This window comes from Modestobacter altitudinis (assembly GCF_005930475.1).
GTDB classification, from domain to species: domain Bacteria; phylum Actinomycetota; class Actinomycetes; order Mycobacteriales; family Geodermatophilaceae; genus Modestobacter; species Modestobacter altitudinis.
The window spans coordinates 1-57,671 of record NZ_SJEW01000011.1; the positions used below are offsets into that span (position 1 = coordinate 1).

51 protein-coding genes, 1 tRNA gene and 2 pseudogenes (1 of these 54 running past the window's edge) are annotated in these 57,671 nt (G+C 72.5%); 34 read left to right on the forward strand and 20 right to left on the reverse strand.

Features of this window, described 5'->3' with window-relative positions; translation table 11 throughout:
* A partial coding sequence (locus tag FHL79_RS06225; protein WP_171058049.1) for a DUF4062 domain-containing protein occupies positions 1 to 3,220 on the reverse strand: 3,220 nt, incomplete at its 3' end.
* Positions 3,221 to 3,803: 583 nt separating this feature from the next.
* Here FHL79_RS06225 and FHL79_RS06230 point away from each other — a divergent pair.
* Positions 3,804 to 4,272: pseudogene (locus tag FHL79_RS06230) on the forward strand (transposase); the annotation flags it as partial.
* A 46-nt stretch (positions 4,273 to 4,318) separates the two neighbouring features.
* On the opposite strand, the gene FHL79_RS26410 reads toward FHL79_RS06230, so the two are convergent.
* From FHL79_RS26410 to FHL79_RS26415, 4 genes and pseudogenes are all read right to left on the reverse strand, one after another.
* Positions 4,319 to 4,771, reverse strand: a complete 453-nt coding sequence (locus FHL79_RS26410; RefSeq protein WP_369333682.1) for a toll/interleukin-1 receptor domain-containing protein — start codon at positions 4,769 to 4,771, stop codon at positions 4,319 to 4,321.
* Between the two features lie 396 nt (positions 4,772 to 5,167).
* Positions 5,168 to 6,589, reverse strand: a complete 1,422-nt coding sequence (locus FHL79_RS06240) for a TIR domain-containing protein (protein WP_138757759.1) — start codon at positions 6,587 to 6,589, stop codon at positions 5,168 to 5,170.
* Positions 6,590 to 6,984: 395 nt separating this feature from the next.
* Positions 6,985 to 8,090 (reverse strand): annotated as a pseudogene (locus FHL79_RS25710) (Mu transposase domain-containing protein); the annotation flags it as partial.
* Positions 8,002 to 8,649 (reverse strand): alpha/beta hydrolase, encoded by a 648-nt coding sequence (locus tag FHL79_RS26415; RefSeq protein WP_138757760.1) that lies wholly within the window; start codon positions 8,647 to 8,649, stop codon positions 8,002 to 8,004. The pseudogene FHL79_RS25710 and the gene FHL79_RS26415, both read right to left, overlap by 89 nt.
* Positions 8,650 to 9,227: 578 nt before the next feature.
* Between FHL79_RS26415 and FHL79_RS06250 the strand changes: the two genes are divergently transcribed.
* Positions 9,228 to 9,656, forward strand: coding sequence for a tyrosine-type recombinase/integrase (locus FHL79_RS06250; RefSeq protein WP_138757761.1), 429 nt, complete (start codon positions 9,228 to 9,230; stop codon positions 9,654 to 9,656).
* A gap of 110 nt (positions 9,657 to 9,766) precedes the next feature.
* On the opposite strand, the gene FHL79_RS06255 is transcribed toward FHL79_RS06250, so the two are convergent.
* Positions 9,767 to 9,851 (reverse strand) — tRNA-Leu (locus tag FHL79_RS06255).
* A gap of 90 nt (positions 9,852 to 9,941) precedes the next feature.
* On the opposite strand from FHL79_RS06255, the gene FHL79_RS06260 reads away from it, so the two are divergent.
* From FHL79_RS06260 to FHL79_RS06270, 3 genes are read left to right on the forward strand one after another with little or no spacing between them, the layout of a single operon-like run.
* Positions 9,942 to 11,270, forward strand: coding sequence for a M20/M25/M40 family metallo-hydrolase (locus FHL79_RS06260; protein ID WP_138757762.1), 1,329 nt, complete (start codon positions 9,942 to 9,944; stop codon positions 11,268 to 11,270).
* A gap of 12 nt (positions 11,271 to 11,282) precedes the next feature.
* Entirely contained in the window at positions 11,283 to 12,074 is a 792-nt protein-coding gene (locus FHL79_RS06265; RefSeq protein WP_138757763.1) for an SDR family oxidoreductase, read from the forward strand.
* Between the two features lie 44 nt (positions 12,075 to 12,118).
* Positions 12,119 to 13,075, forward strand: a complete 957-nt coding sequence (locus FHL79_RS06270) for an NADPH:quinone oxidoreductase family protein (protein WP_138757764.1) — start codon at positions 12,119 to 12,121, stop codon at positions 13,073 to 13,075.
* Here FHL79_RS06270 and FHL79_RS06275 read toward each other — a convergent pair.
* The gene (locus FHL79_RS06275; protein ID WP_138757765.1) at positions 13,072 to 13,275 is read right to left on the reverse strand and encodes a DUF5703 family protein; all 204 of its coding nucleotides are present in this window, start codon (positions 13,273 to 13,275) and stop codon (positions 13,072 to 13,074) included. The genes FHL79_RS06270 and FHL79_RS06275 overlap by 4 nt on opposite strands.
* A gap of 127 nt (positions 13,276 to 13,402) precedes the next feature.
* Between FHL79_RS06275 and FHL79_RS06280 the strand changes: the two genes are divergently transcribed.
* A complete protein-coding gene (locus FHL79_RS06280) occupies positions 13,403 to 13,657 on the forward strand; it encodes a hypothetical protein (RefSeq protein WP_171058054.1) in 255 nt (84 codons plus the stop codon).
* A gap of 9 nt (positions 13,658 to 13,666) precedes the next feature.
* Here FHL79_RS06280 and FHL79_RS06285 read toward each other — a convergent pair whose 3' ends face one another.
* The 3 genes from FHL79_RS06285 to rpsD all read right to left on the reverse strand — a co-directional run bounded on the left by FHL79_RS06285 (position 13,667) and on the right by rpsD (position 16,171).
* Complete coding sequence (locus tag FHL79_RS06285) at positions 13,667 to 14,080, reverse strand: VOC family protein (RefSeq protein ID WP_138757767.1); 414 nt, start codon at positions 14,078 to 14,080, stop codon at positions 13,667 to 13,669.
* Between the two features lie 29 nt (positions 14,081 to 14,109).
* Positions 14,110 to 15,108 carry a YncE family protein gene (locus tag FHL79_RS06290; protein WP_138757768.1) on the reverse strand — a complete coding sequence of 333 codons (999 nt, stop codon included), beginning with the start codon at positions 15,106 to 15,108 and terminating at the stop codon, positions 14,110 to 14,112.
* Between the two features lie 457 nt (positions 15,109 to 15,565).
* A complete protein-coding gene (rpsD, locus tag FHL79_RS06295; protein ID WP_014740598.1) occupies positions 15,566 to 16,171 on the reverse strand; it encodes a 30S ribosomal protein S4 in 606 nt (201 codons plus the stop codon).
* Between the two features lie 68 nt (positions 16,172 to 16,239).
* Between rpsD and FHL79_RS06300 the strand changes: the two genes are divergently transcribed.
* Positions 16,240 to 17,016, forward strand: coding sequence for a DUF2470 domain-containing protein (locus tag FHL79_RS06300; protein ID WP_138757769.1), 777 nt, complete (start codon positions 16,240 to 16,242; stop codon positions 17,014 to 17,016).
* A 45-nt stretch (positions 17,017 to 17,061) separates the two neighbouring features.
* Here the strand turns inward: FHL79_RS06300 and FHL79_RS06305 are convergent, their stop codons facing one another.
* From FHL79_RS06305 to FHL79_RS06315, 3 genes are read right to left on the reverse strand one after another with little or no spacing between them, the layout of a single operon-like run.
* Complete coding sequence (locus tag FHL79_RS06305) at positions 17,062 to 17,328, reverse strand: GlsB/YeaQ/YmgE family stress response membrane protein (RefSeq protein WP_218938350.1); 267 nt, start codon at positions 17,326 to 17,328, stop codon at positions 17,062 to 17,064.
* Between the two features lie 56 nt (positions 17,329 to 17,384).
* A complete protein-coding gene (locus FHL79_RS06310; RefSeq protein ID WP_281283855.1) occupies positions 17,385 to 19,343 on the reverse strand; it encodes an AAA family ATPase in 1,959 nt (652 codons plus the stop codon).
* 2 nt (positions 19,344 to 19,345) lie between these two features.
* Positions 19,346 to 20,326, reverse strand: a complete 981-nt coding sequence (locus tag FHL79_RS06315) for an aldo/keto reductase (protein WP_138757770.1) — start codon at positions 20,324 to 20,326, stop codon at positions 19,346 to 19,348.
* Between the two features lie 118 nt (positions 20,327 to 20,444).
* Between FHL79_RS06315 and FHL79_RS06320 the strand changes: the two genes are divergently transcribed.
* From FHL79_RS06320 to FHL79_RS06340, 5 genes are all read left to right on the forward strand, one after another.
* Positions 20,445 to 21,305: an undecaprenyl-diphosphate phosphatase gene (locus FHL79_RS06320; RefSeq protein WP_246080434.1), complete on the forward strand. Its 861-nt coding sequence runs from the start codon at positions 20,445 to 20,447 to the stop codon at positions 21,303 to 21,305.
* 25 nt (positions 21,306 to 21,330) lie between these two features.
* On the forward strand, positions 21,331 to 22,032 hold the full coding sequence (locus tag FHL79_RS06325) for a histidine phosphatase family protein (RefSeq protein ID WP_138757771.1): 702 nt from the start codon (positions 21,331 to 21,333) through the stop codon (positions 22,030 to 22,032).
* 9 nt (positions 22,033 to 22,041) lie between these two features.
* On the forward strand, positions 22,042 to 22,593 hold the full coding sequence (locus FHL79_RS06330; protein ID WP_138757772.1) for a DUF3090 family protein: 552 nt from the start codon (positions 22,042 to 22,044) through the stop codon (positions 22,591 to 22,593).
* Between the two features lie 16 nt (positions 22,594 to 22,609).
* A complete protein-coding gene (locus FHL79_RS06335) occupies positions 22,610 to 23,443 on the forward strand; it encodes an SCO1664 family protein (RefSeq protein WP_138757773.1) in 834 nt (277 codons plus the stop codon).
* A gap of 188 nt (positions 23,444 to 23,631) precedes the next feature.
* The gene (locus FHL79_RS06340; protein WP_171058055.1) at positions 23,632 to 24,018 is read left to right on the forward strand and encodes a VOC family protein; all 387 of its coding nucleotides are present in this window, start codon (positions 23,632 to 23,634) and stop codon (positions 24,016 to 24,018) included.
* 62 nt (positions 24,019 to 24,080) lie between these two features.
* Here the strand turns inward: FHL79_RS06340 and argG are convergent, their stop codons facing one another.
* Positions 24,081 to 25,529: an argininosuccinate synthase gene (argG, locus tag FHL79_RS06345; protein WP_138757774.1), complete on the reverse strand. Its 1,449-nt coding sequence runs from the start codon at positions 25,527 to 25,529 to the stop codon at positions 24,081 to 24,083.
* 48 nt (positions 25,530 to 25,577) lie between these two features.
* Positions 25,578 to 26,294, reverse strand: coding sequence for a maleylpyruvate isomerase family mycothiol-dependent enzyme (locus FHL79_RS06350; RefSeq protein WP_138757775.1), 717 nt, complete (start codon positions 26,292 to 26,294; stop codon positions 25,578 to 25,580).
* 110 nt (positions 26,295 to 26,404) lie between these two features.
* On the opposite strand from FHL79_RS06350, the gene mshC reads away from it, so the two are divergent.
* Together mshC and FHL79_RS06360 are read left to right on the forward strand one after the other, a co-directional pair.
* A complete protein-coding gene (gene mshC, locus FHL79_RS06355; RefSeq protein ID WP_138757776.1) occupies positions 26,405 to 27,688 on the forward strand; it encodes a cysteine--1-D-myo-inosityl 2-amino-2-deoxy-alpha-D-glucopyranoside ligase in 1,284 nt (427 codons plus the stop codon).
* A complete protein-coding gene (locus FHL79_RS06360) occupies positions 27,685 to 28,737 on the forward strand; it encodes an HD domain-containing protein (protein WP_138757777.1) in 1,053 nt (350 codons plus the stop codon). The genes mshC and FHL79_RS06360 overlap by 4 nt, the downstream gene beginning before the upstream one ends.
* A 125-nt stretch (positions 28,738 to 28,862) precedes the next feature.
* Here FHL79_RS06360 and FHL79_RS06365 read toward each other — a convergent pair whose 3' ends face one another.
* Positions 28,863 to 29,726, reverse strand: coding sequence for a PAC2 family protein (locus tag FHL79_RS06365; protein ID WP_138757778.1), 864 nt, complete (start codon positions 29,724 to 29,726; stop codon positions 28,863 to 28,865).
* A gap of 210 nt (positions 29,727 to 29,936) precedes the next feature.
* Between FHL79_RS06365 and metH the strand changes: the two genes are divergently transcribed.
* Positions 29,937 to 33,752 (forward strand): methionine synthase, encoded by a 3,816-nt coding sequence (gene metH, locus FHL79_RS06370; protein WP_138757779.1) that lies wholly within the window; start codon positions 29,937 to 29,939, stop codon positions 33,750 to 33,752.
* 74 nt (positions 33,753 to 33,826) lie between these two features.
* A complete protein-coding gene (locus tag FHL79_RS06375; RefSeq protein ID WP_138757780.1) occupies positions 33,827 to 34,510 on the forward strand; it encodes an HAD family hydrolase in 684 nt (227 codons plus the stop codon).
* Between the two features lie 40 nt (positions 34,511 to 34,550).
* Here the strand turns inward: FHL79_RS06375 and FHL79_RS06380 are convergent, their stop codons facing one another.
* A complete protein-coding gene (locus FHL79_RS06380; RefSeq protein ID WP_218938351.1) occupies positions 34,551 to 35,507 on the reverse strand; it encodes a RecB family exonuclease in 957 nt (318 codons plus the stop codon).
* Positions 35,508 to 35,592: 85 nt separating this feature from the next.
* On the opposite strand from FHL79_RS06380, the gene FHL79_RS06385 reads away from it, so the two are divergent.
* The 3 genes from FHL79_RS06385 to dop all read left to right on the forward strand — a co-directional run bounded on the left by FHL79_RS06385 (position 35,593) and on the right by dop (position 40,068).
* Positions 35,593 to 36,540 (forward strand): tRNA (adenine-N1)-methyltransferase, encoded by a 948-nt coding sequence (locus FHL79_RS06385; RefSeq protein WP_281283856.1) that lies wholly within the window; start codon positions 35,593 to 35,595, stop codon positions 36,538 to 36,540.
* Positions 36,541 to 36,680: 140 nt separating this feature from the next.
* Complete coding sequence (arc, locus tag FHL79_RS06390) at positions 36,681 to 38,459, forward strand: proteasome ATPase (protein WP_138757781.1); 1,779 nt, start codon at positions 36,681 to 36,683, stop codon at positions 38,457 to 38,459.
* 103 nt (positions 38,460 to 38,562) lie between these two features.
* On the forward strand, positions 38,563 to 40,068 hold the full coding sequence (dop, locus tag FHL79_RS06395; protein ID WP_138757782.1) for a depupylase/deamidase Dop: 1,506 nt from the start codon (positions 38,563 to 38,565) through the stop codon (positions 40,066 to 40,068).
* Here the strand turns inward: dop and FHL79_RS06400 are convergent.
* On the reverse strand, positions 40,055 to 40,600 hold the full coding sequence (locus FHL79_RS06400; RefSeq protein WP_138757783.1) for a 2'-5' RNA ligase family protein: 546 nt from the start codon (positions 40,598 to 40,600) through the stop codon (positions 40,055 to 40,057). The two genes, dop and FHL79_RS06400, sit on opposite strands and share 14 nt — an antisense overlap.
* Positions 40,601 to 40,734: 134 nt before the next feature.
* Between FHL79_RS06400 and FHL79_RS06405 the strand changes: the two genes are divergently transcribed.
* From FHL79_RS06405 to pafA, 5 genes are all read left to right on the forward strand, one after another.
* The gene (locus FHL79_RS06405; protein WP_014740622.1) at positions 40,735 to 40,944 is read left to right on the forward strand and encodes a ubiquitin-like protein Pup; all 210 of its coding nucleotides are present in this window, start codon (positions 40,735 to 40,737) and stop codon (positions 40,942 to 40,944) included.
* 242 nt (positions 40,945 to 41,186) lie between these two features.
* On the forward strand, positions 41,187 to 41,681 hold the full coding sequence (locus FHL79_RS26420) for an endonuclease domain-containing protein (RefSeq protein WP_369333683.1): 495 nt from the start codon (positions 41,187 to 41,189) through the stop codon (positions 41,679 to 41,681).
* Complete coding sequence (gene prcB / locus FHL79_RS06415) at positions 41,678 to 42,520, forward strand: proteasome subunit beta (protein WP_171058056.1); 843 nt, start codon at positions 41,678 to 41,680, stop codon at positions 42,518 to 42,520. Before FHL79_RS26420 ends, prcB begins: the two co-directional genes overlap by 4 nt.
* A gap of 3 nt (positions 42,521 to 42,523) precedes the next feature.
* Complete coding sequence (prcA, locus tag FHL79_RS06420; RefSeq protein ID WP_138757785.1) at positions 42,524 to 43,435, forward strand: proteasome subunit alpha; 912 nt, start codon at positions 42,524 to 42,526, stop codon at positions 43,433 to 43,435.
* A 59-nt stretch (positions 43,436 to 43,494) separates the two neighbouring features.
* Positions 43,495 to 44,853, forward strand: coding sequence for a Pup--protein ligase (gene pafA, locus FHL79_RS06425; protein WP_014740626.1), 1,359 nt, complete (start codon positions 43,495 to 43,497; stop codon positions 44,851 to 44,853).
* Between the two features lie 1,014 nt (positions 44,854 to 45,867).
* On the opposite strand, the gene FHL79_RS06430 is transcribed toward pafA, so the two are convergent.
* Positions 45,868 to 46,986, reverse strand: coding sequence for a DUF3866 family protein (locus FHL79_RS06430; RefSeq protein WP_138757786.1), 1,119 nt, complete (start codon positions 46,984 to 46,986; stop codon positions 45,868 to 45,870).
* Positions 46,987 to 47,048: 62 nt separating this feature from the next.
* On the opposite strand from FHL79_RS06430, the gene FHL79_RS06435 reads away from it, so the two are divergent.
* The 8 genes from FHL79_RS06435 to FHL79_RS06470 all read left to right on the forward strand — a co-directional run bounded on the left by FHL79_RS06435 (position 47,049) and on the right by FHL79_RS06470 (position 55,286).
* Positions 47,049 to 48,056 (forward strand): helix-turn-helix transcriptional regulator, encoded by a 1,008-nt coding sequence (locus FHL79_RS06435; protein ID WP_138757787.1) that lies wholly within the window; start codon positions 47,049 to 47,051, stop codon positions 48,054 to 48,056.
* Positions 48,053 to 49,018, forward strand: coding sequence for a helix-turn-helix transcriptional regulator (locus tag FHL79_RS06440; RefSeq protein ID WP_138757788.1), 966 nt, complete (start codon positions 48,053 to 48,055; stop codon positions 49,016 to 49,018). Before FHL79_RS06435 ends, FHL79_RS06440 begins: the two co-directional genes overlap by 4 nt.
* Positions 49,019 to 49,075: 57 nt before the next feature.
* A complete protein-coding gene (locus FHL79_RS06445; protein ID WP_138757789.1) occupies positions 49,076 to 49,285 on the forward strand; it encodes a hypothetical protein in 210 nt (69 codons plus the stop codon).
* A gap of 97 nt (positions 49,286 to 49,382) precedes the next feature.
* Positions 49,383 to 49,724, forward strand: a complete 342-nt coding sequence (gene tatA, locus FHL79_RS06450) for a Sec-independent protein translocase subunit TatA (RefSeq protein ID WP_138757790.1) — start codon at positions 49,383 to 49,385, stop codon at positions 49,722 to 49,724.
* Between the two features lie 88 nt (positions 49,725 to 49,812).
* Positions 49,813 to 50,670 carry a twin-arginine translocase subunit TatC gene (gene tatC, locus FHL79_RS06455; RefSeq protein ID WP_138757791.1) on the forward strand — a complete coding sequence of 286 codons (858 nt, stop codon included), beginning with the start codon at positions 49,813 to 49,815 and terminating at the stop codon, positions 50,668 to 50,670.
* A 10-nt stretch (positions 50,671 to 50,680) separates the two neighbouring features.
* Positions 50,681 to 51,577: a diacylglycerol kinase family protein gene (locus tag FHL79_RS06460; protein WP_138757792.1), complete on the forward strand. Its 897-nt coding sequence runs from the start codon at positions 50,681 to 50,683 to the stop codon at positions 51,575 to 51,577.
* Positions 51,578 to 51,660: 83 nt separating this feature from the next.
* Positions 51,661 to 54,513, forward strand: coding sequence for a DEAD/DEAH box helicase (locus FHL79_RS06465; protein ID WP_138757793.1), 2,853 nt, complete (start codon positions 51,661 to 51,663; stop codon positions 54,511 to 54,513).
* Positions 54,514 to 54,614: 101 nt separating this feature from the next.
* Positions 54,615 to 55,286, forward strand: a complete 672-nt coding sequence (locus FHL79_RS06470; protein ID WP_138757794.1) for a DUF4333 domain-containing protein — start codon at positions 54,615 to 54,617, stop codon at positions 55,284 to 55,286.
* A 6-nt stretch (positions 55,287 to 55,292) separates the two neighbouring features.
* On the opposite strand, the gene FHL79_RS06475 is transcribed toward FHL79_RS06470, so the two are convergent.
* Positions 55,293 to 56,201, reverse strand: a complete 909-nt coding sequence (locus FHL79_RS06475; protein ID WP_138757835.1) for a 5'-3' exonuclease — start codon at positions 56,199 to 56,201, stop codon at positions 55,293 to 55,295.
* Between the two features lie 75 nt (positions 56,202 to 56,276).
* On the opposite strand from FHL79_RS06475, the gene FHL79_RS06480 reads away from it, so the two are divergent.
* Positions 56,277 to 57,422 carry a M24 family metallopeptidase gene (locus FHL79_RS06480; protein ID WP_246080436.1) on the forward strand — a complete coding sequence of 382 codons (1,146 nt, stop codon included), beginning with the start codon at positions 56,277 to 56,279 and terminating at the stop codon, positions 57,420 to 57,422.
* Positions 57,397 to 57,671, forward strand: the 5' portion of a protein-coding gene (locus FHL79_RS06485; protein WP_138757795.1) for an Lrp/AsnC family transcriptional regulator. Its footprint extends 217 nt past the window's final position; 275 of the gene's 492 nt are visible here — the first part of the coding sequence; it begins with the start codon at positions 57,397 to 57,399; its stop codon lies beyond the right edge, outside the window. The genes FHL79_RS06480 and FHL79_RS06485 overlap by 26 nt, the downstream gene beginning before the upstream one ends.

Sequence of the window (57,671 nt, forward strand, 5' to 3'; positions counted from 1 at the left end):
GCATGGAGAGATCGAACGGGTGCATGCGGGCGCTGGAGGCCAGCAGCCAGTAGTCCCCGGGGCCGTGAATGGGGCTCGACGGGTGGGGAGCCGTCCGACCGGCGTCTCCCCAGCGGGTGATCGTCCCGGTCAGGGGCGTTGCGGAATCCCGGCGGAACATCCGGAGCCCGAAGCTGGCCTCGCCATCGAGCCACAGCGTCGTGTCGCGGACCGCCCCATCGGTGTCCAGAATCCTCTCGCGGAAGTCGTACTCGAAGCCACGGTCCCCCCCGATCCAGGCCCGGGCGGTCGACCCGGCAAGGGCGCAGTAGAGAGCCCGTCCCGGAGGCAGGTCGTCGCCGCCGTCGAACAGGGTGTCGGCGTCCCAGGCCAGGAGCCGGCCGTCGAGCGAGGCAGTGATCAGCACTCCGTCTGCGGCCTGCAGCGCCTTGATCGTCGTGGCGTGGGCGCCCCAGCGGCCGAGCTCTTCACCGCTCCGTGCGGCGTACCGGCGCACGGAGCCATCCAGCAGGCCGATGAGGAACGAGTCGTCGTCCAGGAAGTGGCAGGAGGTCGCGGCGTCCTTGTGCTCGAGTTCTTGGACGCTCTCCCAGGTCTCGGTGTCCCAGACGCTGGTCTGTCCCAGGGCGGCGACGTCGTCGGAGTACTGGAGCTTGCCGCCGCAACCCAGCAGCAGGGAGCCGTCGGGGGATAAGGCACACGCCCAGGCAGCTCCTTCGTCGCGATCGAGATACAGGGTGCGGACGATCTCTCCGGCTCCTGCGTCGTACAGGCAAACTTTCGCCCCCTGGCACGCAAGGGCGATCAGGCCGTTAGGCGTGACAGCGCAGTCCCGGACGGTCAAATGTCCGTCGAAGGCGTGCAGCAGCTCCCCGGTCGCGGGGTTGTGGACCATCAGGCCGGACCTCCCGACGGACAACAACTTCCCGTCGGGGAGGAAGCGGCAACGCTGGCCGAAGCCCGAGAAGGTGCCCTGGCACGACGACGTGGCGTTGGCGGCACGCCGGTGAACTTTGATCTGGCCGTTGGCGAGTGCGAGCGCGATCAGTTCCCCATCCGCGGAGACGTCACAGCTCTGGATGCCGTCCGGAAGCCGGACGGTCTTCTCGAGCCGACGCCACGTCCGCGTGTCCCAGGTGACCACGGTGCCGTCGACAGAGCAGGAAATGAGCTTTTCCTCCCCGGGGACGAATGATGCGTCGGTGACCCCGCCGTCGTGGCCTTCGAGCGTCGCGAGCAGTCGGTCGCCCGTCGTTCCAGGCGGGTTGAGTTGCCGCAGCCACGGCCCCGACAGCCCCTCCGCCGCATCGTGCACCGGCCCGGAGGGAGCCCAGTTGGCGGCCTGCTGTCGCGTGAAGCCGGACGTCGACGCGTACCGAGCCAGGTGGTGGCCCTCGCTGCGGACGAACCGCTCGAAGTCGGCCAGCGGCTCGAGCGCCGCTCGCTGCACGGCGGTGTCGAAGTCCGCGATGAGCTCACTGGTGAAGCCGGATGCGGACGCGGCTTCGACGAACGTCAGGTCGCACAGCACGTCGCGCAGCCGCCCGAGCCGGCCCGCGTCCAGCAGGTGATGAGGCAGCTCGGAGATTTTGCGCGGGGATGGTAGCGGCAGGCTGTCGAAGTAGTCGGCCAGCAGTCCGTGCCAATTGGTACCGGAGTACCGATCTCGTGCTGCGGCTCGGAAGCTGTCGTGCAGGAAGTCGTACCGGCCTTGGCGCCTGGCGAGGAACGGCCGGACCTGCCGCAGGCAGACCTGGATTGCGTCCTCCGCTTCCAGCCGCTCGCCCGGCACGATCGACGCCAGCTCGTCGATCGACAGTCCGGTGCGTGCGTGCGCCAGCAGCCCAAACACGTGCCGCACCACGTCCTGCTGTGGGACGTCGGCGTAGGCGGGATCGAACTCCATCCGGCGCAGCGGTTCGTCGAACGCCGTCTGCGGGTCGGTCCCGAAGCGCGATGTGAGCTGCTCCTTCAGTAGCCGGTAGTCGCCGAAGACCCGCAGCTCCGCCAGCACCACCTTGAGGTACAGCGGATTGCCGGCGGACGGCGTGCGGATCAGCCACTCCATCAGCTCTGGTGCCAGCTCCTTGAAGTAGCCGGAGAGGTAGTGGTCCACGATCTCGCGACGCTGAGCGAGGGAGTCGAACGGCGCCAGGTCGTGGAGTATCACGGGGCTCCCAGCGGTCATGCGGCTGTGCAGCTCCGCTCCGCCGGAGGCATCGGTTGCATAGCTCACGACGACCTTGAGCCCAGGCGGAAGGGTCCAGGGCAGCCAGTCGAGGTCGGCCAGGCCACCGTCCAGCCGATCGAGAGCATCCAGGACGACGACCCCACGCACGAGTCCCGGCCACGTGTCGCGTAGCCTCGCGGGTTCCTCTGGCTCCCGACCTGTCGCCTCTCGGACCAGCGACGCCAGAAGCCTGTCGACCGTCGTGGATGCGTCGCTGGCTCCGACGAAGCGTGCCAGGACCGGGTCTTGCCGGTGCTCGAGCCACTTTGCGAGGGCGGTCGTCTTACCGATGCCACCTGGCCCCGTCAGCGCGAACAGACCAGAACCGGCGCCGTCGACATGCGCGTCCAGTGCTGCGTAGGCCGCATCTCGCTCGATCGAGGCATTCCGCGCGCGGGCGAGGAACTGCTCCTGTTGGTCGGTCTCGGCCGTGCCGGCGGCGGCCGTACGGTCGGGATGCACGTGGAGAATCACCCCTTGCAGGTCCGCCAACAGCCGGTCGCCGAAGTTGAACCCGCTCAGCCGGGCGGTATCCGCGTCCCAGCGGGCGGAGTAGGTCCGCGCGTCCTCCCCGGCGCGATCCCTCAAGCGCTGCATCTCACTCTCGTGGCCGTTCGCGTATGTGGAACGCAGCTCCTCGGGGAGGTCGGCCAGGTAATCCGGATCCCGGAGGTAGAAGATGGCCCGCGAGCCTCGTTCGAGTGCGTGCTCGACCTCAATCGCGGTAATCCGCCCAAAACGTTGGCCGAGAAAGCAGACGAAGAGCGGCTCGCAGGCATCGATTGCGCGCAGGCACGTGTCGACGACCTGGACCTCCTCATTGATGCCCCAGCGGAGGTCCACGTCGACGAGGTGCAGGTGATGTTCCTCACACCACTCATACAGTTGCGGCAGTACCCGCTTGACCAGGTAATCGCGCTCGCCGTGCATGTCGTCGAACGTGCTCGAGATGAATAGGCCCACACGCGGCCAGGCCGTGCCTTCGTTCATGGGTTCATCTCCACGTCTTCCTTTCTCGAACGACCGACCCGACGACCGACCGATCCGACAAGACTGCCTGCGCTCGACCACCTCGGTTCGTCGAACGTCGCAGCTGAATGGCCGGTCCTGTGAATGAGCACGATGTGGCCAACGGGAAACCTGGCTGCCAGTGCTAACGCACCGTCGTATTCGCCTGCAATTAGCCCGGCCTTGAGGGGACCAGGGAGAGATCTCCGCTGACTCCGGGAAGCGTGTGCTCTGGTGAACGAGCGGGGGCCGCTCACTGCTTTCACGGCCGCAACCCGCTGTGTCGAAGAGTGCATGGGAAGGCCCGGCTTGTCGAGCAGCGCAACCTCCATCGGGCGCCTTCCGTAGAAGGGGCATGGTGCGAACACGATGCTGCTGGGATGGCGTCACGGAGACGTCAACGATCGCCGCTGAGGCTTCGGGGAGGACGTAACCTCATGCGCAATGCGCTCAGATCAGGTTCGGGGGGGGCTCCCCGGCTGCGCGGCGCCCAACTAAGAAGACGTTGCGGAAGTATGTCCTCGGGCTCTGTCCGCCCACGAGGTATCGGCGCAGGGTGCGGCACATGTCGTCGTCGGCGTCTTCCGCGCCGCCGCGGCTGATCATCAGCGAACTGTGGGCGCTGGTCGAGCCGCTGATCCCACCCGCCCTCCGGCGGTGCACGGCCGCGCCGGCCGGCCACGGACCTCCGATCGGGATGTCCTTGGGGGCATCGCGTTCGTGCTCTCCACCAGCATCGGCTGGGCCAAGCTGCCGACCGAGTTGGGCTACGGCTCGGGTTGGACCTCCTGGCGGCGAATGCACGAGTGGGCCGAGGCAGGTGTCTTCTACTAGTTGCACCGGGCCGTGCTCGATGAGCTCGGCAGCACACGCGAGCTGGACTGGTCGCGCGCCAGCCTCGACAGCATCAGCGCGTGGGCGTCAAGGGGGGTGAGCTGACCGGCCCGAACCTCACCGAGCGGGCCCAACGCGGCAGCAAGTACCACCTGCTCGTCGACGCCACCGGACTACCGTTCAACGTGCTGGCCTCCGGCGTCACCTCGGTCACCTCGGTCACCTCGGTCACCTCCTTCACCTCGGTCATCGCAGGTGGCCGGCGTCAGGCCGTCCTCGCGGTCGGCGATCTTCAGCCAGCGCGGCCGCCTCCAGCCGCATCAGGGCATCCGCCAGACGCCTACGCGCCAGATCGAGCTCCAGTGTGATGTCAACCAGTTGCCGGGACTGGAGCATCGGGTGCTCGACCCCGCGCTCGGCCCCCGGCGGCAGCACTCGGCTCCCCCGTGACTGGGCCACCGCCGGCTCAGCGGTGCACCACTGCGACTCGATGTATGCGGAGGTGAGGACGCACACCACGGCGTCGGCCCACCGCAGCCGCTCATGCAAGCGCTCCGCCCACTGATCACCGACTACGATGTCGTCGGTCAAGTCCTGGTCGAGAATGACCTCTGGTCCTCGTCCCGAAGCCAACGCGGCACCAGTCGCGCGAAAGCGGCGTCCTTGCTCGAGTGGCTGACGAAGACCTCGCCATGGCACCTGCTCGATCTAGAGGTGGTCAGGATGCCGACCTCCGCTCCCTGGCGGGTCGCTTCGGTCTATTGCCTGGCGTGTTCCTGGGCATGGGAACTCGATCCACCGACTGGACCGGGTGGATCGGCTGGCGGTCGTGTGTCGACGCTCGACCGCCACGAGTATTGCCAGCGGCACCTGCCCTCTCCTTCCTGCTCCGCCGATGGTGAATGGGGCGACGCGTTCCGCATGGCTGGGGCGGTCGGTGCCAACGCCTCCGTGGCTGTCCGGAGCGCCTCGGGCCTGCGGGACAGCCAGCGAAGATTGCCCTAGTCGAGGCGACGGTGTCCGTGGGCTCGCGGATGATGCCTCCTGTCTGTTTCAGCCGCGAGGAGCACCCGGTGATCCCGAGGCGTGGATGGCCTACCGGAAAAAGGACCCGAGTTCTCCTGATGGATACTCGTCACGACCACGTTGCATGATGAGCCGGAACCATGAGTCGTCAGCGAATCGCTTTTCCCAGGCCGTAGTGGTGTCGTCGGTCGGCCGCAGTAGGCGCCCCCACCGATATGTGATGGCAGGGGGTGGGTCGAGCTGGCGCGGCTCACCGAACCCGTCGACCTCGATCCTGTCTGGCCGCAGATGGTCGACGATGTAGCTCACTTCTGAACGCATGAAGTCAAATGGTCGCTCGCCGATGATGTAGAGCTGATCCTCTTGGCGTATGTACGCGTCGAGGCGTGCGGTATACGCCTTAGGAGGGTTCACCTCGCGAAGTGTCCGCAGGAGGCTGGCCGTCTCGGCGGCGTCCTCCGCGTTTCCCATCTCCCCCTGGCGCTCAGTGATTCTCGTCATCCTTATCATGGCAGTGCGGCGGCGCTCGTGTGACCGATCGATGATGCCTTCAAACTCAGACTGCGACTCAGTGGACGGCATGAGTCGGTCCAGGAGATCGCTGGCAACCCAGACGGTGGCGTCAACAGTTACGAGGTCCCGAGGGTCGCGCCACCAGTCGGTGTGTGCGCCGGCGACGTCCCGCAGCCATTGCAGGACGCGGTGTACTGCCTTGAGGTCTTCCACATGGAAGTCAAGAGGTGGGTTGTAGGCGAACTTCATCTCCTCGCGATGAGGAAGAAGCAACTCCCATAGTGCCCATACGTGACCAGCCAGGACGGAGCCGAGTTGATCTCGGACGTCAAGTCTCAAACGGGCCTTCTCGCCAGCCGCGCCTATCGGGCTGATGCGCTCGGAGACGCGCTCGACGAGAGGCCATACGTCCTCGTCGATATTCTGGGTTCTGAGCCTGACGGCATTGCGTTCCGTCAAGGCCATCATCGACTCCGGCAATGGTTCTCGGAGCGGCATCTCGGCTCCATCGACAAGTATCGGAATGACTGTGGAATCATGGTCGCGAAGCGCCGCTTCCACCTCAACTCGTACCCAGTCAAGCGGGTTGGAGAGCCGAGTATTGCCCTGCGCGTCGAAATCGTTCCAACGTGGCCCGATCATGACGAGGGTGAAAGCGGCCCGCGTGAGTTCATCTCGAAGCCGTGTCGGGAACTCCTCACCCGGACCGATGGCCTCCGTGTCCACGAACACTACCCCGTCTCCGAATTGGCTCACCAGGATTGCGCGAACAGTGGCAACGGTAGCGGGGACATCGGAACGACGATAAGACACGAAGACGTGGTCCCGCCTCATCTCAACATCCGTTCTCGGGATGACATGGTGCACTGTTTGATACGGGCCATTCCCGTCCACCATGGACGACCAGCGATCGGCAGGAAGTTGACGAAGTCCTCGTCCTGTTGGTGCCACTGGGCGAACACCGGCCCGAGTCGCCATTGAGGCTCCCACCTGGCATTTCGTCTGCGGCCTTGCATGCACGTCCGAGTGCCAACCTTCGAAGGTCGGTGCGAGCTGCAGGCTTGGAGGACTGTGGTGCAGGGAGGTGCGGCTCTCCGGTGAGCTTGTTGGTGGTGGTTTATCCAGTCCTCCGTCACGCTAGAGCTGCGGCGGGAGCACGCTCGCCCATGTAAACAGGGGGACGACAGGGCTGCCCGCTGCGCCTCCGCCGGCACGCAGTGATACATGGTGGACAGGCGCCGTCACGATGCCGTCAACGCGGAGGCGATGAGGGCCAGCTCCCTTGGACCGCCGATCGAGCGGTCGACCACCAACGGTGCAGGAAGCCGCAGATTGTGACAAGAGAGTGCCGGGGTGCACCACCGGCCACACGCGCGCAGCGCCCGGGTAGCGGTGACGTGTTTCTCGGCGGAGATGGCCTGATGCCGCGCCCAGATCCGTTCCTGGTCGGCCACCGGCCGCCCGTCGCTGAGCGCCCGCACCCGGGTTAGGTCGGCGGTGATCTCGACCGGCGGCCGATCACCGGCGGAGGCGCCGAATAGTCGTTGCGGTCCAGGCGCACGTAGTGGTCCCGGGCCAGCCGTGTGCTGCTGCGCCAGCCGGTGGCCGGCGTTACCGGCGTGACCGGCGGCAGCAGCAACATTCGCTTGAGGTCGGCGACGATCCGGTCGGTCGGCGCATCCAAGCGCCAGCCGGGGTCGGGTGTTCACCAGCTTATCGAGGCGGCGAGTTGGGCGTTGAAGTCGGTCGGGCCGGTGAAGTCACGGCCGGGCGGGAACGAGCGCTCCAAGTAGTCGTGCGGCCGCTCGACCAGGCCCTTGACCTCGAAATCGGCCGGTCCGCAGATCAGCACCTTGGTCGCCAGCGTGCCGCGGAAGGCCTGGCACTCGGCGGTGAGCTCCGAGCGGCCGCCGCGCCCGCGGCCGACTACGCCCTCGCGCCAGCGGCCGACTGCGCCCTAGCCGTCTCCAACACACACCGCGGCACGCGGCACCGCCCCGAGGCTGGCGAGCAGCTGCCACCAGCCGGCGGATGGGTCCTCTGCGGTGCAGGGGGATGAGCACCACGGCCGCCCAGCGGGAGTAGCCGCAGACCATGGTCAGCACCGGCAGTTGCGTCGCCGGGGGCCTGCCCGTAACTGAACGGCGGGCCGATCGGCGGACACAACAGGTCGCACTGAACGATCGCTTCGGCCACGTAGGTGGGCGGGAGGCGGGATCGGGCGGCAGGTAGATCGGACGCAGCTCGGCTACCCCGTCGCGCAGTACCGTCAGCAAGTGGGTCCAGCCGATCCGCTCGGCGATCACCGTCGCCGGCATGGTCGGGATGCCGGCATCAGCTCCCGGATCCGCGGCTCGGCCCTGTCGACCGCCAATCCGCGACTGGTGCGCTTACACCTTGGTGGCTGGTCGCTGCGCAGCGTCGTCTGCACGGCGTTCCACCAGACGACCAGTACCCGGGCGATCTGCTTGATCGGCATGCCCTCGGCTCGAGCGGCTCGAGGCCGGCGTTGAACGCGGCCAGCCCCGGCTGGTCGGCGGGCAGGTCGGCAAGGACGCCGCCGAGGCCGTCGAGGGTCGTCGAGCCGCTGAGCACCACGCCGCCGTAGCGGACCGGCTCGGCCAGCAGCGCGATCTGCATGCCCATCGAGCCGACCGAGTGGGCGAAGGCGAACTGCGGCACGTCCGGATACTGGGAGGCCAGCAGCGCGCGTGCGCGCCGATGTCGGCCACGAAGCCTTCGACCCCGGCCGCGCCGAAGCTGCCCCGTGGGACGTCCTTGAACACCGACGCTCCGTGGCCACGATTGTCGGCGGCCGACACCACGAACCCGGCCGCGTTCAAGGCCCGGGCGAACCGGTCGTAGCGGGGCCCGTGCTCGGCCAACCCGTGCACCAGCTGGACGATCCCGACGGGCCCGCCCGTGACGTCGTGCCATTGGTACGTGGTGATGGCGAGCCCGTCGGCCGGGGACGGGAAGCTGGCGGTGGTCGGCATGGTCGCATCATCCGAGGGGCGGGCGCTGCTCGCATCCGGCATGTCACAGGTCCTCCGCTCACGAGGACGTCGGAGAGCACGACACGCAGGGCGTCGCCCGCCTTGCCGACGATCTCGCGAGCCACACGTCGACCACTGCGGCCAGCCCGCAGAAGGCGCGGCTCATGCCGGCGGCGTCCAGCAGTTTGGGCGTCGACACCGGCCGCGCGCAGCTTCTCGACTCCGCCTGACCCAACATCGGAATGAATGTCGACGAATGATCACGTACTCCTCAGGCCGCCCTGGTCGTCCGTTGTCTGGCCGAAGGCGGTGACCCCGACCTCGACACGGTGGGGGGAGGACGGCGCCATCCGCGGCCCGGCGGACGACGGGCGGGTGGCGTTGGTGGCCCAGGACGACATCGCCCCCGCCGTCGCGATGCTGCGCGAGCCCACCGCGCTTGCCAGCTGCACGTACGACCTGACCGGGCCGGAGGAGCTGGCGCTGGCCGAGGTCGCGGCCGAGGTCGCGGCCGTGCTCAGCGCCGTTACCGGCCGGACGGTTCTCTACCTGCCGGCGACCGTCGAGGAGGCGTTGGCCTCGCGCGCGTCCTACGGTGCGTCGGACTGGCAGGTCGAGGCATGGGAGTCGAGGGCGCAACCAAGACCGGGCAGTCCCGCGTCGTCGACCTGGACGCCGGCACGGTCGCGGCCCTACGCGCCTGCCTCGCGGTCCGCGGGTCGGTTGCCCTGGACCTCGTTCGAGACACCGCCCTGGTGCTCGGCAGCCTGGACGGCAACCACCGTCACCCCGAGCGGTTCTCCCGGCTGTTCGTCGAACACGAGCTCCAGGCACTGAGGGCGGTGGTGGAGGAGCTGCCGATCATCCGGCTGCATGATCTCCGGCACACCCACGCGACCCTGCTGCTCGCCGCCGGCGAGTCGGTCAAGGTCCTCTCCGAACGGCTCGGGCACGCCAGCGCAACGATGACGCTCACCGTCTACCAGCACGTGCACCCCGGCATGGGCCGGGAAGCCGCGGCCAGCTTCGCCGCGCTCCTCGACGGCTGAGCAGGCACGAATCCAACGCGAAGTATCACGGCGGTATCACGAGGCCCTTCTGGGCCCTGGAACGAGAACACCCCGGGTTCCTGACCTGCAGGAACACCGGGGTGGGTGTGTGTCCGAGGGGGGACTTGAACCCCCACGCCCGATAAAGGGCACTAGCACCTCAAGCTAGCGCGTCTGCCATTCCGCCACCCGGACGAGGTGGACGCCCTCCGTGGAGGGGCCGGGGAAGAGCATAACCGAGGCTCCCATCGGCCCGGCAGAGCCCCCGGTGGCAGGATCGTCAGCATGTCGGAGACGAACCCCACGCCGCTCGCCGGTGCCCAGGCCGAGGTCGCGGAGCTGCTCTCCGACCTCATCCGGATCGACACCACGAACACCGGCGACACCGCCACCAGCGCGGGGGAGCGGAAGGCCGCCGAGTGGGTCGCGGCCAAGCTCGACGAGGTCGGCATCGACAGCGTCATCCACGAGTCCGAGCCCGGCCGGGCCAGCCTGGTCGCCCGGGTCGAGGGCACCAACCGCGACCGGCCCGCCCTGCTGGTGCACGGCCACCTGGACGTCGTCCCGGCCGACCCCACCGAGTGGAGCGTCCACCCGTTCAGCGGTGAGGAGCGCGACGGCTACGTGTGGGGCCGTGGCGCGGTCGACATGAAGGACATGGACGCGATGACCCTGGCGCTGGTCCGCGACTGGGCCCGCACCGGCGTCAAGCCCGACCGCGACATCGTGCTGGCCTTCGTCGCCGACGAGGAGGCCGGCGGCCGCAAGGGCGCGCACTACATGGTCGACCACCACGCCGATCTCTTCGAGGGCTGCACCGAGGCGATCAGCGAAGTCGGCGGCTTCAGCATCACCGTCCGCGACGACCTGCGCCTCTACCTGGTGCAGACCGCGGAGAAGGGCTTGGCCTGGCTGAAGCTCACCGCCGGCGGCAGGCCCGGCCACGGCTCCTTCGTCCACGACGACAACGCCGTCACCCGGCTGGCGCAGGCCGTCTCCCGGATCGGCTCGACCCGGCTGCCCACCGTGCTCACCCCGCCGATGCGCCAGTTCCTGGACGAGGTCAGCGACGCCTACGGCATGGACATCGACCCCGACTCCCCGGAGGAGGCGCTCGCGAAGCTGGGCAGCATCAGCCGGATGATCGGCGCGGCGCTGCGCAACACCGCGAACCCCACGATGCTCGACGCCGGCTACAAGACCAACGTCATCCCCGGCACCGCCAGCGCGACCATCGACGGCCGCTTCCTCTACGGGCAGGAGGCGGAGTTCGAGGAGCAGCTCGACGAGCTGATCGGCGAGGGCGTCACGCGGGAGTGGCTGGTCCACGACCAGGCCGTCGAGACGACGTTCGACGGGCCGACCGTCGACCTGATGGTCGCAGCCCTCAAGGCCGAGGACGCCGGCGCCCGCCCGGTCCCGTTCACCATGAGCGGCGGCACCGACGCCAAGAGCTTCGAGACCCTGGGCATGCGCTGCTTCGGATTCTCCCCGCTCAAGCTGCCCGCCGACCTGGACTTCGCCTCGCTGTTCCACGGCATCGACGAGCGGATCGCGGTCGACTCGCTGCACTTCGGCATCCGGGTGCTGGACCGGTTCCTCCGCCAGGCGTGATGTGATGCCCGGGTGACTCCGAACCCGGGCAGCGTCGCCCTGATCACCGGCGGGACCGGCGGCTTCGGTCGCGCCCTCGCCACCCTGCTGCGCGAGCGGGAGGTGACCGTCGTCCTCGCCGACCTCGACAGCGAGGCCAACCGGCAGACCGCCGAGGGCCTCGGCGTCTCCTTCGTCGGCCTCGACGTCACCGACCGGGCCGCCAACGCCGCCGTCGTTGCCTCGGTCGAGGCCGAGCACGGCCGGTTGGACGCGGCGTTCCTCAACGCCGGCATCGCCGGCAACAGCCGCGACGCCCTGGACGTCGACGAGTTCCTGCACGTCGTCGACGTCGACCTGTTCGGCGTGGTCTACGGCACCGAGGCGGCGCTGCCGGCCCTCCGCCGTGCCGGTGGCGGCTCGATCGTGGTGACGGCGTCGCTGGCCGGGCTCGCCCCGGTCGCCACCGACCCCGGCTACAGCGTGGCCAAGGGCGGCGCGATCGCCTTCGTCCGGTCGCTGGCACCACGGCTGGTCGGCGACGGGATCACCATGTCCGCGATCTGCCCCGGTTTCGCCGACACCGCGATCATCGACCCGCTGCGGGACGAGTTCGCTGCCGCGGACTTCCCGGTGCTCTCCGCCGACGAGGTCGCCCAGGCCATGCTGGCCGCCTGGGCCGGTGCCGAGCCGGGCGCCGCCTACGTCGTCCAGCCCGGGGTCGGGGCGATCCCGTACAAGTTCAAGGGCGTCCCCGCGGCCCGGACGGCGAGCGGCGAGACCGCCGCCGTCCCGCAGGCGCTGCTGCCACCGTCGATGCGCTGAGGGGCGGGTGACCCCGGTCACCGGTGCTCTGGCAGGGTCGGGCCATGCGTGCATGGCGAGTCCACTCCCTCGGTGACCCGGCCGAGGTCATGTCCCTCGACGAGGTCGACCAGCCGACGCCGGGCGACGGCCAGCTGCTGGTCCGGGTGCGGGCGGCGGGGCTGAACTTCCCCGACGTGCTGATGACCCTGGGCCAGTACCAGGAGCGCCCGCCGCTGCCGTTCACCCCGGGCGTCGAGCTGTGCGGCGAGGTCGTCGGGACCGGCCAGCGGGTGCTCGGCTCACCGTCCGGCGGGCCCGGCGGGTTCGCCGAGTACGCGCTGATGGACGCCGCCGCGGCGTTCCCGGTGCCCGATGGGATGTCGGACGAGCAGGCGGCCGCGCTGCACCTGACCTACCAGACCGGCTACGTCGGGCTGCACCGTCGCGCCGCCCTGCAGGCCGGGGAGTGGCTGTTGGTGCACGCCGGCGCCGGGGGCGTGGGGTCGGCCGCGATCCAGCTCGGCAAGGCCGCCGGCGCGAGGGTCATCGCCACCGCCGGCGGGGAGCGCAAGACCGAGGTCTGCCGGTCCCTCGGGGCCGACCACGTCATCGACTACACCGCGCAGGACTTCGTGCCGTTGGTCAAGGAGATCACCGAGGGCCATGGCGCCGACGTCGTCTACGACCCGGTCGGCGGCGAGGTCTTCGACAAGTCCCGCAAGGTCATCGCCTTCGAGGGCCGGCTGGTCGTCGTCGGGTTCACCAGCGGCACCATCCCGCAGGCACCGGTCAACCACGCGCTGGTGAAGAACTACAGCATCGTCGGGCTGCACTGGGGGCTGTACCGCAAGCACGACCCGGCGCTGTTCGGGCAGGTGCACGAGGAGCTGTGCCGGCTGTTCGCCGACGGCAAGATCGCCCCGCTGATCGGGCAGACGCTGCCGCTGTCGGAGCTGCCGCAGGCGATGGCGGCGATCGCCGACCGCAGTACCGTCGGCAAGGTCGTGCTGACCCCCTAGACCATGGGACGGGGCAGGTAGGACAGCCGCATCCGGCGCCGCATGATCACCTTGCGGGTGCCGTCGGCGTGCAGCTGCAGGCGAGCCAGTTCCCACCCGCCGGTGTCGGACTGCAGGCTCATGAGCTGCGCCGCAGCCGAGCGCGAGGTGCCCGCCGGGATGCGCAGCGGGGCGTACTCGTACTCGGCGGGGGCTGACACCCGCCCGATTGTGCCTGCCGGACGCGCTCCGGTCACGTGGTCGTCACCACGGCGACGTGCGCGGGTGTCATCGGCACGGTCCGAGGGCAGGGTGATCGCAGCAGCAGTCGACCAGGAGGAGCGCGCGATGACCGACCCCGAAGCGACCGACGCCGACCGCCAGGAGCAGCAGCAGCCGGCGACGCCGCCGGTGCCCGAGCTGGCCGACGAGGTCGCCCCACCGGCCGACGACGTCCCCGAGGCCGACGGCATCGAGCAGCAGCTGTCGGCGGTCCCGGGCAGCGCCGGCGGCCGGCGAGACGCCGATCCGGAGGCCGACGAGTACGACGTCCTCGAGCAGCAGGCCGCGGTGCCCGCTGACGAGGACGACGTCCGGGACTGACGAGCCGGTTCAGCCCGCAGCCGGCCCGGCGATCTCCCACACGTTGCCGGCCGGGTCGGCGAATGCCGCGGTGCGTGGCCCCCAGGGCCGGTCCACCGGACCGTTCAGCAGGACGACGCCACGACGGGTGAGCTCGGCGGCGGTGGCGTCGACGTCGGCGACGCGGGTGGTGAGCAGCGCCCGGGCACCCCGGCCCGGACCGCCGACGGGCGCCGGCGTCACCAGCTCGTGGGCCTGCTCGACCTGCAGCAGGTTGACCAGCGTGCTGCCGGTACGGAAGACCGCGGAGTGGGCGTCTTCGAAGTCCAGCGGCAGGCCCAGCACCTCGGCGTAGAACGCTCGGGTCGCAGGCAGGTCCTCGGTGAACAGGGTGACGACGGCCAGCCCCTCGATGAGGGCGCCGGGTGGGGGAGGGGAGTCCATGTCAGGGAGACCGTGCCAGAGCGCCGAGCTCATCGGGGGTCGATGAGCTGCAGCTCGCCGGTCGCCCGGCTGCCGACGTAGACCCGACCGGAGCCGGGGTCGACGGCGACCGTGTTCGGCTGCCGGACGGTCGGGAACCGGGCCACCTCGGTGAGCTCGGACCCCGACGTCGACAGCCCCACCACCTCGTTGCTGGCGGTGAGCGTCACCCACAGCACCTGGCTGGTGCCGTCGTGGGCCAGGCCGTAGGGCGTCCCCCCAAGCGGGAGGTCGCCGACCTGCTCCAGCGGGTCGGCGGTGAAGGTGAGGACGGCGTCGCCCCGGGTGTCGGCGACGAGGAACCGGCCGCGGGTGTCGGTGACCAGGTGGGTGGGGCCCTCCCCGGCGTCCACGACGTCCAGCAGTTCCCCGGCCAGGACGTCGTAGCTGGTCAGGGTGGACGACCCGACGTCGACCACGCCCGCGGTGTCGCCGACCACCGCGACGCCACCGGGCTGCTGCTGGCTGGTGAGCGTCTTCGTCACCCGGCCCCCGTCGACGACGCTGAGCGTGCCGCCCTTCTCGTCGCCCACCAGCACCTGCCCACCGGCTCCCCGGGCGGCGTCGTGCGGGTAGCTGCCCACCGGGGTCACCGTGGTCTCCCCGCTGGGCAGGGCAACCTCGACCAGGGCGTTCGCGTCCTCGGCCGGCACCAGCACCGGCCCACCGGGCGCGGCCAGCTGCACGTGCCGCGCGTGCCCGGGCAGCGGGACCTCACGGACGGCCGTCCCGTCGCGGTCGGTGAGCACCAGCCGGTCGGGATCGCGGACGGCGACGGCGAGCAGCCCGGTGACCGGGTCGAAGACCATGCCCTCGGCGGCGGGGTCCAGCGGGACGACCGTCCCGGCCGGGTCGACGGTGAGCGCGGGGGAGTCGGCGGGTTCGGCCGCCTCCAGCGGCGACGGCGCGGCCGCCGGACCGGACGACGAGCAACCGGCCAGCGCCAGGGTCAGGGGCAGCAGGCCGGCGGCGAACCGAGCACCGGGCATGCCGCGATGATCGGCCACGACAGGTCTTCGTGGGCGACCCGCTGTCCGGATGCGTTCGCGGGGATGTCCCGCTCGCAGGAGCCTGACCTGCGTGGACGTCGAGCGGCGCCACGATCGTCTCCGTGCTCACGGGGGCGTCGTCGACGACCCGTACGCGCCTGGCACGACGGCTGCGTCACCGATACAACCGTTATCCCCAACAACGCGCCCGATCCTCCTAGAGGAGAGCACGACCAGCAGCGACGACAGCGGTGTCCCGACCGGCGTCAGCTCCGCCGGCTGACGGCAGGACACCGCCACACGGGACGACGCGTCGACCGGGCGGGGGGCGCTGCGGCTCGCGGGTGGCCGAGCGCCGCAGAGCTCGGCAGACCTCGGCAGCGGGGGAGTGGACGCTCCGACCCTCAGGCGGAACAGTGGCCCGCCGGCGCCCTGAGCGCAGGGTGCCGGCCGCCCGTCAGCGGGAGTAGTACTCCACGACCAGCTGCTCCTCGCACACCACCGGCACCTCGTCGCGCCGCGGCCGGCGGGCCACCACGCAGCGCAGCTGGGCCAGGGAGACCTCCAGGTAGGCCGGCGCCGTGGCGTGCGCGCCGGAGGCGGCCACCTGGAACGGGGCCTTGGCCCTGCTGCGCTCGGCGATCTCCACCACGTCGTAGGGCTGCACCTGGTAGCTGGGCCGGTCGACCCGCTTGCCGTTCACCGTCACGTGCTGGTGGCTGACGGTCTGCCGGGCCTGGTAGATGGTCCGGGCGAACCCGGCGCGCAGCACCGTGGCGTCCAACCGCGACTCCAGCTGGTGGGTGATCAGCTCCTCGCCGGTCTTGCCGCCACTGCGCCGGGCCCGGTCGAACGCCGAGCGCAGCTGCGTCTCGCTGATGTCGTACTGCGCGCGCAGCCGCTGCTTCTCCAGCAGCCGGGTCTTGTAGTCGCTGGTGTTCTTGCGCTTGCGCCCGTGCTCACCGGGCGGGTACGGGCGCCGTTCGAAGTAGCGGACGTCCTTGGGGGTGAGCGGGATGCCCAGCGCGCGACTGCGCCGGACCTTGGGGCGGGAGTTGTTCACACGAGCCTCCGAGTTCGGTTAGGCTCACCTTACCCCGATGACGCGACGTCCCGAACCCGGAGTGCTGCATGACACGAACGCCCCGCCCCGCCGCCGAGGCCCTGCGGCCCACGGTCGCCGAGCGCGCCCGCACCGTCGCCGCGCGCCCCGCCGCGGCGGTCTGCGCCGCCGGCATCGACGGCAGCCGGGTGCTCGGCCACGCCACGACAGCGGACGGTCAGGTCCTGCTCGTGGTGCCCACCGACGGGGAGGTGTGCACCGCCGTGGCGCACAGCGCCGACGGTGACCTCGCCGCGCTGCTGCTGGTCACCGACCACGCGCCGGTGCCGCTCCGCGACCCGGTGCGGGCGCAGGTCTGGCTCTCCGGCTGGCTCACGCCGGTGCCCGAACCCAACGCGCGGGCAGCGGCGGTGGCCTTCGCCGAGGTCGCCCCGGTGGGTGCACTGCTGGACGTCGGCCGGGGGGCGACCCTGCTGTCGCTCGACCTGGCCGAGGTGGTGCTGGGGGAGTGCGGCACGGTCACCGAGGTGCAGCCGGAGGAGTACCTCGCCGCCGCACCGGACCCGCTGGTCGGGCTGGAAGCCGCCGCGCTGCAGCACCTGGACGTCGCCCACCCGGAGGAGCTGGCCCTGCTGCGGACCTGCGTGCCCCGCAGCGGAGCGGCGGACGACGTCGTGCGCCCACTGGGGCTGGACCGGTACGGCTTCCGGCTGCGCATCGAGCAGCGCCGCGGGCATTCCGACGTCCGGGTGCCGTTCGCCGAGCCGGTCAGCGACCCCGACCAGTTGGGCGCCGCGGTGCATGGGCTGATGTGCGCCGCGAGACGCGCCTGCCCAGGGCGCTGACCACGCGGTCAGTGCCCCGGGCAGGTGGGCCAGAGGGGAGGGTGGTCAGCGCACCGAGCGCCGGCCACCGCTGACGCCCTCGGCGACGCCGATGAGCAGCACCGCGGCGACGATCGCCACGATCGCGCCCAGGACGTTCAGCTCGAAGTAGTCCCCGGTGCCGAGGAACTTGGCGACGAAACCGCCGATCAGCGAGCCGACGACGCCCAGCACGAGCGTCATGACGATGCTGAGGTTCTGCCTACCGGGCTTGATGAGGCGCGCGAGCGCGCCGACGATCAGCCCGAACACGAGGAAACCGATGATGCCCATGGGACGACGGTTCCCTCAAGATCAACCGGCCAAACGCGACGCGCGACACGACGGGGTCAGTCGGCCAGCTCGGTGAGCAGCCCGGCCAGCCGGGTGCGCCGGGGCCGGACGTCCACCTCCCGCACCGCCCGGGCCAGCGCCGCGCCGCTGGCGTGCACGATCGACAGGTGCCGCTGCGCGCGGGTCAGCGCGGTGTAGACCAGCGGCCGGGACAGCATCCCGCCCGCCTCCGGGGGCAGCACGACCACCACGCCAGGCCACTCCGAGCCCTGCGCGCGGTGCACCGTGATCGCCCAACCGTGCCGCAGGTCCGACAACGCGGAGCCGGTCACCGTGACCGGCCCGGAGCTGAAGTCGATGTTCAGCGAGCCCTCGCCGGTGCCGGTGACCACGCCGACCTCGCCGTTGGCGAAGCCGATCGGCTCGATGTCCAGGTGGTTGGCGGTGGCCACCACCCGGTCACCGACGTCGAAGCCGAACACCGTGCCGGTGCCCGGGTTCAGCTTCTCCTTGAGCGCCTTGTTCAGCTCGATGGTGCCGGCCGGCCCGCGGTGCACCGGCGTCACCACCTGCACGGTGGCCGGGTCGATGCCCAGCGCCCGCGGGATCGAGTCGGTCACCAGCTGGACCACCCGCTTCGCCGCCTCCGCGCTGCCGGTGGCCGGCACGATGACCACCTCCCGGTCGGGGGACTCGACCTGCACCAGCTCCCCGCCCCGGACGCCGGTGGCCAGCCGGGCGATCGCGCCACCGGCGGCCTGCCGGTGCAGCGTGGTCAGCTCGGTGACCGGCACGGCCCCGGAGTCGATCAGGTCGCCGAGCACGTGCCCCGGGCCGATGGAGGGCAGCTGCGCCGGGTCGCCGACCAGCAGCAGGTGCGTGCCGTCCTTGCACGCCTCCAGCAGCGCGGCGGTCAGCTCGACGTCGAGCATCGAGGCCTCGTCGACCACGACGACGTCGGCGTCCAGCGGCCACTCCTCGTTGCGGGAGAACCCGCCGGTGGTGCCCTGCGCGCCGAGCAGCCGGTGCACCGTCACCGCGGGGTGGTCGGTGAGCTCCTCGAGCCGCTTCGCCGCCCGGCCGGTGGGCGCGGCCAGCGCCACCTCGGTGCCCTTGGCGTGCAGCAGCTGGACCAGCGAGGCGACGGTGCGGCTCTTCCCGGTGCCCGGCCCGCCGGTGAGCAGCGAGACCCCGGCGCCCAGCACCCCGGCGACGGCGGCCTGCTGGGCCGGGTCCAGGCCCTTGGCGACCGACCGCACCGAGGCCGGGTCGGCGATCCGCCCGCTGGTGGCCACCAACCGGTGCACGTTCTCCGCGACGGCCTCCTCGGCCATCCCGTACCGGGCCAGCGACAGCGTGCGCAGCGCCGGGTCAGGCTCCGGGAGCTCGGCGTCGGGGTCGTCCTCGTCGGGCTCGACGAACGGCGGCTCGTGGTCCAGCACGTCACCGCCCTCGACGGCGGCCACGATCGCCGCCGCCGGGTCGGCGATGCCCTCTGCGCGCAGCGCCGCCACCACCAGGTCCACCGGCAGCACGGTGTGCCCGTCCCGGGTGGCCGTGCGCAGGGTCAGCCCGACGACGGCCCGGCCCCGGCGGGTGTCCTGCCGGTCGGCGCCGGGGAGCACGTTGACCGCCAGCCGGTCGGCGTCGGCCAGCGTCACCCCGGTCAGCCCCAGCAGCGCCCACGGGTCGTCGCGCAGCCGGCGGGCGGCGTCCGGGCCGAGCGCGTCGGCCGAGTTGGCGGCCAGCCGGGCGTTCAGCCCCGCGGCCACCAGCAGCTCGACGACGTCGTAGGTCGGCTGCGCGGCCAGGAAGGAGCTGAACAACCGCTCGGCGCGCTGCCGGCCCACCCGTGGCAGCTTCTGCAGCCGGTCGGCGGAGACGTCGTCGGGGGTGGTGATCCCGGCGGCGGGCAGGTCGGCCGCCGTCCGCTTGCCGAGCCCCGGCCAGAGACCGGCGGTGCAGAAGGCGGCAAAGACGAGGTCGGGGGTGGGGCTGGTCACTGGCGTGCTCACGGTCACTGCTCCGGACGGCGTTCGGGATAGGAGGAGGGCGGGGAGGAGACGTCGTCCAGGGCGGTGACGATCGCCGGTGGCAGCCGCACGCCGTCGGCGTCCAGCGCGGCCTGCAGCTGCTGGGCGGTGCGGGCACCGACGATCGGCGCGACGACGCCGGGGCGGGCGTGCAGCCAGGCCAGCGCCACCCCCAGCGGCGTCGTCCCCAGGCCGTCGGCGGCGGTGATCACGGCCTCCACCACCCGGTCGGCGGTGGCCGAGCGCAGCTGGTCGATGAACCCCTGCCACTGTGGCGAGGCGCCCCGGGAGTCGGCGGGGGTGCTGTGCCGGTACTTGCCGGTGAGCAGGCCGCGGCCGAGCGGCGACCACGGCAGCAGCCCCAGGCCCAGGGCCTCGGCGGCCGGCACCACCTCCCGCTCGACGCCCCGCTGCAGCAGCGAGTACTCGACCTGGGTGCTGACGATCGGGGTGCGGCCAGGCCAGGCCCGCTGCCAGGTGGCGGCGTGGGCGGTCTGCCAGCCGGAGAAGTTGCTGATCCCCACGTACCGGGCGCGACCGGAGCTCACGGCCTGGTCGCAGGCGGCCAGCGTCTCCTCCAGCGGGGTGGCGTCGTCCCAGGCGTGCAGCTGCCACAGGTCCACGTGGTCCAGCCCGAGCCGCTCCAGCGAGGCGTCCAGCGCGGCCAGCAGGTGGCCCCGGGAGGCGCCGCGGCCCATCGGTCCCGGTGCCGTCCGGCCGACCGCCTTGGTGGCGACCAGCACGTGGTCGCGGGGGACGACGTCGGCCAGCAGCCGCCCGAGGGTCCGCTCGCTCTCCCCGTCGGCGTAGACGTCCGCGGTGTCCACCAGCGTGCCGCCGGCGTCGACGAAGGCGGTGAGCTGCAGAGCGGCCTCGTCCTCGTCGGTGTCCCGGCCCCAGGTCATGGTGCCCAGGCCGAGCCGCGAGACGACCAGGCCGCTGCGCCCGAGCGCCCGCTGTTCCACGACTGCCCAACCTACCGTCGCACCGATCGTGACCACGGCAACGCAGGGTGCTCCCGGGCGTCGCCGGGCCGCGCCCAGGTCGCAGCTCTAGGGTGCCTGCCGTGCAGCCGACCCCCTCGTGCCCCGATTCCCCGCCGACGATGCGGCCGGTGGCCTGACCGTGGGGTGGTTCGAAGCCGTCGTCCTCGGCCTGGTCCAGGGCCTCACCGAGTTCCTGCCGATCTCCTCCAGCGCCCACCTGCGGATCGTCGGGTCGGCCTTCGGCTGGGAGGACCCGGGCGCGGCGTTCACCGCGATCACCCAGATCGGCACCGAGTGCGCCGTCCTCCTCTACTACCGCAAGAAGATCGGCCGGATCATCGGCACCTGGCTGCGGGCGCTGCGGGACCCGGCGCTGCGCAGCGACCCGGACGCCCGGATGGGCTGGCTGATCATCATCGGCAGCGTCCCGATCGTCGTCCTCGGGCTGCTGTTCCAGGACCAGATCGAGTCGACCTTCCGCGACCTGCGGATCATCGCCATCGCGCTGGTGGTGTTCTCCCTCGTCCTGTTCTGGGCCGACCGGGTCGGTGGCACCCGCCGCGAGCTGCCGGACCTGACGGTCAAGCACGGCCTGGTGTTCGGCCTCGCGCAGGCGATGGCGCTGATCCCCGGCGTCTCCCGGTCCGGCGGCACGATCACCGCCGGCCGGTTCCTCGGCTACTCGCGGTCGGCCGCCGCCGACTACTCCTTCCTGCTCGCCATCCCCGCGGTGCTCGGGTCCGGCTTCTTCCAGACCTACGAGTCGCTGGACGGCGGGGTGGAGTGGGGACCGACGATCCTGGCCACCGTCATCGCCTTCGCCGTCGGCCTGGTGGTCATCTCCTGGCTGCTGCGCTACCTCACCCGGGGCAGCTTCACGCCGTTCGTCGTCTACCGGGTGGTGCTCGGCCTGGCGCTGCTCGCACTGGTCGGGGCCGGCGTGCTCGACCCCACCTGATCAGCGGCCGCATACGCTCGCCCGCGTGACCACCGTCATCCTGCTCAGGCACGGCCGGACGACGGCCAACACCGCCGGCGTGCTCGCCGGCTGGACCCCAGGGGTCCAGCTGGACGACGCCGGGCAGGCGCAGGTGCAGGCGGTGGCCCAGCGGCTGGCCGGCGTGCCGCTGGCCGCCGTGGTCAGCAGCCCGCTGGAGCGCTGCCAGCAGACCGCCGGCGCCGTGGTCGCCGACCGCGACCTGGAGCTGCAGACCGACGACCGGCTCGGCGAGGCGAGGTACGGCGACTGGACCGGCCGGCCGATCAAGGAGCTGGCCAAGGAGCCGCTGTGGAAGGTCGTGCAGCAGCACCCCTCCGCGGCGGTCTTCCCCGGACCCGAGGGGGAGGGGCTGGCGCAGACCCAGGCCCGCGCGGTCGCCGCCGTCCGGCAGTGGAACGCGCAGCTGGGCCCGGACGCCGTCTGGCTGGCCTGCAGCCACGGTGACGTGATCAAGGCCGTGCTCGCCGACGCCTTCGGGATGCACCTGGACTCCTTCCAGCGGATCGTCGTCGACCCGGCGTCGATCTCGGTCGTCAGCTACACCGACACCCGGCCGTTCGTGGTCCGGGTGAACGACACCGGCGGGGACGTCGCCGCGCTCATCCCGCCGAAGAAGAAGCGCGGACGCCGCAAACCGACCTCCGACGCCGTCGTCGGCGGCGGCGCGGGCACCGGCGCCGCGTAACCTGATCTCGTGCCACGTCAGGTCTTCCTCTTCGACCGTCCCAGCCGCTTCGTCGCCGGCACGGTGGGCCAGCCCGGCGACCGCACCTTCTACCTGCAGGCCTCCGACGAGGCCGGCCGCACGATCAGCGTGGCGCTGGAGAAGTCCCAGGTGCAGGTGCTCGCCGACCGGATGAGCGAGCTGCTCGACGAGGTCGCCAACCGCGCCTCCGTCGTCGTCCCGCCCGAGACCGACGTCGACGACCTCGAGCCGCTGACCGCGCCGGTCGACGAGGAGTTCCGGGTCGCCGCGATGGGCCTGGCCTGGGACGGCGAGGCCGACGCCGTCGTCGTCGAGGCCGTCGCCGCCGGTGAGGAGCCCATCGAGGAGGACGCGATCCTCTCCGACAGCGACGAGGGCCCGGATGCGCTGCGGGTGACCATCACCCCCGTCGCGGCCCGGGCGTTCGTGGCCCGCGCCCGCCGGGTGATCGCCGCCGGCCGGCCCGCCTGCCCGCTGTGCTCCATGCCGCTCGACCCTGCCGGTCACGTCTGCCCGCGGCAGAACGGCTACCGCCGCTGAGCCGGCGGGGCAGACCATGAGCGCCTCCGAGCCCGGACCGCAGCCCGACGACGAACTCCTCGACGACGACCTGTACGAGGACGACGACGTCCGCGAGCTGGACGTGACCGCCCTCGACCACGGTGACCGTCGTGCCCCGGCGGGCCGGGCGGAGATCGACACGCTGCTGCGCGAGGGCGAGCTGGACATGGAGGGCCGGCTGCTCGACGCCAGCAACGTGACGCTGGTCGGCGCCATCCGCACCGAGACGCTGGCCGCGACCTGCGTCTACAAGCCGGTGGCGGGGGAGCGGCCGCTGTGGGACTTCCCCGACGGCACGCTGGCCGGCCGGGAGATCAGCGCCCACCTGGTGTCGGAGGCGACCGGCTGGGCGGTCGTGCCGCCGACGGTGCTCCGCGATGGGCCGTTCGGGCGCGGCATGGTGCAGCTGTGGATGGACGCCGACCCGGACGTGGACCTGGCCGAGTTCGTCCGCCGCGACGACCCGGGGCTGCGCCAGATGGCCGTGTTCGACGCGGTGGTCAACAACGCCGACCGCAAGGGCGGCCACATCATCCCGATGACCGACGGCCACGTGTACGGCGTCGACCACGGGATCTGCTTCTCCGTCGACCCGAAGCTGCGCACCCTGCTGTGGCGCTGGGCGGGCCGCCCGCTGCTGCTGGAGCACCTGGCCGTGCTCGAGCGGCTGGCCGAGGACCTGCGGGGCGAGCTGGGGGAGCAGCTGCACGAGCACCTCACCCGCCGGGAGGTGCGGCGCACCCAGCAGCGCGTCGCCGACCTGCTGCGCACCCAGCTGCACCCGCAGCCCAGCGGCGACTGGCCCGCGCTGCCCTGGCCGCCCTTCTGAGGCGGTTGCCCCGGGATCAGGCCGGCTGATCATCCGTGCTCCTGGCTCACGGTGTGCCGCGAGCCAGGAGCACGCGCGGTGAGCCAGGACGGCGGTTCGGCGCACACGTGGCGGGCTGCCCCGAGCACAGGGGTGCGATGCGGAACCGGGCGTTGCTGGCGGCCGACGTCTGCTGACAGGGTGGCGCCGTGACGCACCGCAGCCGGCTGGCCATCCTGCTGCTCGACCTGCCCCCGGAGCACCATGACGCCGGCCGCGGGTTCTGGTCCGCAGCCACCGGTCACCCCGTGGCGGCCGACGCCTCGGACGAGGACTGGAGCTCGCTGGGCACCTTCGCCGACGGGTTCCACCTGGAGGTGCAGCGCACCGGTGCCGGCACCCCACCGCGGTGGCACGTCGACATCGAGACCGACGACGTCGAGGCGGAGGTGGCCCGGTTGGAGGGGCTGGGCGCGCGCCGGCTGGCCGACATGGGCCGGTTCTGGCAGATGACCGACCCGGCCGGGCTGGTGTTCTGCGTCGTCGGCGTGCAGACCGGCGACGAGTTCGACCGCCACGCCACCACGTGGCCCTGACGGCCCTCCTGCAGGGGCCCGCGCCGAGCCTGCGAGGCGTGGGGGGGCAGGAGGGTCCTTCGTCAGTCGGTGCCGGACTCCATGGCGGCCCGGTCGAGCAGCTCGTCGTGGGCGGAGATGCCACCGCGGGAGGCGATCGCCTCGGCGCCGCCCTCCTGGGTGGCGTCGATGAGCCCGGTGGACGCGGCCTGCGCCGCGCCGATCGACGTCGGCGTGGAGCCGCCGACCATGCCCATCCGGGCGTACTGCTCCAGCTTGGCGCGGGAGTCGGCGATGTCCAGGTTGCGCATGGTCAGCTGGCCGATCCGGTCCAGCGGCCCGAAGGCGGAGTCCAGGGTCCGCTCCATCGACAGCTTGTCCGGGTGGTAGCTGAACGCCGGACCGCTGGTGTCCAGGACCGAGTAGTCCTCGCCGCGCCGCAGCCGCAGCGTCACCTCGCCGGTCACCGCCATGCCGACCCAGCGCTGCAGCGACTCGCGCAGCATCATCGCCTGCGGGTCCAGCCAGCGGCCCTCGTACATCAGCCGGCCCAGCCGCCGGCCCTCGGTGTGGTAGCTGGCCAGGGTGTCCTCGTTGTGGATGGCGTTGACCAGCCGCTCGTAGGCGGCGTGCAGCAGCGCCATGCCCGGTGCCTCGTAGATGCCGCGGCTCTTGGCCTCGATGATCCGGTTCTCGATCTGGTCGGACATGCCCAGCCCGTGCCGCCCGCCGATGGCGTTGGCCTCGAGCACCAGGTCGACGGCGGAGTCGAACTCCTTGCCGTTGAGGGTGACCGGCCGCCCGTACTCGAAGCCGACCGTGACGTCCTCGGCCAGGATCTCGACCTCGGGGTCCCAGAACCGGACGCCCATGATCGGCTGCACCATCTCCACGCTGGCGTCCAGGTGCTCCAGCGCCTTCGCCTCGTGCGTGGCACCCCAGATGTTGGCGTCGGTCGAGTACGCCTTCTCCGCGCTGTCCCGGTAGGGCAGGCCGTGGGCGACCAGCCACTGGGACATCTCGGTGCGGCCGCCCAGCTCGGTGACGAAGTCGGCGTCCAGCCACGGCTTGTAGATCCGCAGCGCCGGGTTGGCCAGCAGGCCGTAGCGGTAGAACCGCTCGATGTCGTTGCCCTTGTAGGTCGAGCCGTCGCCCCAGATCTGCACGCCGTCCTCGAGCATGGCGCGCACCAGCAGGGTGCCGGTGACCGCGCGGCCCAGCGGGGTGGTGTTGAAGTAGCTGCGACCGCCGGAGCGGATGTGGAACGCCCCGCAGGTCAGGGCGGCCAGCCCCTCCTCGACGAGGGCGGCCCGGCAGTCGACCAGCCGGGCGATCTCGGCCCCGTAGGCCGTGGCCCGGCCGGGCACCGAGTCGATGTCGGGCTCGTCGGCCTGGCCGATGTCGGCGGTGTAGGTGCAGGGCACCGCGCCGCGGTCGCGCATCCAGGCCACCGCCACCGAGGTGTCGAGACCACCGGAGAAGGCGATCCCGACGCGTTCGCCGACGGGCAGGGACGTGAGGACCTTGGACACGACAAGAAGTATGCATGACCCTGCATGACCATGCAAAGCCGGGGTCGGTCAGGCCAGGGAGACGGTGGCCAGCAACTCGGCCGCCCGGTCGGCGTCCCCGTCGACGGTCACGGTGGTCAGCGGGACGCGCCGCCAGGCGGCGAGCAGCAGGTCGCCCGCCGGCCCGGTGAGGGTGGCCACCGGCAGGTCGCCCGAGTCGGCGAAGAGACGGCGCTCGGCGTCGGCGTCGACGGCGTGGAAGACCAGCGGCTGGGCACCGGCCGGGGGGCCGTCGGGCAAGGTGCCCGGGACCATGACCTCCAGCCACTCGTCGAGCCCGTCCAGCCCGACGCCGGGAGTGATCGGCGTGACCTCCCCGAGCACCTGCTCGGCGTCGACCCGGTGCACCGTGGCCTCCTGGGCCTGCCGGCGCAGCACGAACGCGACGTCCTGCTGGGGTGCCCAGGTCCACACCGGGTCGCCGGGCGCCGCCCGGGTCAGCGCGTCCTCCAGCACGCGGGCCTGGTCGGCCAGGAACGCGGGCAGCTCGTCGTCGGCCGGTCGGACCGGCTCGGGGTACCGGGCGGGGGAGGTGGCCCGGGTGCGGACCAGCCAGCCCCAGAAGTGCTGCACCTGGGCCAGGTGCCAGACCAGGTCGGCGAGGTCCCAGTCCGGGCAGCCCGGGACGCGGGCCCGCCAGCCGTGCCGGGTGTGCGCGGCGGTGGCCGCCACGGCGAACCGGGCGTTCTCCTCGCGCAGGACCTGCAGGTGCTCCTCGGGTGCCACGGGCGTCCTCCCCCTCGACCGGCCGGTCGCTCGGGCAGGACGCTAGGGGAGGGGTACGACGGGATCGGGTGCCCGTGCCGGCCGTCGGCGTCCGGAACTAGGCTCCTGACGTGCTCTCCTGGCCTGCCCCGCTGCTCCCGACCCTGCCGGGTGCCGGCCCTGCCCTCCGGTTGTTCGACACCTCGCGCGGTGAGGTGGTCGAGACCACCCCCGGCCGCACGGCCCGGATGTACGTCTGCGGCATCACGCCCTACGACGCCACCCACCTCGGCCACGCCGCCACCTACCTGGCCTTCGACCTGGTCAACCGGGTGTGGCGGGACGCCCGGCACGCCGTGCACTACGTGCAGAACGTCACCGACGTCGACGACCCGCTCTTCGAGCGTGCCGACCGCGACGGCGAGGACTGGATCGTGCTCGGCATGCGCGAGACGGCGCTGTTCCGGGAGGACATGACCGCGCTGCGGGTGCTCCCGCCGGAGGACTACGTCGGCGCGGTCGAGGCGATCCCGCGGATCGTCGCGCACGTCGAGGCGCTCTGGGACGCGGGCCTCGCCTACTCCCTCGACGACGGCACCGGCGACGTCTACCACGACGTCTCGCAGGCACCCGGGTTCGGCACCGAGTCCGGCTACGACGAGGCGACGATGCTGCGGCTGTCCGCCGAGCGGGGCGGCGACCCCGACCGGCCGGGCAAGCGCAACCGGCTCGACCCGCTGCTGTGGCGCGGTGCCCGGGAGGGCGAGCCGAACTGGCCCGGCCCGCGCGGGGTCGCCGGCCGGCCGGGCTGGCACGTCGAGTGCGCCTCCATCGCGCTGGACACGATCGGGACCGGCTTCGACGTCCAGGGTGGGGGCAGCGACCTGGTCTTCCCGCACCACGAGTACTCCGCCGTCCACGCGGAGGCGCTGACCGCCACCAAGCCCTTCGCCCAGGCCTACGTGCACGCCGCGATGATCGGGCTGGACGGGGAGAAGATGAGCAAGAGCCGGGGCAACCTGGTCTTCGTCTCCCGGCTGCGCGGTGAGGGCGTCGACCCGATGGCCATCCGGCTGGCGCTGCTGTCCGGGCACTACCGCACCGACCGGGCCTGGACGCCGGACCTGCTCGAGGCGGCGCTGCAGCGGCTGGACACCTGGCGCCGCGCGGTGTCCCTGCCCCTCGGCGCCCCCGCCGGCCCGGTGCTGGCCGCGGTGCGCGAACGGCTGGCCGACGACCTGGACACCCCGGGCGCGATCGCCGCCGTCGACGCCTGGGCGGCCGCCAGCCTGGCCGAGGCGCGGTCGGGCAGCGGGGTACCCGTGGCCCAGGCGACCGACGACTGGGACGAGCAGTCCCCGGCGGTGGTCCGCGACCTCGTGGACGCGTTGCTCGGCATCGCGCTGGCGCCGTGACCGAGGGAGGGCCCGCGTTCCGGCTGGCCGACCGCGCGGCCAGGGAGCGCGCGGAGGAGCAGCTCGCCCGGGCCGCCACCCGCTCGGCGCAGACCCGGGGCCGGGCACGGCCGGAGCCGGAGGACGAGCTGCGGACGGCGTTCGAACGGGACCGCGACCGGATCCTGCACGCCAAGGCCTTCCGCCGGCTCAAGCACAAGACCCAGGTCTTCCTGCACCCCGACGGCGACCACTTCGTCACCCGGCTCACCCACACCCTGCAGGTCACCCAGGTGGCCCGGTCGCTGGCCACCGCGCTGTCGCTGAACGAGACGCTGGCCGAGGCGATCGCGCTGGCCCACGACGTCGGCCACTCGCCGTTCGGTCACATCGGCGAGGAGGCGCTGGACCCCTACGTCGCCGGCGGCTGGCACCACGCCGCCCAGGGCGTGCGGATCGTCGAGGTGCTGGAGGACCTCAACCTCACCTGGGAGGTCCGCGACGGGGTGCGGGCGCACAGCTGGAAGATCGCCCCGCCGCCGTCCACCCGGGAGGGTGAGTGCGTGCGCTACGCCGACCGGATCGGCTACCTCTCCCACGACGCGCTCGACGCGGTGCGGGCCGGGGTGCTGCGGGTCGGTGACCTGCCCACCCGCACGCGCACGGTCTTCGGGGAGCCGGGCAGCGCGATGGTCGGGTCGATGATCGACGCGGTCGTCGAGGGCAGCCTGTCCGCGGCCAACAGCACCGGCGCCGTCGTCATGGCCCCGGACGCGCTGGAGGCGATGGCCGAGCTGCGCGCGTTCATGTTCGCCCGGGTCTACGGGTCCGAGACCGCCGCCGGGCAGAAGAACGTGGCGATCGACGTCATCCGCAAGCTGGTCGACCACCACCTCGCGCACCCCGAGCTGATCCCGGCCAGCTACCGGGACACCGAGGCCGACGCGGTCACCCAGGTCGTCGACTACGTGACCGGGATGACCGACCGGTTCGCGCTGGCCACCCACGACCGGTTGTTCGACGACACGGCGTCCCTGCGGATGCGCCCGCTGCTCACTTCGCGACGCTGACGCGCCGCACCGCGGCCAGGTGCCGAACCCGGCCGCGGGGAGCCGCTGCGTCGTCCCTGCGCGGGAGCCTCCGGCCCCCACTCGGGACGACAGAGCGCCGTCGAGGTGGGCGGTCCGGAGATCCGTCAGTTCGGAGAGCTGCCCCTGCGGCGGAGGTACCTCTCGAACTCCTTGGCGATCTGGTCGCCGTTGGCCTGGGACAGGTCGCTCTGGGTGGCCCGCTCCTCCAGGGAGCGCACGTACTCGACGACCTCGTCGTCCTCCCCGGCCATCTCGTCGACGGTCTTGACCCAGTCGTCGGCCTGCTGCGGGAGCGTGCCCAGCGGCACGGCCACCTCCAGCACCTCCTCGACCCGGGTCAGCAGCGCCACGGTCGCCCGCGGGGACGGCGGCTGCGAGACGTAGTGCGGCACGGCGGCCCAGAAGCTCACCGCGGGCAGGCCGGCCTGCACGCAGGCGTCGGCGAAGACGCCGAGGATGCCGGTCGGCCCCTCGTAGCGCGAGGTCTCGACGCCCCACTGGGCCGCGGACTCGTCGTCGTAGGCCGACCCGCTCACCGGGGTGGGCCGGGTGTGCGGCGTGTCGGCCAGCAGCGCGCCGAGGGCGACGACGGTGGTGACGCCGAGGTCCTGGCACAGGTCGATGAGCTCGTCGCAGAAGCTGCGCCAGCGCATGTTCGGCTCGATGCCGCGGATCAGGACGACGTGCCGGTCGCTGCCCGGCGGCTTGGTCACCGAGATCCGGGTGGTCGGCCACTCGAGGCGGCGGGCGACACCGTCGACCAGCGACACGGTGGGCCGGTTGACCTGGAAGTCGTAGTAGTCCTCGGGGTCCAGCGCGGCGAGCAGGTCGGCGTCCCAGATGAGCTCCAGGTGCTCCACCGCGCCGGTGGCGGCGTCCCCGGCGTCGTTCCACCCCTCGAATGCGACCACGACCACCGGGCCGTCCAGCTCGGGCAGGTCGTCTGCGACGGACTTGGGATCGATCACCCTGCGAGCCTACGTCGATCTGGCCGACCGGCCGCTGTGCTGCGCCGGGGAGAGCGCGCTGCGGCCGGTTGTGTTGGGCCGGTGGACGGGAAGTGGGACGATGGGAGCGCTGTTCGAGGACGACGAGGCGCCGAGGCCCGTCGGAGTTGCCAGGGCCCTGGCGCCGGACGCCTCCGTGACCGTGCCTCACCGACGCCCGAGGACCGCCCCGTGCCCGAGTTCTCCCCGCCCGTCCCCGCCGAGCTCCGACCGGACGCCACCGCAGCGCTCACCGCGCAGCTGGCCCAGCGCATCATGGTGCTCGACGGGGCGATGGGCACGGCGATCCAGCGCGACCGGCCGGACGAGGCGGGCTACCGGGGGAAGCGCTTCGCGGACTGGCCCATCGACGTCCAGGGCAACAACGACCTGCTGAGCATCACCGCTCCGGAGATCATCAGCGGCATCCATCGGCAGTACCTCGAGGCCGGTGCCGACCTGATCGAGACCAACACCTTCAACGCCACGAGCATCTCGCTGGGCGACTACGGGATGTCCGACCTGGCCTACGAGCTGAACCTCACCTCGGCCCGACTGGCCCGCGCCGCCTGCGACGAGATGACCGCGCGCACGCCGGACCGGCCCCGCTACGTCGTCGGCGCGATCGGCCCGACCAGCCGGACGGCGTCGATCTCCCCGGACGTGAACGACCCCGGCGCCCGCAACGTCAGCTACGACGAGCTGGTCGAGGCCTACCTGGAGCAGGCCGGCGGGCTGGTCGACGGCGGCTCCGACGTGCTGCTCGTCGAGACGATCTTCGACACCCTCAACGCCAAGGCGGCCGTCTTCGCGCTGGAGACGCTGTTCGAGCAGCGCGGCCGCCGCTGGCCGGTGATGATCTCCGGGACCATCACCGACGCCTCCGGCCGCACGCTGTCCGGCCAGGTCACCGAGGCGTTCTGGTACTCGGTGCGGCACGTCCAGCCGCTGCTGGTGGGGCTGAACTGCGCGCTGGGGGCCAAGGAGATGCGGCCCTACATCGCCGAGGTCGCCCGGGTCGCCGACACGTTCGTGTCCTGCTACCCGAACGCCGGGCTGCCCAACGCCTTCGGCGAGTACGACGAGGCGCCGGAGGAGACCGCGGCGATCCTCGAGGAGTTCGCCACCGCAGGTTTCGTCAACCTGGTCGGTGGCTGCTGCGGCACCACCCCGGAGCACATCGCCGCCATCGCCCGGGCGGTGCAGGACAAGGCACCCCGCACTCCGGTCGAGGTCGGGCGGGCACTGCGGCTGTCCGGGCTGGAGCCGGTCACCATCGATGAGGACTCGCTGTTCGTCAACGTCGGTGAGCGCACCAACATCACCGGCTCGGCCCGCTTCCGGAACCTGATCAAGGCCGGCGACTACCCGGCTGCGCTGGCGGTCGCCCGCCAGCAGGTCGAGGCCGGCGCGCAGGTCATCGACATCAACATGGACGAGGGGATGATCGACGGCGTCGAGGCGATGGACCGCTTCACCAAGCTGATCGCCTCCGAGCCGGACATCTCCCGGGTGCCGGCGATGATCGACTCCTCGAAGTTCGACGTCATCGAGGCCGGCCTGAAGAACGTCCAGGGTAAGGCGATCGTCAACTCCATCTCGATGAAGAACGGCGAGGAGGAGTTCGTCCGCGAGGCCCGGCTGTGCCGCAAGTACGGCGCCGCGGTCGTCGTGATGGCCTTCGACGAGGACGGCCAGGCCGACACCCTCCAGCGGCGGCAGCAGATCTGCCGCCGGGCCTACGACATCCTGACCACGGACGTCGGCTTCCCGGCCGAGGACATCATCTTCGACCCGAACGTCTTCGCCGTGGCCACCGGCATCGAGGAGCACGCCGACTACGGGCTGGCCTTCATCGAGGCGACCCGGTGGATCAAGCAGAACCTGCCCGGCGCGCTGGTCTCCGGCGGCATCTCGAACGTGTCGTTCTCCTTCCGCGGCAACAACAAGGTCCGCGAGGCGATCCACGCCGTCTTCCTGTACCACGCGATCCGCGCCGGCCTGGACATGGCGATCGTCAACGCCGGCGCGCTCGAGGTCTACGACGAGGTGCCCGAGCTGCTGCGGGAGCGGATCGAGGACGTCGTCCTCAACCGCCGCCCGGACTCGACCGAGCGGCTGCTGGAGATCGCCGGGGACTTCGCCGGCGACGGGTCGGTGCAGGAGGTCGCCACCGAGGAGTGGCGGTCGCTGCCGGTGGCGGAGCGGATCACCCACGCGCTGGTCAAGGGCATCGACGCGCACGTCACCGAGGACACCGAGGAGCTGCGCCAGCAGATCAGCGCCCGCGGCGGCCGGCCGATCGAGGTGATCGAGGGCCCGCTGATGGACGGGATGAACGTCGTCGGCGACCTGTTCGGCGCCGGGAAGATGTTCCTGCCCCAGGTGGTCAAGTCCGCCCGGGTGATGAAGAAGGCCGTCGCCCACCTGATCCCCTACATCGAGGCGGAGAAGCAGCCCGGCGACGCCGAGCGCAGCAACGGCAAGGTCGTCATGGCCACCGTCAAGGGCGACGTCCACGACATCGGCAAGAACATCGTCGGCGTCGTCCTGCAGTGCAACAACTACGACGTCGTCGACCTGGGCGTGATGGTGCCCGCGCAGAAGATCCTGGACGCCGCCAAGGCCGAGGGCGCCGACGTCATCGGGCTCTCCGGGCTGATCACGCCGTCGCTGGACGAGATGGTCAACCTCGCCGCGGAGATGGAGCGGCAGGGCTTCGACGTCCCGTTGCTGATCGGCGGGGCCACCACCTCGAGGGCGCACACCGCGGTGAAGGTGGCGCACAAGTACCACGGCCCGGTGATCTGGGTGAAGGACGCCTCGCGGTCGGTGCCGGTCGTCGCCTCGCTGCTGTCGGACGAGCAGCGCCCCCGGCTGCTCGCCGAGACCGAGGCCGACTACGCCGCGCTGCGCGAGCGGCACGCCGCCCGCTCCGACACCCGCACGCTGCTGCCGCTGGCCACCGCCCGCGCCCAGGCCCCGGCGATCGACTGGGCCGACTACTCCCCGCCGCGGCCGCGGATGCTGCTCCAGCAGGCCCACGACGTGTGCAGCGGGCCGGACTGCGACCACCTGCACGGCACGGCGACCCAGTTCGTCCGGACGTTCACCGACTACCCGCTGGACGAGCTGCGCGGGTACATCGACTGGCAGCCCTTCTTCCACGCCTGGGAGATGCGGGGCCGGTTCCCCGACATCCTGCACAACCCGGCCAGCGGCGAGGCCGCCCGCCGGCTGTACGAGGACGCGCAGGCGATGCTCGACCAGCTGATCGAGGAGAGGTGGCTGCGCGCCAGCGGCGTGTTCGGGCTCTTCCCGGCCAACCAGGTGGACGGCGAGGACATCGAGGTCTACGCCGACGACTCGCGCACAGCTGTGCGCGCCACCCTGCACCAGCTGCGCCAGCAGACCGAGGGCCGCGACGGCTCGGCCCGCATGTCGCTGGCCGACTTCGTGGCGCCGAGGACCACCGGGCTGCGGGACCACGTCGGGGCGTTCGCGGTCACCGCCGGACTCGGCTCGGCGGAGAAGGTGGCCCGGTTCAAGGCCGACCACGACGACTACAACGCGATCCTGCTGGAGTCGCTGGCCGACCGGCTCGCCGAGGCCTTCGCCGAGCGGCTGCACGAGCGGGTCCGCAAGGAGTTCTGGGCCTACGCCCCCGACGAGCACCTCGACGCCGACGGGCTGCTCGCCGAGTCCTACACCGGGATCCGCCCCGCGCCCGGCTACCCGGCGTGCCCGGAGCACACCGAGAAGCAGACGATCTGGGAGCTGCTCGACGTCGAGGCCGCGACCGGCATCCAGCTGACCGAGAGCATGGCGATGTGGCCCGGCGCCTCGGTGAGCGGGCTGTACTTCTCCCACCCGCGGTCGCGGTACTTCGTGCTCGGCCGGCTCGGCCGGGACCAGGTCGAGGACTACGCCCGCCGCAAGGGCTGGACCGTCGACGAGGCCGAGAAGTGGCTCTCCCCGAACCTGGGCTACCGGACCGAGGACGAGTGAAACACCCCGCTTCCCCTCACCCTTCGCAGGCTCAGGGTGAGCCTCTGAACCGGGGCTTACAGCCACTGGAGGCTGTGCTGTTCGACATGGACGGCACGCTGGTGGAGACCGAGGAGCTGTGGGGCGAGGCGTTGTCCGAACTCGCCGGGCAGTTGGGCGGGGAGCTGTCCGACGGCGCCCGGGGGCGCACGGTCGGCACCTCCATGCCGGTGGCCATGGGGATCCTGTACGCCGACCTGGGCACCACCCGCACCGAGCAGCAGCACGCCGAGGACGCCCGGTGGGTGGAGGACCGGACCGCGGCCCTGATGAGCAGCCGCGGCGTCCCCTGGCGTCCCGGCGCCCGGGAGCTGCTGACCGCCGTCCGGGACGCCGGTGTGGCGACGGCCTTGGTGACGACGACGGCGCGCCGGATCGCGAGCATCGTGCTGGACCGGTTCACCGCCGAGCTCGGTCACCCGCCGTTCGACGTCACCGTCTGCGGCGACGAGGTGCCGGCCCGCAAGCCCGACCCCGCGCCCTACCGGCAGGCGATGGCCGCCCTGGGGGTCGACCCCGGGTCGAGCCTCGTGGTCGAGGACTCGGCGGTCGGGGTGACCGCCGGCCTGGCCGCGGGTGCGGTCGTGCTGGGCGTGCCCTCGTTACAGTCACTGGATCCGCGGCCCGGTCTGGTGTTGCGGGGGACCCTCGTCGGCCTCACCGTCGGCGACCTTGAGGAGCTGCTGGGCGCCGGCGAGCCGCTCGAACTGCCTGCCTGAGCCCGCCCGCCCGAGAGACCCGGCGCGCCGCTGAGCCGGGTCAGGCGGGGGTGACCGGGAGGGTCGTGCGCCAGCCGGCGGCCGCGGCTGCGTCGGCCGGGAAGGGCGGCGGGGTCCCGCCGAACGCGGGGCAGAGCGCCTGGTGGTCGCACCAGCTGCACAGCCGGGTCTTGTTCGCCCGGAAGTCGCCGGTGGCCACGGCCCGCTCGATCGCCGCCCAGATCGCCTGCAGGGTCCGCTCGAAGCGCAGCAGCTCGGCCTCGTCGGGGGAGTAGGTGAGCGCGTCGCCGTCCTTGAGGTAGAGCAGCTTCAGCTGCGCGGCGACCACCCCGCGGGTGCGCCACAGCACCAGTGCGTAGAACTTCATCTGGAACAGCGCCTTGGCCTCGAACGCCTCCCGCGGCACCGCACCGGTCTTGTAGTCCACGACCCGCAGGGCACCGGTGGGGGCGACGTCGAGCCGGTCGACGAAGCCGCGGAGCAGCAGCCCGTCGGGCAACGTGACCTCGACCAGCTCCTCCCGGCCGTCCGGCTGGATGCGGGTCGGGTCCTCCAACCGGAAGTAGGTCTCCACCAGCTGCCCGGCCGAGGCGAGCCACGCCTCCAGGCCCCCGTCGCCCGCGGGCCCGGCCGGCTCAGCGCCCTCAGCGCCCTCTGCCCCTTCGGTGACCTCGAAGAGCTCGGCGATGCCCGGCTCGGCGCGCAGCTCCGCCCAGGCCGGCGCGACCAGGGTCTGGGCCGCCTCGACGGTGCGCTCGGCCGGCGGGAGGTCGTAGAGCTTCTCCAGCACGGCGTGCACCAGCGTGCCCCGCACCGCGGCCCGCGACTTCTTCTCCGGCAGCCGGTCGATGGTGCGGAAGCGGTACAGCAGCGGGCAGGTCTTGAAGTCGGCGGCCCGGGAGGGGGAGAGGGACGGGCGGCGAGGGGCCGTGTCGGCCGCCGTCGCCCGCTCCGCAGCGGTGTCCACGGTCTGCTCGGTCTCCAGCGTCACCGTCATGGACCCGAGGCTAGGTGGACCCTCCGACATTCCCGCGTGTGCGCGCCGGGAGCGCCGCTGATCGCCGTCCGTACCCTCCTCTCACGTGGACGTACAGCAGCAGCACCCGGCCGACGAGACCCCGACCCCGGGCGAGGTGCTCGCCGAGGTGCCGCTGGAGCCGGTCGTGGTCGCCGGGGAGCCCGCGCCGACCGAGGCTCCCGAGCCGGTCGAGGGGGCCTTCCGGGTGGGTGACCGGGTGCAGCTGACCGACCCCAAGGGCCGGCACCACACCGTCGTGCTGACCCCGGGCAAGGAGTTCCACACCCACCGCGGCGCGATCAGCCACGACGAGCTGATCGGTGCGCCCGAGGGGTCGGTCGTCCACTCGACCGCGAACACCGGGTACCTGGCGCTGCGCCCGCTGCTGGCCGACTTCGTGCTGTCCATGCCCCGCGGGGCGCAGGTCATCTACCCCAAGGACGCCGCGCAGATCGTCGGGTTCGGCGACATCGGCCCCGGCATGCGGGTGCTCGAGGCCGGCGCCGGGTCCGGTGCGCTGAGCTGCTCGCTGCTGCGCGCCGTCGGGGAGCACGGCACGCTGACCAGCTACGAGCGGCGGGAGGACTTCGCCGACGTCGCGCGAGGCAACGTCGGGGCGTTCTTCGGCGAGGTGCCGGCCAACTGGTCGCTGCGGCTGGGCGACCTCGACCAGCACCCGGCCGCCGAGGTGGTGGACCGCGTCGTCCTGGACATGCTCGAGCCCTGGGCGGTGCTGCCCACCGTCGCCGCCGCGCTGCGGCCCGGCGGCGTCCTCGTCGGGTACGTGGCCACGACGACGCAGCTGTCGGCCTACGTGGAGGGGCTGCGGGCGCAGGGCGTGTGGACCGAGCCGTACGCCTGGGAGACGCTGCTGCGCCCCTGGCACGCCGAGGGCCTCGCCGTCCGGCCCGAGCACCGGATGGTCGCCCACACCGCCTTCCTCGTCACCGCCCGGCGGCTCGCCGAGGGGGCCGTCGCGCCGATGCGGCAGCGCCGCAAGAAGCTGGTCTGACCGCACTGTCGTTTGCTGTCCGATGTCGGGGGGATGACGTCGAGGACCATCGGACGCGGGCGTCGCGCAGGGTGCGGCGACGTCGGGGCTCGCGTGTATAGATTGGCTCCCTGGCCCCCGATGGTGTGCGGAGGTGCGCGATGACCGTGGGTCCCGACGAGTTCCGAGCGCGACGTGAGCGTGACGTCGCCTCGCTGATCAGCCAGATCTCCTACCTCGAGGAGGAGATCGGGCTGCTGCGACGCAAGGTGTCCGACAGCCCGCGCCAGGTGCGCGCGCTGGAGGAGCGGCTGGCCGAGGCAGAGGGCCGCGCGGCCTTCCTGTCCGAGCGCAACGACAAGCTGGCCGGCACGTTGCGCGAGGCGCGCGAGCAGCTGGTCACGCTCAAGGAGGAGGTCGAGCGGCTCGGCCAGCCGCCCTCCGGTTACGGCATCTTCCTGGAGCGGTTCGAGGACGGCACCGTCGACGTGTTCACCGGCGGCCGCAAGCTGCGGGTGTCGGTGTCCCCGACGATCGAGGTCGAGGAGCTCCTGCACGGCCAGGAGGTCATGCTCAACGAGGCGATGAACGTGGTGGCCGCGCGCGGCTTCGAGCGGGCCGGCGACGTGGTCATGCTCAAGGAGCTGCTCGAGCCGGTGCCGGGCATCCCACGCCGGGCGCTGGTCATCGGGCACACCGACGAGGAGCGGGTGGTCTGGCTCGCCGACTCCCTGGAGGGCCAGCCGCTGCGCAGCGGTGACTCGCTGCTGCTGGAGACCCGGTCGGGCTACGTGTACGAGCGAATCCCCAAGAGCGAGGTCGAGGAGCTCATCCTCGAAGAGGTCCCCGACATCGACTACACCGACATCGGTGGCCTGTCCCGGCAGATCGAGCAGATCCGCGACGCGGTCGAGCTGCCGTTCCTGCACGCCGACCTGTTCCACGAGTACGAGCTGCGGCCGCCGAAGGGCATCCTGCTCTACGGGCCGCCCGGGTGCGGCAAGACGCTGATCGCCAAGGCGGTGGCCAACTCGCTGGCCAAGAAGGTCGCCGAGATGAACGGCGACAACGACACGAGCCAGGGGAAGTCCTTCTTCCTCAACATCAAGGGCCCCGAGCTGCTCAACAAGTACGTCGGGGAGACCGAGCGGCACATCCGCCTGGTGTTCCAGCGGGCCCGGGAGAAGGCCAGCGAGGGCACGCCGGTCATCGTCTTCTTCGACGAGATGGACTCCATCTTCCGGACCCGCGGGTCCGGGGTGTCCTCCGACGTGGAGAGCACGATCGTCCCGCAGCTGCTCAGCGAGATCGACGGCGTCGAGGGGCTGGAGAACGTCATCGTCATCGGCGCCTCCAACCGCGAGGACATGATCGACCCGGCCATCCTGCGGCCCGGCCGGCTGGACGTGAAGATCAAGATCGAGCGGCCCGACGCCGAGGCTGCCCGGGACATCTTCAGCAAGTACCTGACGACGACGCTGCCGATCCACACCGACGACCTGGCCGAGCACGGCGGCAGCCGTGAGGCGACGATCGCCGGGATGATCCAGAGCACCGTCGAGCGGATGTACACCGAGACCGAGGAGAACCGCTTCCTGGAGGTCACCTACGCCAACGGTGACAAGGAGGTCCTGTACTTCAAGGACTTCAACTCCGGCGCGATGCTGCAGAACATCGTCGACCGGGCCAAGAAGATGGCGATCAAGGACCGGCTGGAGACCGGCGTCGGGGGCCTTCGGGTCGGGCACCTGATGGCCGCGTGCGTGGACGAGTTCAAGGAGAACGAGGACCTGCCCAACACGACCAACCCCGACGACTGGGCGCGGATCTCGGGCAAGAAGGGCGAGCGGATCGTCTACATCCGCACGCTCATCAGCGGCAAGGGCCCGGAGAGCGGCCGGGCGATCGACACCGCCACCAACACCGGCCAGTACCTGTAACCCGCGGCACCTGGACCGGCCCTCGTCGCACCTCGCGGCGGGGGCCGGTCCGCGTTGGTCCGCCGGTCACCGGCCCGTTCCCCGCGCCGCCTAACCTGGCCCCATGAGCGTGCGACGGGTGATGGGCACCGAACTCGAGTACGGGATCTCCGTGCCGGGGCAGCCGGGTGCGAACCCGACGACGCTGTCCAGCCAGGTGGTGAACGCCTGGGCCGTGGCCGAGGCGCCGACGCCCCGGCGGCCGCGGTGGGACTTCGAGGAGGAGTCGCCGCTGCGCGACGCCCGCGGGTTCGACCTGTCGCCGGCGAGCGCGCTGGACCACAACGACCTGGATGACGACGCCGGGATGGCCAACGTCATCCTGACCAACGGCGCCCGGCTCTACGTCGACCACGCGCACCCGGAGTACTCGACGCCGGAGGTGACCAACCCGCGCGACGTGGTCCTCTGGGACAAGGCGGGGGAGAAGATCATGGCCGAGGCGGCCCGCCGCGCGGCCCGGGTCCCCGGCACCCAGCCCATCCAGCTGTACAAGAACAACACCGACGGCAAGGGCGCCTCGTACGGCTCGCACGAGAACTACCTGATGGACCGCCGGACGCCGTTCATCGACATCATCCGCGGCCTCATCCCGTTCTTCGTGACCCGCCAGGTGTTCGCCGGCGCCGGCCGGGTGGGCATCGGCACCGAGGGGCGCACCCAGGGGTTCCAGCTCTCCCAGCGGGCCGACTTCTTCGAGGTCGAGGTCGGGCTGGAGACGACCCTCAAGCGACCGATCATCAACACCCGGGACGAGCCGCACGCCGACGCCGACAAGTACCGCCGGCTGCACGTGATCATCGGGGACGCCAACCTCGCCGAGCTGTCCACGTACCTCAAGGTCGGGACGGCGTCGCTGGTCCTGGCGATGATCGAGGCCAAGGCGCTCACGCGGGACCTCACGATCGAGGACCCGGTGGACGCGCTGCGGGCGATCAGCCACGACCCCTCGCTGACCCACCGGGTGCGGCTGCGCGACGGGCGGCGGCTGACCGCCATCGAGGTGCAGCAGGAGTACCTGGGCATGGCCCAGCGGTTCGTCGCGGCCACCGGCGCCGACGACGAGCAGACCGCGGACGTGCTGCGGCGGTGGGCCGAGGTGCTCGAGGACCTCAGCGTCGACCCGATGCGGCTGGCCGACCGGTTGGACTGGCCGGCCAAGCTGCGGCTGCTGGAGGGCTACCGGCAGCGCGACGGCCTGCAGTGGGGGGACGCCCGGCTCAAGCTCGTCGACCTGCAGTACTCCGACGTGCGGCCGGACAAGGGGCTGTACCACCGGCTGGTCGCCCGCGGCTCGATGCAGCGGCTGCTCACCGACGAGGAGGTCACCCGCGCGATGACCCACCCGCCGACCGACACCCGGGCCTTCTTCCGCGGCGAGTGCCTGCGGCGCTACCCCGCCCAGGTCGCGGCGGCCTCTTGGGACTCGGTCGTCTTCGACGTCGGCCGGGAGAACCTGGTGCGCATCCCGACCATGGAGCCGCTGCGCGGGACCCGCGAGCACGTGGGTGCGCTGTTCGACTCGACGTCGTCGGCGGTGGAGCTCGTGGACACGATCACCGGGGGCTGAGCCCGCACCCGAGGGGGAACGTCGCCCGGACCGCCCACCGGTCGCCGGGTGCGTCCCGCGCGAGCAGGACGACCTCGGTCGCGCGGCCGCTGACCGGCAGCTCGGCCAGGACCTCGCGTTCGGCCGCCTCGAGCAGCGGCCGGGAGTGCCGGTGGCCGACCGTCAGGTGCGGGACCGCGTCGGGGAACCGCCCCTCGAACGGCGGGTGCTGCGGGAAGGCGGCGTGCAGCCGGCCGGTGAGCTCGCGGAAGGGCTGGGGGTCCTCGGGGGCGAGCCACAAGACGTCGTCGCCGAACCAGGCGGTCCGCCGGAACTCGGGGTCGAAGGCGGGCACGCTGGCGACGGCTGCGCCGATCGCGGCAAGAGTCGACTCGTCCAGCGCGGACGGCGGGGCGAAGGGGAAGAGCACGGTCACGTGGGCCGGGGCTCCCTGCGAGGCGTTCTCGTCCAGCAGCTGCCGCTGCCGGCCGATGACCGGCTCCGCCTCGGGGACGAGGACGACCAGCCCGGAGAGCGCGGAGTCCTCGGCCACCGGGTGACCGTAGGCGGCGCGGGCCGACGCGGCCGACGGCTTTTCCCCTCCACGGCGCGACGACGGCGAACTGTCACACCACGCGGGTAGCTTCAGCTCCAGTACCGACCCAGCACCGAGCTCAGGAGGACGAGATGGCCACCAGGGACACCGGCGGGCAGCAGCGGGCCACGCGGTCGCGCGAGGAGACCGAGGAGGTCGAGGCGTCGGTCGACACCGACGTCTCCGAGCGCACCAAGGAGGTCACCGAGGACGTCGACTCCCTCCTGGACGAGATCGACGGGGTGCTGGAGGAGAACGCGGAGGAGTTCGTGCGCTCCTACGTTCAGAAGGGCGGTCAGTGATCGTCTCGGCACGCTGAGTCACTGACGTGAAGACGTGTCCGGCCTGCGGCGAAGACAAGCCAGCGAATGCGTTCGGGCGTAATCGGACGCAGCCGGACGGGCTCTCCTTCTACTGCTTGCCGTGTAATCGCCGGCGCAACGGTGAGTGGTACCGGCGATCGCGAGCAGCGCAAGGGCTGGAGGTGCGAGACCTCTCCTGGGTTCCGGATGGTTTCCGCTGGTGTCCGAGCTGCCGGCAAGCGGTGTCCCACGAGAACTACTCGCGGAACTCGGGGCAGTCATCGGGGTTCGGGAGCACGTGTCTCGCCTGCAAGCGCCGCTCCCAGAACGAGACCTACTGGCGGCGCAGGTACGGGATGAGCAGGTCTCAGGTCGACCAGTTGCGGCGCGCTCAGTCAGATCGCTGTGCCATCTGTGGCGATCAAAGCCCTGAACACCTGGATCATGACCATGGGTCGGGCAAGATCCGGTCCTTGCTCTGCCAGCGATGCAACTTCGGGCTCGGGCTGTACCGGGATGACCCGGAACTCCTTCGGGCGGCCGCCGACTACGTCGAGGAGCACCGTGACGAGCAGCGACTGGAGCGTCCGCGGCCGCTGGCGCAGCGTCGGCAGCAGGTCAGCGGCCGAGTCGGCTCCCCGCCGGTAGGGTCACGACGACGTCCGCCGGGCACTCGACGGACGGATCTGTGCAGTCGAGGCCGCGCACTGCCGGCGGCGAGAGAGGTGGATGGGTGAGCGACACGTCAGCTGCCCGGAGCGGGTTCACCCCCGCCTATCTGGACCGGGTGGGCTCTTCGTTCACCGACTTCCTGGGCACTGCCGCCCCCGACCTGCTGCCCGGCCGACGCACCCTGCCGGCGGTGTCGGTCGCAGAGCTCGCCCCGCACGGCACCACGATCGTCTCGGTCACCTTCGACGGCGGCGTCCTGATGGGCGGCGACCGGCGGGCGACCATGGGCAACCTCATCTCCAGCCGTGACATCGAGAAGGTCTACGCCGCGGACTCCTGGTCGGTCATCGGCATCGCCGGCGCCGCGGGCATCGCGATCGAGATGGTCCGGCTGTACCAGGTCGAGCTCGAGCACTACGAGAAGATCGAGGGGATGACGATGTCCCTCGACGGCAAGGCCAACCGCCTCGCCGGCATGATCCGCGGCAACCTCGGCGCGGCGATGCAGGGCCTGGCCGTCGTCCCGCTCTTCGCCGGGTACGACCTCGACGCCGCCGAGGGTGCGAGCCCCGGCCGGATCTTCAGCTACGACGTCACCGGCGGGAACTACGAGGAGCGCGGCTACGCCTCGGTCGGCTCCGGCTCGCTGTTCGCCAAGAACTCGCTGAAGAAGACGTGGCGCTCGGGCCTGTCCGCCGACGCCGCCACCCGCGCTCTCGTCGAGGCCCTCTATGACGCCGCCGACGACGACTCCGCCACCGGTGGTCCTGATCCCGTCCGGCGGCTCTACCCGATCGTGTACCGGGTCGACGCCGAGGGCGCGGTCCGACTGACCGACGACGAGGTCGCCGCCGTCGCCGAGGCGATCGTCGCCGACCGGGCCGCCGCCGAGCGGGAGGGCTGAGCCATGACCATGCCGTACTACGCCTCCGCCGAACAGGTCATGCGGGACCGCTCGGAGTACGCCCGCAAGGGCATCTCCCGCGGTCGCAGCGTCGCCGTGCTCACCTACGCCGACGGCGTCCTGTTCATCGCCGAGAACCCCAGCTCCACCCTGCACAAGGTCAGCGAGCTCTACGACCGGATCGGCTTCGCCGCCGTCGGCCGGTACTCGGAGTTCGAGAGCCTGCGGGTCGCCGGCATCCGGCTGGCCGACGTCCGCGGCTACTCCTACAACCGCCGTGACGTCACCGGCCGGGTCATCGCCAACGCCTACGCGCAGACCCTCGGTGAGGTCTTCACCCAGCAGATGAAGCCCTTCGAGGTGGAACTGTGCGTCGCCGAGGTCGGCGACACCCCGGAGTCCGACCAGCTCTACCGGCTGACCTTCGACGGGTCGATCGTCGACGAACCCGACTTCGTCGTCATGGGCGGTCAGGCCGACGCGGTCACCGCGAACCTGCGGCAGCACTTCACCCACGGTCTCGGCCTCGCCGAGGCGCTGCGGGTGGGCGTGCAGGCGCTGTCCGCGGTCAGCCCGGCGACGGCGGCCAACGGGGGAGGGCACGAGCAGCTCCCCGCCGAGCAGATCGAGGTCGCCGTCCTGGACCGGCGCCGTCCCAAGCGGGCCTTCCGCCGGGTCGTGGGCGCCGCGCTGGCCGCACTGCTCGCCGACCAGCCGGCCCCCGAGGAGGCAGCGCCGGCCGAGGTGGCCACCGGCCATGCGCCCAGCGCTCCGGCACCGGGCACCCCGCCGGGCCTGGGTGACCCGGCGGCGGTCGACACCGCCGGAGGTGCCGAGCAGGCGTCCGTCCAGCCGGGCACCCAGGACGGCGTCGGCGGCGGCACCGACGGCGACAGCACGACCCGAGACCAGTGAGCGGCGCGGCGCGCTCGGGACACGAGCCGAGCGCGCCGCGGACGCCTAGGCTGAGCGGGGTGGAACGACGGATCTTCGGCATCGAGACCGAGTACGGCGTCACGTGCACCTTCAAGGGGCAGCGACGCCTCTCACCTGATGAGGTGGCGCGCTACCTGTTCCGCCGCGTCGTCTCCTGGGGACGCAGCTCCAACGTGTTCCTGCGGAACGGCTCCCGGCTGTACCTCGACGTGGGCAGCCACCCCGAGTACGCCACCGCCGAGTGCGACGACGTCACCGAGCTCGTCGTCCACGACAAGGCGGGGGAGCGGATCCTCGAGGGCCTGATGATCGATGCCGAGCAGCGCCTGAACGAAGAGGGCGTCACCGGCGACATCTACCTGTTCAAGAACAACACCGACTCGGCCGGCAACAGCTACGGCTGCCACGAGAACTACCTCGTCGGCCGGCACGGCGAGTTCAGCCGGCTGGCCGACGTGCTGATCCCGTTCCTGGTGAGCCGGCAGATGGTCGTCGGCGCGGGCAAGGTCCTGCAGACCCCCCGCGGTGCCGTCTACTGCGTCAGCCAGCGCGCCGAGCACATCTGGGAGGGCGTCTCCAGCGCCACCACCCGCTCCCGGCCGATCATCAACACCCGCGACGAGCCGCACGCCGACGCCGAGCGCTACCGGCGGCTGCACGTGATCGTCGGCGACTCCAACATGAGCGAGACGACGACGCTGCTCAAGGTCACCATCACCGACCTGGTGCTGCGGATGATCGAGCAGGGCGTCGTGCTGCGGGACATGACGCTGGAGAACCCGATCCGGGCGATCCGCGAGATCAGCCACGACATGACCGGGCGGCGCAAGGTGCGGCTGGCCAACGGCCGGGAGATGTCCGCGCTGGAGATCCAGCAGGAGTACCACGACCGGGCCGCCGAGTTCGTCGAGCGCGAGGGCTACGGGCCGGTGCACCGGCAGATGCTCGAGCTGTGGGGGCGCACCCTCAAGGCCATCGACGGCGGCGACCTGAGCCTGATCGACCGCGAGATCGACTGGGCCATCAAGTACCAGCTCATCGAGCGGTACCGGGGCAAGCGGGACCTCCCGCTGTCCAGCCCGCGGGTGGCCCAGATGGACCTCGCCTACCACGACATCCGCCGCGGTCGGGGGCTCTACTACCTGCTGGAGAACGCCGGGCAGGTCGACCGGGTGACCCACGACCCGGCGATCTTCGAGGCCAAGAACGTGCCGCCACAGACCACCCGGGCCAAGCTGCGCGGCGAGTTCATCCGCCGGGCGCAGGAGAAGCGGCGCGACTTCACCGTCGACTGGGTGCACCTCAAGCTCAACGACCAGGCCCAGCGGACCGTCCTCTGCAAGGACCCGTTCAAGGCCGTCGACGAGCGGGTGGAGAAGCTGATCGCGTCGATGTAGGCGCCGCTGCGCGGTGGGAGCCGCGCGGAACTCCTGCCGTCCGGCCCAGGCCGCCGGCGGCTGTGCCTCCAGCAGGTCCGGAACGGCAGGTGGGCACCTCCGGCCTGCGCTGAGCGGGGCAGCGGGCCCCCGGACCGGTACCCGGTCAGCCGCTTCGCCGCGGGGGCGGTACGTGCGGCCGACGTTCCCCGGATCGACCTGAGCCACGCAGCTCGAACGGCTGACCGACGCCCTGGTCGCGTCGGTGGACGAGGCGCGCTGGTGGCCGCCAGATGCCGGCCGGCGTCGCCCTCGGTTGTCCGCCGTTATCCCCAACTGGCGGCTCATGAACGGCTCACCCGCACCGACCGCGCCGGTGGACAAGGGCGCCCTGCATGCAACCGGTCCTCCAGGCGGCCGGAGACATGGCGGGTCGCCACGCACGTCCGTGCGCAGCGAATGGGATGACGCTTGGCGTGGGGCAGGAGGCCCGAACCGGGGGAGCGGTGCCAGGGAGAGGGGCCCAACCGGTCGCCGACCCAGCCCGGGGCGAGGGAGTGGTGCCGCCGGGGTGGCCGCCCGACCCAGGGCGCGCCGACCAACTGCAGGACCCGGCGGGTGCCGCCAGGGCAGATCCATGGCCGGCGACGGGGAGGGCTCGGTGTCGGATCGCCGTGCTGGTCGGCTTCGCCTCGGGGAGCGGACCCACGACCAAGGGGCACCCGAAGATCTCACACCTACCGTTATCCCCAACTGTCGCGACGCTCCGTCGGCGCGCGGACAGACCCCGACGACGGCGGATGACACCGTTCCGACATCGCCCGCCATCTGCGCCCTTCCGGGACATACAACCGTTATGCCCAACAGAGCGCGTCGCCCTTCCGACAGGAAGAGCTCAGCAGTGACAGCGACGGCCCCGACGGACGGCTGACGTCGGGGTGCCGGCCACTTGAAGCTGTTCCCTGACGGGCGCGGACTCGCAGCTGGAGGGACAGGTGCGAGCCCGGGCGGACACCGGGGTGGGAGGTCCGCAGGTCAGGCCGACAGTGGACCGAACAGGGTCAGCTGAGCCGCGTACCGGCCGGCAGCCGCTGCGGCCAGGAAGTAGGCACGGTCCTCGTCGAGCCCACGGCCCATCGTCGACAGCGGGACGCCGACGTCCCGCAGCGCCGTCTCCAGCCCGTCGCTGTCGACCCACTCGATCGGGTTGCGCTGCGGCTGGCCCGCCAGGTCCTCCTCGACCTGGCTGCCCAGCTCCGAGCCCAGCCCGCGGGGGGCCACCAGGTACACCCCGCCGAGCGCCACCCGCCCGAACGCGGTCAGCGAGTGGTGGGACACCCCGCGGTGCCGGGGCCGCGGGTCGGCCTCGGAGATCCGCAGCGCCCCCACGGTCTGCCCGCCCAGCACGTGCACCGCGTTGCAGGCCTCACCGGCGGCCACCCCGGAGAAGCCCCACGGCGTCCCGGTGCCGAGGTTGCCCGGGCCCTGGGTGACGATCGTGACGTCGGCGTGCAGCACGTGCCGGGCGGCCAGCAGCCCGGTGTGCACGGTGACCGCCTCCAGGTCCCCGCCGAACGCCTGGCCGACGGTCACCACCCCGGCCAGCGAGTCGGCCAGCGAGTCCAGGGTGCGGGAGAACGCCGCCGGCAGCGCCCCGCCGTCGGTCATCACGTAGGCGACCCGCAGCGCCGGGTCGGTGGCCTGCACCCCGGCGAGGACCGCGGGCAGCGCCGAGTGCAGGTCCGCCACGACCACCGGCATGCCGCCCAGGTCCTCGGCCTCGGCGATCAGCTGGTGGTGCTCGGTGTCCTGCTCGTCCACGCCCTGCACGGTCACCTGCAGCGGCGTGTACCGGCCCTTCACCAGGTGTCCGGGGCCGGTCGGGTCGGCCGGCAGCCGGTCGGGGACGGCGACGACCAGCGCGTAGCCGCCGGTGCCCAGCCGCTGCGCCCACGCGGTGGTGTTGAGCAGCACGTCGTCCCCGACCCGGGGGGAGCCGACGACCGAGGGGTGGGCCAGCGCCCGGAGCGTCCCGTCGCCGTCCACCTCGACGGTCATCTCCTGGGCGTCCCGCCAGGACCGGCCGAGCTCGGTGACCCGGCCGCGGCGCCAGCGGATCCGGCTGCCGGGCACGGGGGAGGAGTCGCTGGTCACCGGGGCAGGTTAGTCAGCCGATCGCCGGGGAGGCCGGAGGGCCAGGGCACTAGCCTGTGCGCGTGGCAGCCAAGCGGGCAGAACGACTGGTCAACCTGGTCATCGCCCTGCTCGGCACCCGGCAGTACGTGTCGGCGGCGAAGATCCGCGACACGGTCCCCGGCTACGAGCCCGACGACGGCACGGAGCGGGCCGACGAGGCGTTCAAGCGCATGTTCGAGCGGGACAAGGCCGAGCTGCGTGAGATCGGCGTCCCGCTGGAGACCGGCCGCACCAGCGTCTTCGACACCGAGGACGGCTACCGCATCGCCCGCGCCGACTACGAGCTGCCCGAGATCACCCTCACCGGCGAGGAGGCCGCGGCGGTCGGCCTGGCGCTGCGGCTGTGGCAGTCCGCGCAGCTCGCCGGCGCCGCGCAGAGCGCGCTGGTGAAGCTGCGGGCCGCCGGCATCGAGGTCGACCAGACCCGCGGCATCCAGATCCAGCCCCGCCTGGACGCCGGCGAACCTGCCTTCGAGCCCTGCTACGCCGCGGCCCGGGACCGCCGCGAGCTCACCTTCGACTACCGTCGTCCGGACGCCGACCGGGCCAGCCGGCGCCGAGTCCAGCCCTGGGGCGTGGTCGCCTGGCACGGCCGCTGGTACCTGGTCGGGCACGACCTCGACCGGCAGGCGCCGCGGGTGTTCCGGCTGTCCCGGGTCACCGGGACACCGCGGCCCAGCGGACCGGAGGGCGCCTTCGAACCCCCGGCCGACCTGGACCTGGCCTCGGTCGTCGCCCGGCAAGAGGCCCGCGAGGAGCACCTGGTCATCGTCCGCGCCCGCCCCGGCACCGCCATCGGCCTGCGCCGGCACGCCGAACCACTCGGTCCCGCCGACGACGGTGACGACCGGCTGCAGCTGCGCACCACCGAGCCGTGGGCGCTGGCCGACGAGCTCGCCTCCTACGGCCCCGACGTGCTGGTCGAGGCACCGCAGCGGATGCGCCAGGCCGTCGTCGACCGGCTGACCCGGCTCGCCGCGATGGAGGAGCGCGCGCCGGGCGATCGGGGAAGAGGAGACCGAGCATGACGACGCCGAGCACCGCGGAGCGGATGATCCGGCTGCTGGCCCTGGTGCCCTACCTGCAGGCCCGCCCGGACGGCGTCCGGCTGGCCGACGCGGCCGCCGACTTCGGCGTCCCCGAGGCCCAGCTGCGCCGCGACCTGGACCTGCTGTGGGTGTGCGGGCTGCCCGGGCACGGCCCCGGCGACCTGATCGACCTGGCCTTCGAGGGCGACCGGGTGCGGGTCACCTTCACCGCCGGCATGGTGCGGCCGCTGCGGCTGAGCACCGACGAGGCGGTGGCGCTGATCGTCGCGCTGCGCACCCTGCTGGAGCTGCCCGGGCTGGCCGAGGGGGAGGCGGTCAGCCGCGCCCTGGCCAAGGTGTCGGCCGCGGCCGGGCACCCCGCCGAGGTCGCCGCGCCGGTCGTGGTCAGCGTCGACGCCCGCGAGCAGTCGCTGTCCGTCGTCCGCGCCGGCCTGGAGCGTCAGCGCGCCCTGCACCTGCACTACTACGTGCCCAGCCGGGACGAGCGCACCGAGCGCACCGTCGACCCGATGCGGCTGCTGCTGGTCGACGGGCACTGGTACCTGGAGGCGTGGTGCCGCAACGTCGAGGGCACCCGGCTGTTCCGGCTGGACCGGATCGACGACGTCACGGTGCTCGACGAGCCGGCCGCCCCGCCCCCGGAGGCGCACGAGCGCGACCTGGACGGCGGTCTCTACCAGCCGCCCGCGGAGGCGCCCCTGGTGCGGCTGCGGCTGGCCCGCACCGCCCGCTGGGTCGCCGACTACTACCCGGTGGAGGAGCAGGGCGAGGTCGGTGACCCGCCCGGCGGCCTGGCCGTCGCGGTCCGCACGTCGGACCTCGCCTGGGCCCGCCGGCTGGTCGCCTCCCTCGGCGGTGCGGCGACGGTGGACGAGCCCGCCGAGCTGGCCGCCCAGGTGGCGGGGGAGGCGCGGGCCGCGCTGGCCCGTTACGCGGACTGACGGTCAGCGCAGTGCGGCCGCGGCGGGCGCACAGCTCCGGCGGCTAGGGTCCTCGCTGTGCTGCTGATCGTGTGGATCGTCGTCGCCGTGCTCGCGCTGGGCGTGCTCGGCGCCCTCGCCTACAGCCTGCTGGGTGCGGCCGGGCGGCTCGGCCGTGAGCTGCGCGGCCTCACCGACGACGTGCAGCCGCTGCTCGTCGAGGCCCAGGCGGCCGCGGCGAGGGCCGCCGCCCAGCGAGCGGAGGGCCGGTCGGCGACCGCCGACTGAAACGCCCAGCTCCGGGGCGTCCACCGCCCGTGCACGGCCTGATCACAGCACCGCTGCGGCGTAGAGTCGGCGGCACGCCCACGTCTCGGAGGACCCCATGAACCTCGGCCCCGCGGAGATCGGCCTGATCATCCTGGCCATCCTGCTGCTGTTCGGCTACAAGAAGCTGCCGGACGCCTCGCGGTCGCTCGGTCGATCGCTGCGGATCTTCAAGGGCGAGATGAAGGGCATGAAGGACGACGACGTCCGCGCCAAGGACCACGCCCGCACCACGCCGGTCACCGGCACGGTCGTCACCCCGAGCCCTGACCCGACCGTCGCACCGTCCGCGGTGGACTACGAGGCCGAGGCCCGCGCCATGGAGATCCGGGCCGCCGAGGCCCGGGCGCGCGCCGAGCAGGCCCGCGCGTCGTCGGCCGTGACCGACACCTCGCACTGACCCGTCTGCCGAGCGCCCGCCCGTGACCATGGCCTCGCGTCCGCGGGACCGCCGGCCGAGGCGTCCCGAGCGGGACGATGCGGCGACGATGACCCTGGTCGGTCACCTGCGCGAGCTGCGCAACCGGGTGGGCATCGCGCTGCTGTTCGTGCTGGTCGGCACCGCGGTCGCCTTCTGGTGGTACGAGCACGGGCTGGGCGACTTCATCCGGGCGCCGTACTGCGACCTGCCCGACGACCTGCGTTACAACGAGGCCGACGGCACCTGCGGGCTGCTGGTCACCGACGTGTTCGGCGGTGCGCTGATCCGGCTGAAGATCGCCTTCATCGCCGGTGTCGTGCTCTCCGCCCCGTTCTGGCTGTACCAGCTGTGGGCGTTCATCACCCCCGGGCTCAAGCGCTCCGAGAAGCGCTACGGCCTCTCCTTCGTCGCCGTCTCCTCGCTGCTGTTCGCCCTCGGCGCCGCCCTGGCCTACCTCTCGCTGTCCGCGGGCCTGCGGCTGCTGCTGGGCCTGGCCGGCGACGGCGTGGTGGTGGCACTGACCGCGCAGGACTACATCGGTTTCGTCATCTCGCTGCTGCTGGCCTTCGGGGTCAGCTTCGAGCTGCCGCTGATCGCGGTCGTGCTGAACCTGGTGGGGGTGCTCAGCTACGCGGTGCTGTCCAAGGCCCGGCGCTGGATCTACTTCCTCACCATCGTCTTCGCCGCCTTCATCACCCCCACTCAGGACCCGTTCACCATGCTGCTGATGGCCGGGCCGATGTGCGTGCTGTTCGAGCTCGCCATCCAGGTCGCCCGGGTCGTGGACAAGCGGCGGGCCAAGCGGGAGGCGGCGCTGGGGCTGCAGGGCCTGGACGACGACGAGGCCTCACCCCTGGATGCTGCCCCCAGCCCGCTGGACACCCGGCCGAGCGCGCTGGACGAGCCGGCGCAGACCCAGCGCTGAGCGGCGTCCCGTGCCCCAGCCGGAGGTCGCCGTCCTGGTCAACGCCCAGGCCGGCCGGGGCCGCGGCGCCCGCGCCACCGCCGCGGTCGTCGCGGCGCTGACCGCCGCCGGGGTGCGCCCCCGGCTGCTGACCGGCACCGACCGGGACGACGCGGAACGGCAGGCCGCCGCCGCCGTGGCCGACGGCGTTCCCGCGGTGGCGGCCCTCGGTGGGGACGGCGCCGCGCACGCCGCGCTGCAGGCCGTCGCGGGCACCGGGACGCCGCTGGGCCTGCTCCCGGCCGGCAGCGGCAACGACCTGGCGCTGGCCCTCGGGGTGCCCGCCGACCCGGCAGCGGCGGCCCGCGCCCTGGCCGAGGACCTGCACAGCGGTGCCGTGCGGCGGGTGGACGCCGCGCGCACCGGCGACCGCTGGTGGGCCACCGTGCTGTGCTGCGGCTTCGACTCCGCCGTCACCGACCGGGCCGACCGGCTGCGCTGGCCGCGCGGTCCCCGCCGCTACGACGTCGCCATCCTGGCCGAGCTGGCGCGGCTGCGGCCACGGGAGGTGGAGCTCACCGTCGACGGCGTCGGGCGCCCGTGGGAGGTGACGCTGGTGGCCGTCGGCAACACCCCCTGGTACGGCGGTGGGTTGAAGATCGCCCCCGGCGCCGACCCGGGCGACGGCCTGCTCGAGGTCGTCGTCGTCGGCCCGGTGAGCCGGCGGGAGCTGGTGCGCACCCGGCCGCGGCTGGCCGCCGGCACCCACGTCGACCACCCCGCGGTGACGGTGCTGCGAGGCCGGGAGGTGGTCCTGCACGGTGCCGGGCTGACCACGTACGCCGACGGGGAGCCGGTGTCCCCGCTGCCCGCGGTGTCGGTCTGCGTGCCCGGCGCCCTGACCGTCGTCGGGACCGACCGCCGCTGAGGGCCATGTTGGCCAACATGGCCCTCCCGGGCGCTCTGGACGGCGTCCGAGCCGGACCGCCGGAGCGCGCATACGGTGGGGGCATGTCCAGCCCGGCTGAGCGGTACGCGGCTGCCCGCCGGCGTACCGCACACCCCACCCTCTCGGACTTCACCGCCGAGCTCGGCTTCTCCCTCGACCCGTTCCAGGTCGAGGCGTGCGAGGCCCTCGAGCAGGGGTCCGGGGTCCTGGTCTGCGCCCCGACCGGCGCGGGCAAGACCGTGGTCGGTGAGTTCGCCGTGCACAAGGCCCTGCAGGAGGGGCGCAAGGCGTTCTACACGACACCGATCAAGGCGCTGTCCAACCAGAAGTACAGCGACCTCTGCGACCGCTACGGCACCGCCCAGGTCGGCCTGCTCACCGGGGACAACGCGATCAACGGCGACGCGCCGGTGGTGGTGATGACCACCGAGGTGCTGCGCAACATGCTCTACGCCGACGCCCCGGCGCTGACCGACCTCGGCTACGTCGTCATGGACGAGGTGCACTACCTGGCCGACCGGTTCCGCGGTGCGGTGTGGGAGGAGGTGATCATCCACCTCCCGCAGCACGTCCGGCTGGTGTCGCTGTCGGCCACGGTCAGCAACGCCGAGGAGTTCGCCGACTGGCTGGTCACCGTCCGCGGTGACACGAAGGTCGTGGTCAGCGAGGTCCGGCCGATCCCGCTGTGGCAGCACATGCTGGTGGGAGGGAGGGTGTTCGACCTGTTCGCGCTGCGCCCCGCCGCGCACGCGGGGGAGTGGGACCCGACCCCGCGCGGGCTGTCCACCCGTGAGCGTGGCCGAGCGGTGGTCGACCCCGAGCTCGTCCGCTACGTGCACGAGCAGGAACGGCGACACGACTCCTGGCACGGCGGCGGGGGCGCCGGCATCCGCGGGGGTGGCAACCGGCCCCGGTACCGGCCGCCGTCCCGGCCCGAGGTCATCGAACGGCTGGACCGGGCCGGGCTGCTGCCGGCGATCACCTTCGTGTTCAGCCGCAACGGCTGCGACACCGCCGTCCACCAGTGCCTGGCCTCGGGGATGCGGCTCACCGACGAGGTCGAGCGGTCGGCGATCGCCGAGGTGATCGACCGGCGCACCGGGTCGCTGCCGGAGGAGGACCTGCACGTCCTGGGCTTCTGGGAGTGGCGGGAGGGGCTGCTCGCCGGCTTCGCCGCGCACCACGCCGGTCTCGTCCCGGCGTTCAAGGAGACGGTCGAGGAGTGCTTCGTCCGCGGCCTGGTCAAGGCGGTGTTCGCCACCGAGACCCTGGCGCTGGGCATCAACATGCCCGCCCGCACCGTCGTCCTGGAGCGGCTGGTCAAGTGGAACGGCGAGGCGCACGCCGACGTGACGCCGGGGGAGTACACCCAGCTCACCGGGCGGGCCGGGCGCCGCGGCATCGACATCGAGGGGCACGCGGTCGTCGTCTGGGGGCCGGGGGTCGACCCGGCCGTCGTCGCCGGGCTCGCCAGCACCCGGACCTACCCGCTGCGGTCGTCGTTCCGGCCCAGCTACAACATGGCGGTCAACCTGGTCGGCGCGTTCGGCCGGGACCGCGCCCGGGAACTGCTGGCCTTCTCCTTCGCGCAGTTCCAGGCCGACCGGTCGGTCGTCGGGCTGGCCCGGTCCGCGGCCCGGCACGAGGAGGACGCCGCCCGGCTGGCGAAGGAGATGAACGACGGGCTGAGCGCCGCGGTCCTCGACGTCGCCGGCTACGCCCGGTTGCGGATGGAGATCTCCGAGCGGGAGAAGGAGCTGTCCCGGGACTCCCAGGCGCGGCGCCGGGCCGACGCCGCGGAGTCGCTGGGGGCGCTGCGGGCCGGTGACGTCATCCGGGTGCCCAGCGGCCGGCGGCAGGGGCTGGCCGTCGTCCTGGACCCGGGGGTCACCGAGATCACCGAGCCCCGGCCGCTGGTGCTCACCGAGGACAAGTGGGCGGGCCGGCTCGCCTCGGTGGACTTCCCCTCCCCGGTGACCGCGCTGGCCCGGGTGCGGGTGCCGAAGAACTTCAACCACCGCAGCCCGCACGCCCGGCGGGACCTCGCCGCGACGCTGCGCACCGCCCGGGTGGAGAACGACCTCGGGGCGCGGCGCACCAAGGGTCGCTCGGCGGCCGCCGACGACCCGGTGCTCGCCGACCTCCGGCACGCGCTGCGCGCCCACCCGGTGCACGCGCTGGGCGACCGGGAGGAGCGGGTGCGCGCGGCCGACCGGTGGCTGCGCGAGGTGCGCGACGCCGAACGGCTGCAGCGGCAGATGGCCGACCGCACCGGGTCGCTGACCCGCCAGTTCGACCGCACCTGCGACGTCCTGCAGGAGCTGGGCTACCTGGTGCCGGCCGCGGTGCTGCCCGTCGAGGTCCCCGAGGACGGCGTGCCGCCGGAGGAGTCGCCGGTGGTCACCGACGCCGGCCGCCGGCTGAGCCGGATCTGGTCGGAGACCGACCTGCTCACCGCCGAGTGCGCCCGGGCCGGCGTCTTCCGCGGGCTGAACGCCGCGGAGCTGGCCGGCTGCGTCTCGGCGCTGGTCTTCGAGGCCCGCCGGGAGGGACCGGCGACGCCGTCCGTCCCGGCCGGCAAGGTCGCCGCTGCCCTCGCCGAGATGCGCCGGGTGCAGCTCCGGCTGGCCGACGTGGAGCGGGAGCACGAGGTGCCGGTGACCCGGGAGCTCGACCTGGGCTTCGTCTGGGCGGCCTACCGGTGGGCCGACGGGCAGACCCTGGACCGGGTGCTGGCCGGTGCGGAGCAGGCGGGCACCGAGCTGTCCGGCGGGGACTTCGTGCGCTGGGCGCGGCAGCTGATCGACCTGCTCGACCAGCTGGCCAAGGTCGCCGACGAACCGTTGGCCGGCACCGCCCGGGCCGCGGTGGGCCGGGTGCGCCGCGGCGTGGTGGCGGTGGCGGTCAGCGGCTGACCGCCCAGGGGCCGGCCGTGGCGCCCCCGGTCGCACGGGGACCATGGGACACAATCGCCGGACCCGTGCCCGGGGAACCGGCACCGCACCGAGGAGCGATGATGAGCCAGCCGCCGCAGGGCGAGGACCCACAGCAGGACGGCCGGGCCCAGCCCGGCTGGGGGCCGCCGTCCGGGCAGTACGGCGGCGGGTACGGCCAGCAGGGCGGGCAGGGGCAGCCGGGTGGCCACGGCGGCCAGTACGGGCAGCCCGGTCAGGGCGGCTGGGGGCCGCCGAGCCAGTACGGCGCGCCCGGGCAGTACGGCGCCCCGGCCGGCTACGGCCAGCCCGGCCAGTACGGCAGCCCGCACGGCCAGCCCTACGGACCCCCGGCGCAGTACGGGCAGCCCGGCCAGTACGGCGCCCCGCCCGGCTGGGGGCAGCCCTACGGCCAGTACGGCGGCTGGGAGCAGCCGCCACCACCGGCTCGTCGCGGACGTCGGTTCGGCCTGCTCTTCGGGCTGCTGGTCCTCGCCCTGCTCATCGGGCTGGCCTTCACCCTGCCGGCGCGGCTGGCCGGCACCCGGCTGGACCCCGAGGCGGTGCAGCGGGACGTCGCCGCGCAGTACGAGCAGCGCGAGGGCGTGGCCCTGGAGCTGTCCTGCGACCAGACGATGACCGTCGAGGACGGCCGGACCTACGAGTGCGACGGGACGACCGCCGACGGCGACCCGGTCACCATCACCCTCACCCTCAGCGGCACCGACGGGGACTACACCTGGTCCGACAGCTGACCCCGGTCAGCGGTCGGACCAGCCCAGCGCCGCGCCCAGCCGGCGCACCGAGGACTCCAGCCCGTGCGCCTGGGCCAGCGCGTCGAGGGCGTCCGGGTCGGCCGGGCGGCGTGGCAGGGCGCCGTCCACCGGCGGCAGGTCGATGGTGGTGACCACGGCGACGACCTCCGGGGCGGCGTCCAGGTAGGCGTCGGCCGCGTGCAGCTTCTTCAGCAGCGCCGCGGTCAGCGGCGGCTTCGGGACGACGGTGCGGGCGACCGCGTCCCGGATGCCGGCCAGCGAGCCGAACTCGTTGATCAACGTGGCCGCGGTCTTCTCCCCGACGCCGGTCACCCCGGGCAGCCCGTCGCTGGGGTCACCGCGCAGCACCGCGAAGTCGGCGTAGGCGCGGCCGGGGATGCCGTACCTGGCGGCCACCGCGGCCTCGTCGACGAACTCCAGGTCGTTGATGCCCCGGTTGGTGTACAGCACCCGGACGCCGCGGTCGTCGTCGACCAGCTGGAACAGGTCCCGGTCACCGGTGACGACGTCGACCGGCCCGCGGGCCCGGGTGGCGAGCGTGCCGATCACGTCGTCGGCCTCGTACCCCGGCGCCCCCACCCGGGTCAGGCCGGCGGCGGCCAGCACCTCGACCAGCACCGGCACCTGCGGGCCGAGCTCGTCGGGGACCTCCTCGCCGCCGGCCTCGGCGACCCGGTGGGCCTTGTAGCTGGGCAGCGCGGCCACCCGGAAGGCCGGCCGCCAGTCGTCGTCCCAGCAGGCGACGAGCCGGTCGGGGGAGTGGGCCACGACCAGCCGCGAGGTCATGTCCAGGAAGCCGCGGACGGCGTTGACAGGCCGGCCGTCGGGGCTGGTGACGCTGGTGGGCACGCCGAAGAAGGCACGGAAGTACAGGCTCGCGGCGTCCAGCAGCATGGTCGTCACGGCCAGACCGTAACGGGCCGGCATCGACGCAGCGGAGCCCTCCGCGCCGCTGGATAGTCTGCGCGGGTGGCCGCCGCTCCTGCTCCCTCCCCGCTGGTGTCCGTCGACCGGGTGCATGCCGCGCGTGCGGTCGCCGACGAGCTCGGCGTCGACGTCGTGGTCGTCACCCCCGGGTCGGACCTGCGTTACCTCTGCGGGTACGCCGCGCACGCCATGGAGCGGCTGACCGCCCTGGCCGTGCCGCGCCGCGGTGAGCCGCTGCTGGTGGTGCCCCGCCTGGAGGCGCCGATGGTGGAGGCCTCCCCGGCCGGAGCGCTCGGGCTGGAGCTGCTGGCCTGGGACGAGACCGACGACCCGTTCGCCCTGCTGGCCTCGGCGCTGCGGGCCCGGCTGGGCAGCGCGCCGGCCCGGGTGGCGGTCGGCAACCGGACCTGGGCCGAGCACGCGCTGGGCATCCAGCGGGCGCTGCCGGGCTCGGTGCTGGAGCTGGCCGCGCCGGTGGTCGATCGGCTGCGGATGGTCAAGACGCCGAACGAGGTCGAGGAGCTCGCCCGCGCCGCCGCGGCGATCGACCGGGTGCACGCCCGGATGGGGGAGTGGCTGCGGGTCGGGCGCACCGAGGCCGAGGTCGGGGCCGACATCGCGGCCGCCATCCTCGCCGAGGGGCACGTGGCGGTGGACTTCACGATCGTCGGCTCGGGTCCCAACGGCGCCAGCCCGCACCACGAGCTCTCCGACCGGGTGATCCAGGCCGGGGACATGGTGGTCGTCGACATCGGTGGGGAGACCGCCACCGGCTACCGGTCGGACTGCACCCGCACCTACATCGTCGGGGGCGTGGCCGCCCGGGGCCTGCTCCAGTGGTACGGGGTGCTGCAGCAGGCGCAGGCCGCGGCCACGGCGGCGGTGCGCCCCGGGGTCACCTGCGCGCAGGTCGACGCGGCGGCCCGGCAGGTGATCACCGACGCCGGGTGGGGTGGGCAGTTCATCCACCGGACCGGGCACGGCATCGGCCTGGACACCCACGAGGCGCCCTACGTCGTCGAGGGCAACGACCTGCCGCTCGAGCCGGGGATGGCCTTCTCGGTCGAACCCGGCATCTACCTGGCGGGCCGCTACGGCGCCCGCATCGAGGACATCGTGGTCTGCACCGACGACGGCGTCCGGACTCTGAACAGGGGCACCCGTGAGCTCGTCGAACTCCCCGGCTGACCCGGCGGCCGGCGGCGCGACCCCGCCGGCGGCCGACGTCGACCGCGCCCTGCTCAGCGCCCTGGCCCGGGACGGCCGGGCGAGCTTCACCGACCTGGCCGAGCGCGTGGGCCTGTCGGTCTCCGCGGTGCACCAGCGGGTGCGCCGGCTGGAGCAGCGCGGCCTGATCACCGGGTACGCGGCGCAACTGGACGCCAAGGCCCTGGGGCTGCCGCTGACCGCCTTCGTGTCGATCACCCCGATCGACGT

Bases quoted from the DNA above. Each gene is read 5' to 3' on its own strand.
- FHL79_RS06240 (WP_138757759.1), bottom strand. From the start codon at position 6,589: ATGGCGACTCGGGCCGGTGTTCGCCCAGTGGCACCAACAGGACGAGGA.
- FHL79_RS26415 (WP_138757760.1), bottom strand. From the start codon at position 8,649: ATGCCGGATGCGAGCAGCGCCCGCCCCTCGGATGATGCGACCATGCCG.
- FHL79_RS06250 (WP_138757761.1), top strand. From the start codon at position 9,228: ATGGGAGTCGAGGGCGCAACCAAGACCGGGCAGTCCCGCGTCGTCGAC.
- FHL79_RS06260 (WP_138757762.1), top strand. From the start codon at position 9,942: ATGTCGGAGACGAACCCCACGCCGCTCGCCGGTGCCCAGGCCGAGGTC.
- FHL79_RS06270 (WP_138757764.1), top strand. From the start codon at position 12,119: ATGCGTGCATGGCGAGTCCACTCCCTCGGTGACCCGGCCGAGGTCATG.
- FHL79_RS06280 (WP_171058054.1), top strand. From the start codon at position 13,403: ATGACCGACCCCGAAGCGACCGACGCCGACCGCCAGGAGCAGCAGCAG.
- FHL79_RS06285 (WP_138757767.1), bottom strand. From the start codon at position 14,080: ATGGACTCCCCTCCCCCACCCGGCGCCCTCATCGAGGGGCTGGCCGTC.
- FHL79_RS06290 (WP_138757768.1), bottom strand. From the start codon at position 15,108: ATGCCCGGTGCTCGGTTCGCCGCCGGCCTGCTGCCCCTGACCCTGGCG.
- FHL79_RS06300 (WP_138757769.1), top strand. From the start codon at position 16,240: ATGACACGAACGCCCCGCCCCGCCGCCGAGGCCCTGCGGCCCACGGTC.
- FHL79_RS06305 (WP_218938350.1), bottom strand. From the start codon at position 17,328: ATGGGCATCATCGGTTTCCTCGTGTTCGGGCTGATCGTCGGCGCGCTC.
- FHL79_RS06335 (WP_138757773.1), top strand. From the start codon at position 22,610: ATGAGCGCCTCCGAGCCCGGACCGCAGCCCGACGACGAACTCCTCGAC.
- FHL79_RS06380 (WP_218938351.1), bottom strand. From the start codon at position 35,507: ATGACGGTGACGCTGGAGACCGAGCAGACCGTGGACACCGCTGCGGAG.
- arc (WP_138757781.1), top strand. From the start codon at position 36,681: ATGACCGTGGGTCCCGACGAGTTCCGAGCGCGACGTGAGCGTGACGTC.
- dop (WP_138757782.1), top strand. From the start codon at position 38,563: ATGAGCGTGCGACGGGTGATGGGCACCGAACTCGAGTACGGGATCTCC.
- FHL79_RS06405 (WP_014740622.1), top strand. From the start codon at position 40,735: ATGGCCACCAGGGACACCGGCGGGCAGCAGCGGGCCACGCGGTCGCGC.
- prcA (WP_138757785.1), top strand. From the start codon at position 42,524: ATGACCATGCCGTACTACGCCTCCGCCGAACAGGTCATGCGGGACCGC.
- FHL79_RS06440 (WP_138757788.1), top strand. From the start codon at position 48,053: ATGACGACGCCGAGCACCGCGGAGCGGATGATCCGGCTGCTGGCCCTG.
- tatA (WP_138757790.1), top strand. From the start codon at position 49,383: ATGAACCTCGGCCCCGCGGAGATCGGCCTGATCATCCTGGCCATCCTG.
- tatC (WP_138757791.1), top strand. From the start codon at position 49,813: ATGACCCTGGTCGGTCACCTGCGCGAGCTGCGCAACCGGGTGGGCATC.
- FHL79_RS06465 (WP_138757793.1), top strand. From the start codon at position 51,661: ATGTCCAGCCCGGCTGAGCGGTACGCGGCTGCCCGCCGGCGTACCGCA.
- FHL79_RS06470 (WP_138757794.1), top strand. From the start codon at position 54,615: ATGAGCCAGCCGCCGCAGGGCGAGGACCCACAGCAGGACGGCCGGGCC.
- FHL79_RS06475 (WP_138757835.1), bottom strand. From the start codon at position 56,201: ATGCTGCTGGACGCCGCGAGCCTGTACTTCCGTGCCTTCTTCGGCGTG.